Origin of the sequence: Rhodopseudomonas rhenobacensis (assembly GCF_014203125.1) — a bacterium.
GTDB lineage: Bacteria > Pseudomonadota > Alphaproteobacteria > Rhizobiales > Xanthobacteraceae > Rhodopseudomonas_A > Rhodopseudomonas_A rhenobacensis.
In genome coordinates this window covers 1-56,634 of record NZ_JACHIH010000011.1, presented here as the reverse complement: position 1 = coordinate 56,634, position 56,634 = coordinate 1, and the positions used below count along the sequence as shown (strand labels likewise).

The window sequence follows — 56,634 nt, the reverse complement described above, 5'->3', positions numbered from 1 at the left end:
GCAGGCGCGTCGGGGTGGGAAACTTCGGCCGGCGGTTCGGCGGCCGGCGCGGCGCTGGTCTCAACCGAAGGCGTCGCTTCTGCCGGCGGCCGCTGTTGCGCGGCCTCTCGCGTCGCGCCGGGCACCAGCAGCGCCACCAATCCGACGTCGGCGCCGACGCCGACCCGTTGCAGCACCATGTGGCCGATGCCGATCGGCAGCTCGGCGCGGCCGGTTTTCAGCGCGTCGTGGCGCGCGGCTTCGAGCCCGGCTTCGGCGAGATCGCGGAAGCCGAGCAGCGCGCGCGCGGCGTCGCTGGCGCCGATGAACAGCCCGTCGCGGGCGAAGGTCGCGATCGGGGTTTCGATGCCCTCGACCAGCCGTTGCAGCCGCTCGACCAGCGGCATGCTGCGGCCGATCGGCTCGGCGGCGGCGATCAGCACGCCGCCGCTGCCGTCGGAAAACTCCAGCCGGGTGCAGCCGCAGGTCACCAGCGCGCCGAGCGGCGCGCCGAAGCCGCGCAGCCGCTCCAGCCGTGTCGCGCCCGCCGCCGACAGCCGTCCGGCCAATTGCGCCACCTGGCGGCGATGCGGATCGGCCGGGCCGAAGGTCTGGGTGGCGAGCGCCGCGGCGTTGCGCGCGCCGAACAGCCGCGCGCCGACCGGATTGGCCCAGATGATCCGCGTGCCGTCGACCGCCCACAACCAGGCCGGCAGGCTGCTGGTGGCGTGGATCGCGAGCCGCGGATCGTCGACGCCTCGCAGCTGGAATTCCGCACTGTTCATCGGCACTCACGACTGACGGTGACGGCGAGCCGTCCGCGTCGGATGTCTTGCCAAGGCGACAGCCTTAACAATTCGTTAGTATCGCCTCCGCCGGCCTTAAGGTCCACGTCCCCGGCGATCGGCACGTCGGCTAAGCGAGGATAACGTTAATTTCCACAGCCGGCAGAACCTTCGACGTTTGAATCGCGTTGGGGTTGCAAAACCATTTCAATGGTCCACGATAAGAGGCCGACACGGCCGATGCGTCACGATAACGCGCACGGCGTCATAACGGTGATGTGCGGACGGCGTAAAATGTCGGCACAAACGGGGGAAAAGGGCGCTTCAGCCCGCGAGCTTCAAAACAGGAGTGGTGACCATGGACCAGGACGGGCGTGATCGTTTCGAAATTCCTAAGGAAGTGCGGTCGATGGCGGAAGCCAGCTTCGATCAGGCCCGCAAGGCCTTCGAAAATATGCTCGCCAGCGCGCAGCAGACCGCCAGCGCGATCGAGGGCAAGGGCGAGACGGTGCGGGCCGGCGCCAAGGACATCACCACCAAGGCGGTGACGTTCGCGGAAAAGAACGTCACCGCGTCGCTGGATTACGCCCAGCAGCTGGTGCACGCCAAGGATCTCGGCGAGGTGATGCGGCTGCACAGCGAATACGTGCAGAGCCAGATGAAGGCGCTGGCCGAGCAGGCCAGCGAAATCGGCCAGATCGTCGGCCACGCCGCGCTGGAAGCGGCCAAGCCGAAGACTTAAGCGCTACGCCGCCTGCCGGGGGCTCGCCCCCGGCAGGCGAGCGGGCGGGCGACCACGCCGCCGCGCTGTTGTCCGTCGCGTCCTTATGTTGCAATGCACAATTTTTCTGGTATGATTGGGCGACTGGACGCTTTGGGACCGCGCCTTGCTGCAACGCGCGCTTCGAAGCGTCGGTGATCCGGCAAACCGGGCTGCAACGGCCCGGCGGCTTCGCAAGGGTCACGCACTCCAAACCCGAAGGATGCACCGCATGGCCGATTCCAATCCGTTCTCCTCCGTGACGCCGTTCCAGCTTCCCGAACAGGTCCGGGCGATCGCCGAAAAGGGCGTCGCGCAGGCGCGCGAGAGCTACACCAAACTCAAGGACGCCGCGGAAAGCCAGAACGGCACCATCGAGGCGGTGTTCAGCTCGGCCAGCAAGGGCGCCACCGACTATTCGGCCAAGCTGGTCGACATCGTGAAGACCAACACCAACGCCACCTTCGATTTCGCGCAGTCGCTGATCGGCGCCAAGAGCCTGCCGGAAGCGCTGGAATTGTGGACCGCGCACGCCCGCAAGCAGGTCGAGACCCTGACGTCGCAGACCCGGGAGCTCGCCGAATTGACGCAAAAGGCCGCGGCCGACACCGTGGAGCCGATCAAGACCCACGCCAGCAAGCTGTTCACCCCGCCGAACTCCTGATTCGGCGGTTGGCTTCGGCCGGCGGCTTCGGCAGCGCGTCTTTCCGGGAGCAGGATCGTCGGTCTGCTGCCGCCGAGGCTTGAGTGCCGAGCCAGCGATAGGGCGGCGAGGGCGAACGGCGGTGGGCCGATTTGCCCGGCTGACGCCTGGTTTCCTAAGAATCTCGCGGCTGTGGCGGCGGCTTCGTCCTGCAGCGGCAACGGCCGGGCCCGATTGCGCTAGACGTTCGTTTTTCCTCGCATTCCCGGCCTTGCCAAAGCCTTGCGTTGCACCTAGTTTCCGCCCCGTTCGCTCCCGGTCGGGCGGACACGGATGCAGTTGTAGCTCAGTTGGTTAGAGCGCCTGTCTGTGGAACAGGAGGTCGGTGGTTCGAGCCCACCCAACTGTACCAGCAAAATCAATCACTTGTCAGAGTGCGGCGGCCGCCTTTAGCGGACGCGCCAGATCATCGGTGGCCTCTCGCGGCCCGTCGCTCAATAGCGCGCGTCCGGCGGCCGCTTGTCCTTCGGCCAATCGTTGACCTTGCCGGCAAAGTCCGGCCGCGGCTGGTGGGTGAAGAATTCCGCGACGTCGACCGCGTCCTGATCCGACAACCCGCCTTGGCCAAGCGGGAATTTCTCGTGGAAGCCGACCGGCATGTTGCGCTTGACGAAGGCCGCCGCGGTGTAGGTGCGCGCCATGCCGGCGCCGATGTTGAACGAGGCGTCGCCCCACAGCGGTGGGAACAGCAGCTTGCCATCGGCCTGCTTAAGGCCTTCGCCGTCCTTGCCGTGGCACACCGCGCATTGCGCCGCATAGACCTTCTGGCCGTTGTCGATGTTCGGCTTGATGGCCGGATCGATCTTGCCGACGCCGCGCCCGGCGACCTTGTCCTCCGGCTTGGTCTCGCGCTTCATCCAGTCGAAATACGCCACCATGGCTTTCATGTCGGCGGAGTCCTTGGCCAGCGGCTTGCCGTTCATCGAGCGCAGGAAGCAGCCATTGATGCGGTCCTCCAGCGTGATGACGCGGCCGGCGCGCGGCGCGTAGCTCGGGAAGAACGCCGAGACGCCGACGAACGGCGAGCCGTCCGCCACGGTGCCGACATTGAGATGGCAGCTTGTGCAGTTCATCGCGTCGCCGACGTGATCCGGCAGCAGCGCCTTGGTGTCGAGATGCAGCCGCATGCCGCGAACCAGTTGGTCGGGGTTGGCCGCGCCGAGCAGGTCGGCGACGCGCGGGGTGATGAAGGCGGAGGAATCGGTGAGCTTCGGATCGAGCTCGGCCCGCATCGCCTTGACCTCGGCTGGCGTGACGGCGCCTGCGTGATTGCCGAAATTGTCGCGCACGAAGCTGAGGATCTCCGCGAGCTCCTGATCCGACAACCGGGCGAAGGCCGGCATGGTGTAGACCCGCGGATGCGCCGCGGTCTCCGCGGTCTTCCAGCCGGTCAGCACCAGATGCATCAGGGTCGACGGATTTTTCGCCGTCACCGAGGGATTCTGCGTCAGCGGCGGGAAGATCTGCGCCACGCCGGCGCCGTCCTGACGATGGCAGTCGACGCAGAACTGCACGTAACCCAGCCCGCCGCGGCTGGAATACAAATTCGGCGGCACGGACGGCGCGGCGACGGGCTGCGCCTGTTGCGGCAGATCGGCCGCGCTGCGCGGTAGCGATTTCAGATAGGTGGCGATCGCGGTCAGGTCGCCGTCGGCGAAATGCTGGGTGCTGTTGTGGATCACGTCGGTCATGCCGCCCGACACCGTGGCGAAGGCGTTCTGTCCGGTCTTCAGCAACAGCGCGGTCTGCTCGACGGTCCACAGGTCGCGCAGGCTCAGCGCCCGCCAGGATTCCACGGTTTCGCCGGCGAGATAGTATTGGCCGCTGGAGCCGGCGTCGCTCATCGCCTTCTCCTGGAAGGCGAGCCCGCGCGGGGTATGGCAAGCGCCGCAATGGCCCGGACCCTGCACCAGATAGGCGCCGCGATTCCACGCCGCGTCCTTGCCGGGGTCGGGTTTGAACGGCGTCGCGTCGAGAAACGCCCAATTCCACAACGACAGGCTCCAGCGCATGCTGAACGGCCATCGCATCTGCGACGGCTGGTTGGCCTGAGCGACCGGCGCGAGACCACGCTGCAGATAGGCGTAGAGCGCGCGCATGTCGCCGTCGTCGATCTTGGCATAGGACGGATAGGGCATTGCCGGATAGAGGTTGTGGCCGTCCGCGGCGACGCCGCGCCGCATCGCGCGATCGAACTGCGCGAACGAATAGTTACCGATGCCGGTCTGCTTGTCGGGCGTGATGTTGGTCGAATACAGCGCGCCGAACGGCGTCTTCAATTCCAGCCCGCCGGCCATCGGCTGGCCGGATTTCGCGGTGTGGCAGGCGATGCAATCGCCGAGCTTCGCCACGTATTCGCCGCGCTGGATCAGCGCGGCGTCGTCGGCGTTGCCGGCAAGCTTCGGCGCGACGCTCGCTTCGATGGCCTCGGCGCGGCCACCGAGCGACGGCGAGAGCGCGAGTGTCGCCAGCAGCACGGCGTGAAACGGCAGAATTCGCATGGCGGATCTTTCAAATCACCGCGCGCGGGCGGCTGGAAGCAACGTCGCGTCTGCGGCGATGCGCGGGGTGTAGCGATCAAATCCGAAACAAAGCGTGACCTGGCTCAATGATGGCGTTGCCGGCGATCGCAACGCGACAGGCTTGCGCCGGCTTGCCACGCTCACGATCCGCCGGGAATGAAATGATCGTTCACGGTTGCGGTCTGCCCGGTCACCGCGTCGGTGGCGCGGAACGTGACGTTGACGGCGCTGCGCGGCAGCAACGCCGGCGGCAGCGTCACCGAGACGCGAAGCTCGCGGGTCTGGTCCAGTCCGACTTCGGCGATCACCGCGTCGCTTGCCTGGTGGGCGAAGCCCGCGGCCTGCAACGTCGCGCCGGGTAGTCCGACGAGGTCGATGCGGAATGACCGCGGCTCGGCGTTCTTGTTGAGGATCCGCAAGGTGAAGTCGTTGCGGACGCCGCCGTCGGACAGCGGCACGAACAGCGGGTTTCGATCGTGCAGCACGCTGACGCCGAGCGAACTGCGGGTCGCGAGCGCATACACCATGATCGCGCCGACCAAGGCGATCACCGCCGCATAGAAGACGGTGCGGGGACGGATCGGGCGATAGATCGCCGGTTTGCCGGCGCTGCGGCGCTGGCCGTTGATGTCGGTGTCGTAGGCGATCAGGCCTTGCGGCCGGCCGACCTGACGCATCACCGTATCGCAGGCGTCGATGCACAGCCCGCATTGAATGCAGCCGAGCTGACTGCCGTCGCGGATGTCGACGCCGGTCGGACAGACGTGGGTGCATTGCTGGCAGTCGATGCAGCCGCCGGCCGGCTGCTGCTGTTCGCGCGCCAGTTCGGCCTTCTTGACCGACATCCGGGGCTCGCCGAGGTCGCGGCGATAGGTGACGTTGAGCGCCCATTCGTCGGTCAGCGCCGCCTGAATCCGCGGCCACGGACACATGTAGATGCAGACCTGCTCGCGCATGAAGCCGGCCAGCGCGTAGGTGGTCAGCGTCAGGATGCCGATCCACACATAGGCGATGGAGGGCGCCTGCAGCGTGACCACCTCACGCACCAGCGTGGGCGCGTCGGCGAAATACAGCACGAAGACGCCGCCGGTTCCCAGCGCGATCAGCAGCCACAGCGCGTGCTTGACGGCGAGCTGCCGCAGATAGCCGAAGGTCAGGCCGTGCTTGTCCTTCAGCATCCGCTCGCGGCGGTCGCCCTCGATCCAGCGCTCGATCGCGTAGAACAGATCGGTCCACACCGTCTGCCAGCACAGGTAGCCGCACCAGATCCGGCCGGCCACCGCGTTCATCAGGAACAGCGTCATCGCCGCGATGATCAACAGCCCGGTGAAGTAGTAAACCTCCTGCGGCCACAGCTCGATGAAGAACCAATAGAACCGGCGATGCGGCAGATCGATCAGAACCGCCTGGTTCGGCAGCCCCGGCCCGCGATCCCAGCGGACGAAGGGCAACAGGTAGTAGATCGACAGCGTGATCGCGAGCAGCCCCCACTTGATGCGCCGAAAGCGGCCATGAACGGCCTGCGGATAGATCTTGGTGCGAGCGACGTAGAGCGGTCCTTCGATATTGGTTTCGGTCATGGCCGCGACGCTACGGGGTTATCTGACGGACTGCCGGGCGATCTTGCGCGCGATCAGGAACGACAGCGGAATGGCGACAACGAAGCCCGCGAGCACGGCGCGGGGAATCAGCTGCATCCCCTGATCGGCGAGAGCCGGGATGGCCAGCACGGCCACCATCGCGCATCCGGCGAGCGAGGCGCCGACGACGATCCAAACCACGACCGCAACCTTCATCATGATGTGTCCTGTTCTGCCGGACGCAGGCCGGCGGTGGGCGATCGCGCCTCGTCGACACCGACGGCGGGCCGATCGATCATTCACATTCGAATATGTAGAGGCGTTATGCGTCAGATCGGCCGGCGCCGTTTGACATGGATCAATCGCGGCGACTGTGACGAAGTCAACGATCGCGCCGATGCGCCGTTGTTTACGGACGATTTATGAAAGCCGCGCGGTCGCTTCCGTGAGATAGCCGCCGTCCAGCCGGACGCTGCGGGTCGACAGCCGCGCCAGGAAACGCTCGTCATGCGCGATGATCACCATCGCCTGCGGCAGCGCGGCGAGGATGCCGGTCAGCCGCTCCTCGGTCTCGGCGTCGAGCGCATTGGTCGGCTCGTCCAGCAGCAGCACGTCGGGCTGCATCGCCAACACCGTCGCCAGCGCCACCAGCCGCTTCTGGCCGCCGGACAGCTTGTGGGTGATGCGGCTGCCGAAGCCGCCGAGGCCGAGCGACTCCAGCGTGGCCTTGGCGATGCCGGCCGCTTCGGCCGGCGACTTGCCGAGATTCAGCGGGCCGAAGGCGACGTCTTCCAGCACGGTCGGGCAGAACAGCTGATCGTCGGAATCTTGAAACAGGATGCCGGCGCGTGCTCGCACCTCGCGGAAATCCTTCTCGGCCCGCCGGACCGTGCCGAAGGCTTCCACGACGCCTGCGGAGGGATGCAGCAGACCGACCATGATGTGAAACAGCGTGGTCTTGCCGGCGCCGTTCGGCCCGACCAGCGCGACGCGCTCGCCGGCGTCCAGCCGAAACCCGGCGTCGCGCAGCACCGGCCGGCCCGGTTCATAGGCGAAGCAGATGCCTTGAAGCCGGAACAGCGGTGCCGTCACAGGCTGCCGACCACGACGAGCAGCGCCAGGCCGGCGGTCGAGGCGAGCGCGAACACGCCGTCGGTCCGGCGAAAACCGCCATCGTCCTGCAGCGACCACAGCCGGCCATCGAAACCGCGGCAGCGCATCGCCGCCATGATCCGCTCGGCGCGCTCGATCGAACGCACCATCAGCATGCCGAACAGCCAGCCGACGCTGCGCCAGGTGTGGCGGTCGGCGCGCAGGCTGAACGCCCGCGCCTTCATGGCGGTGCGAAGCCGGGCGTATTCACGCTGCAGCACGTCGAGATAACGAATGGTGAAGGCGTAGAGATGCACCAGCTTTTCCGGCGCGCCGAGGCGCGCCATCGCGCGGCCGAGCACCACGGGCTCCATGGTGCCGACCAGCGCCAGGATGGCGAGCACCACCGCGTTGCCCTTCAGCAGGATCACCGCCGCGCGTTCGACGCCCTGCCAGCTCGCCGGCAGTCCGGCGACGCTGAGCCAGGCTTCGCCGGGGACGGTGAAGGGCAGGGTGATCAGCGCCATCACCATGAAGCCGTCGAGTGCTGCGAGTTTGCGCAGCGTCCCGGTCAACGACAATCGCGCCGCGGCGCCGAGACCGGCGGCGAGCCCGAGCGCGAGCACCAGCGCCGCGGGCGCGTTCACTCCGACAACCACCAGGGCAAAGGCCGCCGCTGCGAGCAGCCGGGTGCGCGGGTCGAGGGTGTCGATCGGGCTGGCGAGGGGGGCGGCGTTGAGATCGGCGTCGCAGACGCAGGCGTCGCCCGTCACGGCAGCATTGGCGTCCAGCACGCTCATCGGGCGGCCTCCTTTTCGCTCGCGGCGAGGCGTCGGCGCGGCCGGCCGTTGGCGCGCGACGCAAAGCCATAGGCCAGTCCGCCGAGCCCGATGATGTAGCCGAGGCCGCCGAGCACGTCGTGCCAGCGCAGCGTTTCCTGATAGCTGTCGAGCTGCTCGCGCAGCGGCCGGATCTGCCGGGCCACGCTCTGCTCGACCAAGGCGGCCAGATCGGGAAGCGGCGGTGCCGGCGCGACCGCGGCAGTAGGCGGCGGGCTCGATGGCGGCGCGGCCGTCGTGGTGGGCGTCGGGGCCGGTTCGGCGGGCAGGCTCTGCGGCAATTCGGCGGCCGTGATGGTGAAGTGCGCCTCGTGGCCGTCGCCGCCGTCTGCGGCGATGCGGTAGTCGGCCCGGCGCTGAACCTCGAAGCGGAAGCCGCCCTGCGCGTCGGTCCGCCCGCTGAAAACCGTCGCGCCGTCCGCCGCGGTCGCGGCGATCTGGGCATCCTGCGCCCGTCCGCCGGGACTGAAATAGACATAGCCCGAGACCACGGCGCCTTCGGCGGTGGCGAACAGTTTCATCTTGTGGGCCAGCGCGTCGCCGCTGCTGCCGAGCACCGCGACCGCGAACGCCAGGGTGAAAGCCAGCATCTTCATCGCGCGGGCTCCTCGATCGAAAAGGCCGGCGTGCGATCCAGCACATCGGGCTTGACGCGGATCACCAGACCGATCGCGGCCGCGGTGAAGAAGCCTTCGATGATCATCACCGGGAGATGCGCCACCAGTACCAGCTTGGCGGCGGGCAAAAATTCGCGACCGCTCAGCGCCAGCACCAGTGCGACGGACAACGCGGTCAACAGCACGCCCAGCACGCCGGCGATGCCGGCGGCCGGCACCGCCCAGCGCTCGCCGCCGCGTTGCCGAACGATGTCGAACGCCAGCCCGCAAATTACGGCCGGCACCGCCATGTTCATCACGTTGACGCCGAGCACCACCAAGCCGCCGAAACCGAACATCACCGCCTGCAGCAACAACGCGATCAGGATCGCCGGGAAGGCCGCCCACCCGAGCGCGACGCCGACCAGTCCGTTCAGGATCAGATGCACGCTGGAGGGGCCGACCGGGAAATGCACCAGCGAGGCGACGAAGAACACCGCCGACAGCACCGCGACCTGCGGGATGCGCTCGGCATCCAGCCGCCTCAGCCCGTAGGCACAACCCGCGACCGCGACGGCGGCGCCGACGGCGAGCACCGGGAGCGAGAGAACGCCGTCGGGGATGTGGGCCATGAGCGTGTACCGCGGCTGCCGCTTATTTCATGTCCACGGCCTTGACCCAGATGGTGCCGCCGATCTCGACGCGGGCCGGCTTGCCGTCGGGACCCTTGATCGGCTTGTCGGCATCGGTCAGGGCGTTGAACGCCCACCAGCCGGCGCGCGGCATCGCATAGGCGAACACCCCCTGCGCGTCGGTCTTGACCACCTGGGTGACGAAAGGATCGGCCGGCGCCTTGACCGAGCCGTCGTTGACCCACTCGATTTCGACGGTGCTGAAGGCCAGCGGCTTGCCGTTCTTCTTCACCACGCCGCGGAACAGGTTGCCGGTCCAAATGCCGTAGGGGCGGCTCAGCGGCTGGATCTCGATCGGAAAACCGACCAAGGCGTCCCAGTCATCGCCGGCGCCGAAATCCACCACCGCCTTGGCATAGTGCAGGATGTATTTCTTTTCCGCCGGCTCCCAGAACGGCGCCGGCTCGATATAGAACACATAGTCGCCGGGCTCGGTGAAGTGGTAGGACGAGCCATAGGCGGTCTTGCCGTTGACGTCCTTCTTGATCAGTGCGCCGCGGAGGTCGGTCTTCTTGCCCTTCGCCAACACGCCGAACTGCGCCGGCTGTCCCATATCCATGGTGGGGCCGCGCTCCATCGGATGGGTGAACACGACGTCGAGCGACACCGTGCGCGGGCCTTCCTCGGGGACGATGTCGGCGGAGGGGAGGATCTCCTGAAAATGCGCCTCGGCGGTCCCCACGCCGCACCCCAAGGCGGCCACAAGGGCCCCGGTGGAAAGAAAAATCCCCATTTTATTCATAGTCTTGCTGCCATCATGCGACGTTACGACGATTTCGTAATTCGTCATACGCGCCGTCGTTTGGAAGTGCAAGGGCCCGTCGCGCGTTCGGCGGCGATGCGGTCTACGTCTTTGGACTGGTATGGAAGTGCGGAGCCGGCGTGTCAGCGTCGTCTCCATGGTCGTGATGGTGACCATGATGGCCGTGGCTGTGCGACACCGCCGTCACATCGACCGGGACCACGTTGACGCGGCCGTGGCGAACCCCGGTCTGCGCGGTCAGGGCGTCGGCGAGTTCCCGCACCGCGCTGGTCGGGCCCTCCATCATCGACACTTCCAGGCAGTTCTCGTGGTCGAGGTGGACGTGCATGGTCGAGCGGATCAGGTCGTGGTTGGCGTGCTGGATCTCGGCGATCCGCCGCGCCAGCTCGCGTTCGTGGTGGTTGTAGACGTAGCTCAGGCAGGCCACGCAGAGCGGCGCCTTGTTTTCCGACAGCCGGTCTTCCTGCAGCCGGTCCCGCAGCACGTCACGCACCGCTTCGGATCGGTTCATATAGCCCTTGCGGCGAATGAACCCGTCGAACTGCTCCAGGAGATCGTCGTCGAGCGAAACCGTTACCCGTTCCATGTGTCGTTACCGATCAATGAATGTCGTCAGGATCTAGCACAGCCAGCGAACTGCGGCAGGACTGATTTGTCGGGCATCGCCGATGCCGGGATGGCACGCGCTGACGTTGGGCGCCTGCTGGAACACATGCGCAAGGCTCACGTTAGCCTTCCTCAAAGGGAGCGATGATGGACCAAGAGCCCAGTGACCGGACGATCTCCACGCTGGTCGAGATCGCGCGCAGCGCGGGGCTGGACCTCAATCCGGCGCAGCAGGACAAGCTCGCGCAATTGTTGGGCGATGGATTGATCGAATTAGCCGGCGAGTCGGGAACCGCGACGCCGCGCTACGCCGTCACGCCGAAGGGACAAAGCGTGCTCGACGAGCGTGGGATCGGCGCCAATGAATCGTGAAGCACCGCGCAGCCGAGGCGCGATTAGTTCTGTCGCAAAGCCGCGCAGCTCGGTGCTGCCCGCGATGAACGCAATGCGAGGCGAGGTCGCGCGACAACCTGACGCGTTGGGGAACGACCCCTCGACCCACATCTACAAACCCAGTGATGAGTCATCGACGACGTCGGGAGACACCGTGAGCCACGACCATAAGGCTGAACTCGATCGCCACATGGCCTGGTTCGAAGGCAAATTGCCGCCCCGCGCCGCCTCCGGCGTCGCCTGGTTGCGCAAGCCGTCATCGCGCCTGGTACGGATTCCTGTCGGCGGCCTGCTGATGGTCGGCGGTGTGTTCAGTTTTCTTCCGGTGCTTGGGGTCTGGATGCTGCCGCTCGGCCTGATCCTGATCGCGCAGGATGTTCCGGTTCTGCAGGGGCCGATCGCCAAGAGTCTGGGCTGGGTCGAACAGAAGTGGTTGGCGCGCCGCGAACGGTCGGTGCGTTAGCACTCGCCAACTACACATTTGCGGCGGGGCTGTGACTCGCGGCCTATGATCAAATAGCGCCGGACCTGCACGGGCCATTGATCAAAATTGGGCTGTGACTCAAAAGCCAGCCTGCGAAGAAATCAGCTTCCCCCGTCAAGCATTAATTGAAGTTTTAACTTTCACGAATCAGCGCGGTGATTCACTTTCGCTTTCCAAGGTCAATCTCGGGAGGCCAATGTATGAACGTCATCGTTTTCGCATCGCGTAAAGGTGGTTCGGGGAAAAGCACCCTGGCCGCGCATTTAGCTGCCCACGTTCACAAAGCGACCAAGCCCTGTCTGCTGATCGACGCCGACCCGCAAGGCTCGCTCACGCTTTGGCATAAGCTGCGCGGCACCAACGAGCCGCTGCTGAAGACCGCCACCCGATCGGTCGGCGAACTGGTCGCTGCGGCGAAGCGCGACGGCATCGAATGGGTGTTCATCGATACGCCGCCGACCGTCGCCCCGGTGGTCGAGGACGCCATCCGCAACGCCACCATGGTGATCATTCCGGCGCGTCCCGGCGTGTTCGACGTCAACGCCGTGCAGGAAACCATCCTGTCGTGCCGCGCCGCGCGCAAGCCCTATGCGGTGGTGATCAACGGCGCACCGGCGCCGCGCGACGAGGTGGAAAGCCGCATCGTCACGCTGGCCCGCGAAGCGCTGGCTAAATTCCGCGCTCCGGTCTGGACTGGTCAGATCACCAACCGCGCCGATCTGCTGCTGGCGCTGGGCCACGGCGAAGGCGCCAAGGAATACTCGCCCGACGGACGCGCGGCCTCCGAGATCGGCCGGTTGTGGGCTGCGATCGAACGCTCGGTCAAGGCGATCCGCGGCGCCGGCACCGGCAACGGCGCCATGCACAAGGCGGCCTGAGCCGCATCCAACAGCTTGAGCGCGCGGGCTCCGCGCGTTGACACTTCGCAGACAGTCCGGTGGACCAGCGGTCCTTCGCATCATCGATAAGCGACCCGCTTCAGGGATGGCTGAAGCGGATTTTTTTGTGTGCGCCGAAACGGCGAGCGCCGGCGCGGCGGACGGCTGCGCTCGGGGCAAAAAAAACCGGGCCCATAGGGAGCCCGGCAAGGTCGTGGCCGTCTGAGGCCGACACATTTCCTTCCAAGAAGGAGGACTGAAAATTCGCGTCGCTTGGAGGAGGGGACAAACGGCTCCGCGGACTTTCAGCGTGCAATGATTATGAGCCGCATGGCGGCTGCCCGACAACCAGACCCGCCGCATGTCAGTCATGCAGCGGCCCGCCGATCACGACGGCCAGCGCTGCGCCTTGCTGACCACGAAGTCGCGGAACACCTGAACCCGCGCCACCGACTTCAATTCTTCGGGATACACGAAATAAGTATCGAGCTGAATCGAGTCCTGCTCGCCGAACAGCTGCACCAGCCGGTTGTTTTCCTCGACCAGATAGTCCGGCAGCGCGGCGATGCCGAGCCCCTGCTGGCAGGCGCGGATCACGCCGAGAATGTTGTTGACCTTGAAATACGGTTCGCGCGGGCCGGCGCCGTTGCGCCCGGCGTCGATCAGCCAGTTGCGGTTCTGCAGATAGGGCGGAACCTGGGTGTCGCCGAGGATGATCAGGCGGTGGTTGTCCAATTCTTCCAAAGTGCGCGGCGTGCCGAAATGCTTGATGTATTCCGGGGCGCAATAGGCATGGAAGCCGATCGAGAACAGCTTGCGCTGGATCAGGTCGGGCTGCGTCGGCTTGCGGGTGCGGATCGCGACGTCGGCTTCGCGCATCGACAGGTCGAGTTCCTCGTCGGTGACGATCAGCGAGATGCGGATCTCCGGATACAGTGCGGTGAATTCGCCGAGCCGCGGCACCAGCCAATGGATGCCGAGACCGGGCGTGGTGGTGACCTTGAGATCGCCGCTCGGCCGCTCGCGGCTGTCGGTGAGCTTGGCGCGCGCCGCCTGCAGCTGCATGAACACGTCATGCGCGGTGCGGAACAACAGGTCGCCCTGTTCGGTGAGGATCAGGCCGCGGGCGTGGCGGTGAAACAGCGACACCGACAATTCCTGCTCCAGCGCGCTGACCTGGCGCGAGACCGCGGATTGCGACAGCCCAAGCTGTTCGCCGGCGTGCGTGAAGCTTCCCGCTTCCGCCGCAGCGTGGAAAACCTTGAGCTTATCCCAGTCCATATCGGTGAATCCGTCGTGATTTCGGGCCATGATTATTCCGCCGCTACCCGCTCGCTGGCGCTGGCCGCAAGGAAGCGCTCGGCCTCCAACGCGGCCATGCAGCCCAGTCCTGCGGCGGTGACCGCCTGGCGATAGGTTTCGTCGGCGACGTCGCCGGCGGCAAACAGCCCGGGCACCGAGGTGGCGGTCGAATTCGGCGCGACCTCGACATAGCCGGACGGCTTCAGCCGGATCTTGCCCTTGACCAGTTCGGTCGCCGGCGCGTGCCCGATCGCGATGAACACGCCATCGGCGGCGCGCTCGGTCACGGCGCCGGTCTTGACGTTGTTCAGCCGGACATGGGTGACCTTGGTGGGGTTCTCGTCGCCGCAGATTTCATCCACCGCGACGTCCCACACCACCTCGATCTTCGGATTCTTGAACAACCGCTCCTGCAGGATGCGTTCGGCGCGGAAGTGATCGCGGCGATGCACCAGCGTGACCTTGGTGGCGAAGTTGGTCAGGAACAGCGCTTCCTCGACCGCGGTGTTGCCGCCGCCGACAACGACCACTTCCTTGCCGCGATAGAAGAAGCCATCGCAGGTGGCGCAGGCCGAGACGCCAAAGCCCTTGAATTTCTCCTCGGAGGGAATGCCGAGCCAGCGCGCCTGGGCGCCGGTCGCCAGAATCACGGTCTCGGCCAGATAGACGTCGCCGCTATCGCAGCTCAGCCGGAACGGCCGCTGCGACAGGTCGAGGTCGGTGACCAGATCGGTGATGATCCTGGTGCCGACATGGGTCGCCTGCTTCTCCATCTGCTCCATCAGCCAGGGGCCCTGGATCACGTCGGCGAAGCCGGGGTAGTTCTCGACGTCGGTGGTGATGGTGAGTTGGCCGCCGGGCTGCATGCCCTGCAGCAGGACGGGCTCCAGCATCGCGCGGGCGGCGTAGATCGCCGCCGTATATCCTGCCGGACCCGATCCAATAATTACAACTTTGGCGTGAACGGGGTTAGCCATGGATCATTGATCCCTTTCGTCAGGGAGATGCGGTGCGAGCGGAAAGGCTGAGCAAGGCATCGCTTAAGAACAGCGGAACTTTCTCGTCTGGATCTGGTTCACGAAGGTCTCCCCTCGGAGCCTGAATCCGACGAGATCAAGCTGGCGCCCCAGAACCGAAGGTAAAGACGGCAGATTTCGGCCTCAGGACACCGATCGCAACTCTAAGTCATCTGGGGAGCTATGCAAGATTTGCAATCCATATCGGCAAATTTTCCCCTAACTTTGCAATTATGCACCGGTCGCGAAATAAAATTACGCAAAGCTGCGGCGCTGCGCTAAAACTGTTGCCGATTTACCCCCCTCGCGGGCCGACCGGGAATGCAAGCGCGTGTCCAAGAACCTTGATGAGATCGATCTGAAGATCCTCGGTGAGATCCAGGCTGACGGCCGGATCACCAACGTCGAACTGGCCAAGCGGGTCGGCATTTCGCCGCCACCCTGTCTGCGGCGGGTGCGGACGCTGGAAGAGGAAGGCTACATCCAGGGCTATCGCGGGCTGCTCGATCCCGGGCGGCTGGGCTTTGATGTGACGGTGTTTGCCTCGGTGCATCTGTCGAGCCAGGCCGAAGCCGATCTGCGCGGCTTCGAGGAGTTCGTCCGCAATCAGCCCTTGGTGCGCGAATGCTGGATGCTGTCCGGCGAGGTGGATTTCATTTTGAAATGCGTCGCGCCCGACATGGCGACGTTCCAGCATTTCGTCGCGCATCTCACCGCCGCGCCGCACGTCCGCAACGTCCGCACCTCGCTGGTGCTGCGCAACTCGAAATACGCCGCCGCGGTGCCGCTGGAATTGAAGCTGAGTTAGCTTTGGCGGCGAAATTCTTAATCGCGGCTCGTCAATCCGCGGCTGGTCATTCCGGGGCGCGAGCCCTTTTGGGCGAGCGAACCCGGAATCTTGCTGCGCGGAGGGAGGATCGCGCGCGTGGCGAGATTCCGGGTTCGCTCGAGCTTGCGCTCTCGCGCCCCGGAATGACTCTCCCTTCGTGCGGCGCAGCGATCCACGCCGGTCAACATTTCCGCACAAACAAAAAGGGCCGCATCGCTGCGGCCCTCGAATGCTCGTCATAACTGAAACGCGTCGGGAAAACGTCGACGCGCGAGACTCAGCGCCACTCGACCTTGGTGATCTCGTAGGCCTTGGCGCCGCCCGGCGCGACGACCTCGACGGAGGCGCCCTTCTTCTTGCCGATCAGCGCACGCGCCAAGGGCGAGGTGATCGAGATGCGGCCCTTCTTGGCGTCGGCTTCCGGCTCGCCGACGATCTGCCACACCGCCTTCTTCTCGGTGTCCTCGTCGACCAGGGTCACGGTGGCGCCGAACTTGATGGTGTCGCCCGAGAGCTTGCTGATGTCGATGATGTCGGCGCGCGCCAGCTTGTCCTCGAGCTCCGCGATGCGGCCCTCGTTGTGGGACTGTTCTTCCTTGGCGGCGTGATACTCGGCATTTTCCGAAAGGTCGCCATGCGAGCGCGCCTCGGCGATGTGCTCGATGATTCGCGGACGATCCACCGACTGGCGCTGCTTCAACTCGACTTCGAGGGCGGCATAACCGCCCGCGGTCATTGGTACCTTTTCCATCATCGATCTTCGTCCTTCAACGTGTTCGTCACGTGTCACGGAATGTGGCTCACACGAAACGGTTATCGGTCTGGTGACCTGATCCGGCTTGCGCCATCTCACCGCGATCCGGGGGGTGACCGCAAGCGCCGAAGCAGAACATTCCTGCGGCGGACGGGTTCCCGCCCAGCCGGAGTATTGCCCGTCAGTGCCGGCCCGTCCGGCCCGGCCGATCAGGTGTCGGAAAAATAACTCTGCAGCGTCCGGACCTCAAGGTCCCCACCAAGGTAGGCCCGGATGCCCTGCGCGGCCGCAACCGCGCCCGAAAGAGTGGTGTAATACGGAACTTTATGCAAGAGGGCAGCGCGCCGGAGCGAGCGGCTGTCGGCCAGCGCCTGAGGGCCTTCGGTGGTGTTGAACACCAGCTGGATCTCGCCATTGGTGATGGCGTCGACGATGTGCGGCCGGCCCTCCAGCACCTTGTTGACCTTCTCGGCCGGCACCCCGTTGTCGGCGAGGAAGCGCTGCGTGCCGGACGTCGCCAGCACCTTGAAGCCGAGCGAACACAACAGTTTCACGGCCTCCAGGATGCGGGTCTTGTCGCCCTCGCGGACCGAGACGAACACCGTGCCCTTGCGCGGCACGCGGGTGCCGCCGCCGAGCTGGCTCTTGGCGAAGGCGATCTCGAACGAGCGGTCGATCCCCATCACCTCGCCGGTGGAGCGCATCTCCGGGCCGAGCACGGTGTCGACGCCGGGGAAGCGGGCGAACGGAAACACCGATTCCTTGACACCGACATGGTCGAGCTTGCGCTTCTGCAGCTTGAGGTCGGCGAGCTTTTCGCCGGCCATGATCCTTGCGGCGAGCTTGGCGACCGGAATGCCGACAACCTTGGCGACGAACGGCACGGTGCGCGAGGCGCGCGGGTTGACCTCGAGCACGTAGATGTCGCCGTCCTTGATGGCGAACTGCACGTTCATCAGCCCGACCACGTCGAGCCCGAGCGCCATGTCGCGGGTCTGCCGCTCCAGTTCGGCGATCATCGGGGCGTCGAGCGAATGCGGCGGCAGCGAGCAGGCCGAGTCGCCGGAGTGGATGCCGGCCTCTTCGATATGCTCCATGATGCCGACGATGAAGGTGTCGCGGCCGTCGCACAGGCAGTCGACGTCGATCTCGATGGCGTCGGACAGATAGCGGTCGAACAACAAGGGATTGGTGCCGAGCACGGTGTTGATCTGCCCGGTCTTGTCGTTCGGATAGCGCGCCTTGACGTCGGCGGGCACCAGCTCGGGCAGGGTGCCGAGCAGGTAGTCGCCGAGCTGGCTCTCCTCGCGGATGATCTGCATGGCGCGGCCGCCCAGCACGTAGGACGGTCGCACCACCAGCGGCAGGCCGAGTTCGGCGGCGACCAGGCGCGCCTGCTCGACCGAATAGGCGATGCCGTTCTTCGGCTGCTTCAGCTTCAACTTGTCGAGCACGCGTTTGAAGCGGTCGCGGTCTTCGGCCAGGTCGATGGCGTCCGGCGAGGTGCCGAGGATCGGCACATTGGCGGCTTCCAGCGCGCGCGCCAGCTTCAGCGGGGTCTGGCCGCCGAACTGCACGATGACGCCGTGCAGCGTGCCGTTCTTGCGCTCGACGTCGATGATCTCCAGCACGTCCTCGGCGGTCAAGGGCTCGAAGTACAGCCGGTCCGCGGTGTCGTAGTCGGTCGACACGGTTTCCGGGTTGCAGTTGATCATGATCGATTCATAGCCGGCGTCGTGCAGCGCGAAGCAGGCGTGGCAGCAGCAGTAATCGAACTCGATGCCCTGGCCGATGCGGTTCGGACCGCCGCCGAGGATGATCACCTTCTTCTTGTCGGACGGCGCGCTTTCGTCGGCGGGGGAGCCTGCGAACGGTGACTCGTAGGTCGAGTACATATAGGCGGTGGGCGAGGCGAATTCCGCCGCGCAGGTGTCGATGCGCTTGAACACCGGGCGGACGCCGAGCGCGTGGCGCTGCGCTCTGACATCGGCTTCGGTGGTCTTGGCCAGCACCGCGAGGCGGGCGTCGGAGAAGCCCATCGATTTCAGCGTGCGCATGCCGAAGGCGTTGCCGGGCAGGCCGCTCGCCTTCACCTTGGCTTCCATGTCGACGATGCCGCGCAATTCCGACAGGAACCAGGGATCGATCTTGCAGGAGGTGAAGATCTCCTCGTCGGTCCAGCCGAGCCGCATCGCCTGCGCGACCTGCAACAGCCGGTCCGGCGTCGGCGTGCCGAGGGCTGCGCGGATCGCGTTCTTGTCGTCGCTGCGGCCGAGCCCCTCGATCTCGATCTCGTCGAGCCCGGTGAGGCCGGTTTCCAACCCGCGCAACGCCTTCTGCAACGATTCTTGGAAGGTGCGGCCGATCGCCATCACTTCGCCGACCGACTTCATCGAGGTGGTCAGCGTGGTCGAGGCGCCGGGGAATTTCTCGAACGCAAAGCGCGGAATCTTGGTGACGACGTAATCGATGGTCGGCTCGAACGACGCCGGCGTCGCGCCGCCGGTGATGTCGTTGGCGATCTCGTCGAGCGTGTAGCCGACCGCGAGCTTGGCGGCGACCTTGGCGATCGGAAAGCCGGTGGCTTTCGACGCCAAAGCCGAAGAACGCGACACCCGCGGATTCATTTCGATCACGACCATGCGGCCGTCGACCGGGTTGACGCCGAACTGCACGTTGGAGCCGCCGGTCTCGACGCCGATCTCGCGCAGCACCGCCAATGAGGCGTCGCGCATGATCTGGTATTCTTTGTCCGTCAGCGTCAGGGCAGGGGCCACGGTGATGGAATCGCCGGTGTGCACGCCCATCGGATCGAGGTTCTCGATCGAGCAGACGATGATGCAGTTGTCGTTCTTGTCGCGCACCACCTCCATCTCGTACTCTTTCCAGCCGAGCACGGATTCTTCGATGAGCACTTCATTGGTCGGCGAGGCGTCGAGCCCGCGCTCGATGATGTCGAGGAATTCTTCCTTGTTGTAGGCGATGCCGCCGCCGGTGCCGCCCATCGTGAACGACGGCCGGATGATCGCCGGCAGGCCGATCTCGGACAACGCCATCAGCGCCGAACCCAGCGCCTGTTCCTGATAGCGCTTGCGGCGGTCGTTCTCGCCAAGCACCCATTGCCGCTCGAACGCGATCAAAGCCTCGCCGGAGAGCTTGGCGCGGTCTTCGAGATATTTCTCGCGATAGGCCTTCTTCAAGGCGGTGGCGTTGGCGAGCCGCGACTTCGGCGTCTCCAGCCCGATCTTGGTCATCGCCTCGCGGAACAGCTGGCGATCCTCGGCCTTGTCGATGGCGTCGGCGGTGGCGCCGATCATCTCGACGTCGAATTTCTCCAGCGTGCCCTGCTTGCGCAAGGAGAGCGCGCAGTTCAGCGCGGTCTGCCCGCCCATCGTCGGCAAGAGCGCGAAGCCGCCGGGAATGACGTGGCGTTCCTTCTCGATGATCTTGGCGACGATCTCCGGCGTGATCGGCTCGATGTAGGTCGCGTCCGCCAATTCCGGGTCGGTCATGATGGTGGCCGGATTGGAATTGACCAGGACGATGCGGTAGCCCTCGTCCTTCAGCGTCTTCACGGCCTGGGTGCCGGAATAGTCGAATTCGCAGGCCTGGCCGATCACGATCGGGCCGGCGCCGATGATGAGAATCGTCGATATATCAGTACGTTTGGGCATTCGGTCTCGCTAGCGCGACGGGCGGAAATCCGGGCACAAAAAAAGGGCGCGCAGCCGCGCGTCCCTTGACTGTCAGGCGCCAGGCTTCCCTTGCGCGCGGGCTGTCTTTAGACCAGATTCCGCAGCCGGGAAAGTCCTATAAGGTGCCCCTCAACCGGCAATTTGGCACCGTCTTCTTTGCCTGGGCGGCTCCGTAGACGGAAGCTGCTGCGAGAGGTGGGGATTGGAGGCCCGGCCTGGACTTGAACCAGGATAAGGAGCCTTGCACAGCTCCTGCGTTGATCTTCCGCCACCGGGCCGTCGATATCCATACGCTTCACAGCGCGGTGATAAAGCCCCCACCCCGGATTAACCCTAATTGGGCAGTCCCGCACCAGCCGACGTCGGCGCGAACCGTAGCCGGTGAAGCCGCAGGCGGGTGCGGCCATGGTCAGGCTCGTCGCCGATCACGGACTTGTGTGGCTTTGGCCGTAACAACCGCGGAGACGTTGCGTATCTTCGGTGTCGCGGCCCGACGTGGCCCAGAAACTCGAGGAAGCCCCCATGCGTTCTCCCTTCACCCGGCTGATCTTGGGCGCCGCCGCAGGTGCCTTGGCGGTGTGGTCGTTCGGTTTTGCGCAAGCCTCCGAGGAGGCCGTGGTGATCCCGCCGCCCGCGGTGGATGTGCAGTCCAAGGATGGCGTGCAGACCGCGGTGATCGCGGGCGGCTGCTTCTGGGGCGTGCAGGGGGTGTTTCAACACACCGCCGGCGTGCTCAACGCGGTCTCCGGCTATGCCGGCGGCGGCAAGATGACCGCCAACTACACCGCGGTGTCGACCGGCATGACCGGCCACGCCGAAGCGGTCGAGATCAAATACGATCCGAAGCAGATCAGCTACGGCCAGATCCTGCAGATCTTCTTCTCGGTGGCGCACGATCCGACTGAGCTCAACCGGCAGGGGCCGGATAGCGGCACGCAATATCGCTCGGCGATCTTCACCAGCAACGACGAGCAGAAGCAGATCGCCGAGGCCTATATCGCCCAGCTCGACGCCGGCAAGCTGTTCAAGAAGCCGATCGTCACCAAGATCGGCGCGCTCGAGGCCTTCTATCCGGCGGAGGCCTATCATCAGGACTACCTGACGCTGCACCCGAACCAGCCCTATATTGCGTACAACGATCTGCCGAAGGTCGAGAACCTGAAGAAGCTTTTCGCACAACGATACGTTGAGAAGCCGACGCTGGTGAGCACCGCCAAGGTCACCAACTGATCGGCCGCCACAGGAGGATCGAATGTCAGACACCACCACCAAGACCGCCAAGATCGTCAAGCCCGACGCCGAGTGGCGCAACGAGCTCACGCCGATGCAATACGCGGTGTTGCGCGAGAAGGCGACCGAGCGGCCATTCTCCGGCGACTACGAGCATGACAAGACCAAGGGCACCTATGTCTGCGCCGGCTGCGGCCAGACGCTGTTCGAGTCCGATGCGAAATTCGACTCCGGCTGCGGCTGGCCGAGCTTCACCGCGCCGGCGGCGGCTGATCACGTCGACGAGGAACGCGACGTCAGCCACGCCATGGTCCGCACCGAAGTGTTGTGCTCGCAATGTTCCGGCCATCTCGGCCACGTGTTCGAGGACGGCCCGGGGCCGACCGGCCTGCGCTATTGTATTAATTCCGCCGCGCTTAAGTTGCAGCCAAAATAGACCGCAACCGTATTTAATCGGATATTCGTCTTAGCCGGGCGTCGCAAAGCTGCGCGGCCAAGACCCATGGCGCTGAAATCAAACGGCTAATCGAGCCGGCGCGGCGTCAGGGGACGATTCATCATCCGCCCTCGCAGGAATAGCATTTCCGCGCAACGCGCCTATATTAGAGACCTGTCCAGAAATGATCTCGTTAGACCGCCTTCGGTCCGCTGACCTTGCATAACCGGGTCGTCATTTCCATCGTGAGAGAGGGGTCACTGACCATGGCTGCATTCAACTACAACACCGCCGCTGAGCTGTTCCCGGCGGCGATCCGCAAGAAGAAGCGCGCCGGCTTCGCCTATCGCCGCTTCGACACCGCCGCCGCTGCGGTGCAGTTCGCGATCGAACAGCTGCCGGCGGATTCGCTGAATGGCGCTTATCTTCAGGTTGAAGAAGCCCGCTTCGATCAGAGCGGCATTCGCTCGCTGTATGAGAGCGAAGCGTTTCCGTTGGAGCGCCGTGTCGTGGTGGAAGAACCTGCCGCCGCCGCCGATGCCGATCAGGACGCCGCGTAAGACGCCCGGTGCAGCGCAGTTAGCGCTGCTTGTCGATCCAACGTCGCAATAGCCGCATGTTGCGGACGTTGGCGCGGAACATGACGTCGAAGGCGTCGCCGAGCAAAGGCACCACGCCGACTGCGCCGTCGAGTGCCACATTGCCGAGCATCCGCGCGGTGATGTGCCAGGGGGCGCCGAGTTCGCGCGCTTCCCGCACGATCCACAGCGAGATCGCCGTGGTGATCACGTCGCCGACCACCGGGAGCAGTCCGATCAGCCCGTCGAGGCCGTACCGGATCTTGGTGCCCGGCAGGATAAAGGCGACGTCGAGCAGCTTGGCCAGCGCCTCCAGCCGCGCCAGCCGTTGCGCCCGCGACAGCGGCGAAAAGCCGTTGCCGCGCCAGCTTTGAAAATCAAACCCGCCATCGTCGAACGGCGCCCGCCGCAGCGTATCCCGCGGGATTTCGCGGCCGTCCTGATCGATGATCGGCGCCCGCGACTTGCGCCGCGCGTTCGCCGTGGGACCCGAATAGCTCTGCTGGTGCATGGTCATGCTGATCAACCGCGAAGGCGGCCGCAAGTTGCGTCGCGGCGCAGCGTTTTGTGCCGCGGAGGCGCGCTCGCCCGACGCGAAACTGCTTGCAGCTAATTGCAGGGATGGCGCCGGCCGTCCTGGCCGCGATAGGCGGCGGCGCTCTGCTTGCACAGCGCGCGGAGCGGACCGTCGTAATAGGCGAACGGCTCCGGCCAGATCCCCGGGCCGTAATTGTGGCTGTAGTAGTCCTGGGCGTGATGATGATGCCGGTGATGCCGCGCATGTTTATGGGAGCCGGCGAGCGCCGGGGTCGCGATCGCAACGGAGAGCAGCGCCACGGCGCCGACGAGCTTGAGAGATGTCACCAGGAGGCTCCGGTTCTGCACAAAGGATGAATCGGCGGCAATGTAACACATTCGCCGAACGCTTGGCGGTAACGCCGAGTTGCCGGCGCGGGTCCGCAGCACGCACCCCAGGTTGAAAAATTCGCCGATACCCCCGATTTTAGACGATCGGATTCACCCGCGATTCAAATCTGCCGGCGAGGCTCGCAGCATTGGCTGATGGGAGGCACTGCGATGTTCCTGGTAGCTTTGATTTTGGCTGTTGCAGCCGGGGTGTTTTTCGGCGCCGGCAACAGCGCGTTGCCGTGGTCCAATGATATCTGCCGCTACGGCGACGTGCTGTGCCAGCATCCGTCGTGGGTCGGCGTGCCGGCGGTGTTGTCACTGGTCTGGGCATTCTTTCTCAGAGTCGACCGGCTCTGAGCGCGCGAGGCCGAGCCGCAGCACCTCGTAGCCGATCGCCGTGGCATGGGCGTGATGCGCCATATGGCCGGCGCCGGCGAGATGCACCAGCTGCGCCTGCGGCATCTGCGCGGCGAGCGCTTCGGCGTGGATGTTCGGCGGCACTACCGGGTCGGCAAAGCCGGCGACGATCACGGTCGGCGTGGCGATCGCGCGATAGCGCGGCACCAGCGCGATCAGCTGGTCGCGCAGCTCGGAGTATTCGCGCAGGCTCGAGGAGAACCGCCGCGGCGTCAGCCCGAGCGTGAGCCGGCTGCGCGCGGCATAATCCGCCGGCGCCGGTTCCGGCCGGAACATCCGCTGCGTGAGCCGGGGCAGCATCGCCAACGACAGCGGCAGCAGCAGCGTATAGGTGGCGAGCGGGCCGATCAGCACCCCGGCGAGGCGCTGAAACCAGGGCAGCCCTTCGGGCCGCGGATGCGTGGTCGGGTTGATCAGCACCAGGCCGGCGACGCCGTCGGGATCGTCGAGCGCGTAGCGCAGCGCGATCAGCCCGCCGAACGAATGCCCGACCACCACCAGCGGCCCGGCGCCGAGTTGCTGCACCAGGCCGCGCAATAGCTGCACCTGATATTCCGCCGCCGCGACCGGCCCCGGTCCCGGTTCGCTAAAACCTTGCCCCGGCCGGTCCGGGATGATCACCCGCATCCGTTTCGACAACACGCCGGCCAGCGCCATCTGCATGTCGTCGAGGCAGAGATTGGCGCCGTGCAGCAGCAAGGCCGTCGGCGCGTCGGGGTCGCCGTCGCGCGACGGCAGCTCGACGACGTGCAGCCGGACGCCGTCGACGTCGACGAAGCGGCCGCGCGGCGGGTTGCGGGCTTCGATGATTCGGGTCAGGGCCCATGAGACGGCGAGCGTGGCCGCGGCCAGCGCGACGACGGCGACTATCACCGACAACATCAGATCACTCCGCTCCCGTGCAGCCTGCTTGGTCGAACACCGCGTCAGCTTTGCCGAGATCGCCCCCGCCGCCAATTGGACCATGGTTGCCAGGCCGACTGTGCGGTCTTGCTCACATGACCGAATGTTCACAAATACTTCTTTGCAATCAACTCATTGATCCTTCGCAAAGGCGATCCGGCGGTTCGGCGCTATCCCGCTGATCTGACGATGGCGGACCGCCGCATGGACATGACCACAGACAAGCCCAGCGCTTCGCCCGAGGCCAAGCCGCCCGCCGCGCCCGGCCGGCTGGCGCGTACGCTCTCGGTCGGCTGGCAGCACAAATGGTCGGTGACGGCGCTGATCCTGGTATTCGGCGCAGCATTGCTCGGCGCGCTGCGCCTCGTGCTCGGCCCCGAAGTGGTGGTGGCGCAGGTCGTGCGCGGCGACCTGGTGCAGACCGTGGTGGCGAGCGGCCATATCGAGACGCCGTATCGGGTGGAGATCGCCAGCCAGATCACCGGCACCGTCGAGGACGTGCTGGTGCAGGAGGGCGAGCAGGTCAAGCAGGGCCAGAAGCTGGTGGTGATCGAGGCCTCGGAATTGCAGGCCGCCGTCATTCAGAACGAAGGCGCGGTGGCGCAGGCCGAGGCACGGGTCCGGCAATTGCGCGAACTCACCAAGCCCGCCGCCGATCAGGCGCTGATGCAGGCGCAGGCCAATCTGCTCAACGCGCAAGCCGCCTATGATCGGGCCTCGAAGCTCGCCGGAAGCGGCTACGGCACCCGCGCCACGCTCGACGACGCCACCAAGAATCTCGACGTCGCCCGCACCCAGGTGCGCACCGCGGAGCTGCAGGTGTTCACCTCGAGCCCGGTCGGCAGCGACTACGTGATGGCGGAGACCCAGCTCGCCCAGGCCCGCGCCAATCTCAACACCGCGCGCGCGAGGCTCGGCTACGCGACCATCGTGGCGCCGCGCGATGGCGTGCTGATCACCCGCAACGTCGAGCGCGGCATGGTGGCGCAGCCCGGCAAGGCGATGCTGGTGCTGGCGCCGAAGGGCGACATCCAGGTGGTGGTGCAGATCGACGAGAAGAACCTCGGGCTGTTGACGCTGGGGCAAAAGGCGCTGGCCTCGGCCGACGCCTATCCCGACCAGCGCTTCGTCGCGGTGATCAGCTACATCAATCCCTCGGTCGACATCAACCGCGCCTCGGTGCAGATCAAGCTCTTGGTGCAGGACCCGCCGGACTATCTGCGGCAGGACATGACGGTCTCGGTCGACGTCGAGATCGCGCGGCGCGACAACGCCGTGGTGGTCCCCGCGCGCGCGGTGCATGATCCAGCCTCCGGGACGCCGTGGGTGCTGAAGGCCAGTCTCGGCCGTGCCCAGCAGCAGCCGGTCCGGCTCGGCTTACGCGGCACCGGGCAGTTCGAAGTGCTGGACGGTGTGCTGCCCGGCGATCTGGTGGTGCCGCTGACGTCCGGCGTGAAGGCCGGGCAGCGCATCCGGGCCGTGCTGCCATGAAGAGCTGGCTGCCGTTCGAGTGGATCGCGGCGGTGCGCTTTCTGCTCGAAGGGCTGATGCAGACGTTGGTGATCCTCGCCGGCATCGCCATTGGCGTCGGCGTCATCGTGTTCATGTCGGCGATGCTGGCCGGGCTGCAGGCCAATTTCATCAAGCGGGTGCTGACCTCGCAGCCGCAGATCCAGCTGATCCCGCCCGACCAGGTGGCGCGGCCTTTGCGCACCGACAAAGGCACCATCGAGGCGGCGATCGTGCAGCGGCCGACCCAGCGCGTGCTGTCGATCGACCAGTGGCCGAAGATCCGCGTCGAGATGCAGAACCGCCCCGACATCGTCACCGTGGCGCCGACCGTCTCCGGCTCCGGGCTGGCGCTGCGCGGCGACACCAACCGGGCGATCACGCTGACCGGCATCGAGCCCGAGGTGTATTTCCGCATCGTGCGGGTGCCGGACTACATCGTCGCCGGCGGCAGCCAGATCACCAGCGAGGGCATCCTGATCGGAACCGAGCTGGCCAAGGACCTCGGCGCCTCGCTCGGCGACAAGATCAACGTCACCACCGCGATGGGCGGCAACCGCATCCTCACCATCAACGGCATCTTCGATCTCGGCAACAAGGGCGCCAACCAGCGCTCCACCTTCGTGGCGCTGCGCACCGCGCAAAGCCTGCTCGGGCTGATCGGCGGGGTGACGTCGATCGACCTCACCGTGACCGACATCTACGCCGCCGAAACCATCGCCCGGGAAATCGCCGCGATGCTGCCGGTGCAGGCCGACAGCTGGATCAAGACCAACGCGCAGTTCTTCACCGCGGTGCAGGCGCAGCAGAATTCCAACACGCTGATCCGCGCTTTCGTCGGGCTGTCGGTGGCGTTCGGCATCGCCGCGGTGCTGATCGTCTCGGTGATCCAGCGCTCCAAGGACATCGGCATTTTGCGCGCGATGGGCACCAAGCGCGAGCAGATCCTGCGCGTGTTCCTGATCCAGGGCGGCATTCTCGGCTTCCTCGGCGCGCTGATCGGCTCGGCGCTCGGCGCCTTCGCGCTGATCGTCTGGCACCGCTATGCCCGCCAGGTCGACGGCAGCGAATTGTTTCCGCTGATTTTGGAAACCCAGTTGTTCGTGATGGCGTCGGGGCTGGCGACGCTCACCGGCGTGGTGGCGGCGATCGCGCCGGCGCTGCGCGCGGCCAATCTCGATCCGGTGGTGGCGATCCGTGGCTGAAGTTCTCAAGCTCGAGCAGATCAGGAAGTCCTACAATGTCGGCACCGCGGTCGAGACCGAGGTGCTGCACGGCATTGATCTTGCGATGCAGTCCGGCGATTTCCTGGCGCTGATGGGGCCGTCCGGCTCCGGCAAGAGCACGCTGTTGAACATCATCGGGCTGCTCGACCGGCCGACCTCGGGACTGCTGGCGATCGACGGCGTCGATACGGCTACGCTCGGCGACGCGGCGCTGACCCAGCTACGCGGCCAGACCATCGGCTTCATCTTCCAGTATCACTATCTGATCTCGGCGTTCACCGCCTGCGAGAACGTGATGATGCCGATGCTGGTCGACAAGGGCCATCCCGACGCCGAAATGCGCGCGCGCGCCGAGCAATTGCTGGATCGTGTGGGCCTCAGCCGCTGGCGCGACAACAACGCCACCAACATGTCCGGCGGCCAGCAGCAGCGCGTCGCCATCGCGCGTGCGCTGGCGATGGACCCCGATCTGGTGCTGGCGGACGAGCCGACCGGCAATCTCGACACCAAGTCGGCGGATGCGGTGTTCGAACTGATGCGGCAGATCAACCGCGAGCGCGGCACCACGTTTCTGATCGTCACCCACAATGACGACCTCGCCAAGCGCTGCGACCGCATCGTGACCGTGGTCGACGGCAGGGTGGCGTGAGGGCCGACTGCGTAGCGTTGACGGAGAGGTGTGTTTGAGCGCTGCCGCGATTACGGCCTGCTCCCTCTCCCATGGGGAGAGGGCTGGGGTGAGGGGGGACGGTCTATCGAGAGGGCGAAACCCCTCACCCGGCGCTTCGCGCCGACCTCTCCCAGTGGGAGAGGTGAAGAAGCGTGCCCGGACGCGGCGCAGCGCGCCGCCCTTGCGGCGTGGTGCGCCGCAGAGCCGGGGCCGTTACGGAACGCGGCGTTCGGAATGGTCCCGGCTCGCGGGGCGGAGCTGGCGCGCCACCCCGCGTCCGGGCCACGAGGATCACACGATCTGCGGGGTGACCCGGTCGGTGACCTTGAGATATTTGCGGGCGAAGGCGACCACCTGGCCGTCGCTCGGATGGTCGACGGTCTCGACGCCGGCGATGATGCTCTTCAGCTTCGGATGGTGCTGTTCGAAGTACTTCACGAAGTCGGTCTTGGTGTGCGCCGGGCCGACCACCAGCACCGCGCCGGCGTCGGCGATCGCCTCGGCGGTGGCGTGGAAATAGGCGTGCTCGTCTTTGCTGGACTGCTGGTGCACGTGCTTGGTCGGATGATCCGGATGGATCACCAGCTTTTCGACCTCGGTCGGGTTGAAATGGAACACCCGCGCTTCGCGGTGGTCGATCCAGATCACGGCGTGGAAATGGTGGGCGGTCATGGAGTTATCCTTTCTGACGCAGCCGGGACGGCGAGCGCGGAGGCGTCGCAGGCTGCGGAGCAGAGCGGCCCAGCAAGGCGCTCGTGCCGATTGATTTGCGTTCGAGACATGAAGAGGCCCCGGAAACCAAACGGATTTCCGGGGCTAGAGCCTTAGCCAATCAACCGTCGATTGTCACGCGCGCCGCTGCACGGCGAAGTGGTTAAATACTACCAGCCGTGCGGGCGCGGCGGCCTTCGATCGGATAGGCCGGGTCGTTGTAGCCCGGCGTCGAGGGATGGCCGGGAGCGACCAGATTGTCGATCAAAGCTTCGTCCTCGGCGGTGAAGCGATAGTTCAGCGCCTTGAGATAAGCGTCCCATTGCGGCTCGGTGCGCGGACCGGCGATCACCGAACTGACGAAGCCGCTGTTCAGCACCCAGGCCACCGCGAACTCACCGGCGGTGATGCCGCGGGCTTCGGCGTGGCGGCGGATCTGCTGCGCCAGCTCCAGCGATTCCGGGCGCCATTCGGTCTGCATCATGCGGATATCGTGGCGGCCGGCGCGGCTGTCCTTGTCGGGGGCGGCGTCGGGCGCGTACTTGCCGGTGAGCACGCCGCGCGCCAGCGGGCTGTAGGGCACCACGCCGAGACCGTAGAAGTCGCAGGCCGGCATCTGCTCGACCTCGGGCATCCGGTTCATCGCGTTGTAGTAGGGTTGGCTGACCACCGGGCGGTCGATGCCGAGCCGGTCGCAGATGTTGCAGATCTCGGCGATCCGCCAGGCGCGATAGTTCGACACGCCGAAGTAACGGATCTTGCCGTCGCGGATCAGATCGCCCATCGCCCGCACGGTTTCGTGCAGCGGCGTGGTGTGATCCTCCTTGTGCAAGTAATAGATATCGAGATGGTCGGTGCCGAGCCGCTTCAGGCTGTCCTCGACCTCCTGCATCACCCAGCGTCGCGACAGCCCGCCGCGGTTCGGTCCTTCGCCCATCGGGTTGGCGAGTTTCGACGCCAGCACCCAATGCTGCCGATGCTTGGCAATGGCGCGGCCGACGATGGCCTCGGCGGCACCGCTGGAATAGGCGTCGGCGGTGTCGATGAAATTGATGCCGGCGCCGCGCGCCTTGTCGATGATCCGCACCGCGGTCGGCTCGTCGGTGGCGCCACCGAACATCATGGTGCCGAGACACAAGGGAGAAATCTTCAGGCCGCTGCGGCCGAGTTGGCGATAGTCCATGGTCATGTTTCCGATCACAGGCAGTGCGATCCGTCCCGCATAGCGCCTGCCATCCGGGCCGTCAAAGCAATGCGTCAATGCGAAAAAGCCGGTTGCGCGCGGCGTCCGAAACCAGTGGCGCCTATCCGGCGTTGGCTTTCAGCCCGGCCGCCTCGATGCCGGCGATCGCGCAGGCTTCGTCGTTGTCGGAGGTATCGCCGCTGATGCCGACCGCGCCGAGCAACGCGCCGGCGGCATCCTGGATCAGCACGCCGCCCGGCACCGGGACCAGCGCGCCGCGCGCCAGCGTGTTCACCGCGCTGACGAAATAGGCCTGCTCCTGGGCGCGCTGGAAGATCGCGCGCGAGCCCATGCCGAGCGACAGCGCGCCATAGGCCTTGCCGTGGGCGATCTCGCCGCGCAGCAGGCTGGTGCCGTCCTGCGCCGCCGAAGCCTTGATGCAGCCGCGGGCGTCGAGCACGAACACCGCAAGCGGCTTCAGCTTCTTCTCGCCGGCCTTGGCGAGCGCGGCGTCGAGGATCGTGCGGGCGAGGTCCAGCGTGAGGTCGGTCATGGGGTTTCCTTGGCGGGCGCGGGCGAGGTCGCCGCGATCTAAGCGGTCTGGCGGAGCAGCGGCATGTCCTCAAGCTCCGAGGCGGCCGGCTGTTCCGATGCCGGTTCATAGACGGCATGGCGGTTTTTGCCAGACTTTTTGGCGGCGTAGAGCGCATGGTCGGCCGCCGCGATCAGCCGCTCGGCATCGGCGCCGACCAGCTTGGTCCATTGTGCGACGCCGATCGACACCGAGACCGTGATCGCCGTTCCCTGTCCGGTGCCCCGGCATGCCTCCAGCAGCCGGCGGGCGATCATCGCGCCCTCGCGCAGCGTGGTCGCCGGCAGCAGCACCGAGAACTCGTCGCCGCCGATCCGCGCCAACAGATCGCCGGAACGCAGGCAGCTTTGCGCGGTGCGGGTAAAGTCGCGCAGGCAGGCGTCGCCGGTGGCGTGGCCGTAGCTGTCGTTGATCGCCTTGAAGCCGTCGAGGTCGATTGCCAGCAGCGCGAACGGACCGGCGGTGCGCCGTGACAACGCGCATTCCTCTTCGAGGCGCTGCAACAGCTGGCGGCGGTTGGCGGCGCCGGTGAGATCGTCGAGCATCGCCAGCTTCGCCACCTCGGCGCGCAGCCGATCGATCGTCATCAGCAGGAAGCCGAAGCACCACATCATCGACAGGAACACCAACAGCAGCACCATGAAGGCCTGCAGCGGGTTGAAGTGCAACACCCTGAGTTCGCCGCCGATCCCGGTCAGCGCCGCGATCGAGCGCACGATCAGCACCACGACGATCGCGGCGGCGACGGCGGCGGTCATCCGGGAGCCGGGGTGGTGTTGCTGCTTGTCCTGTCGCCACACCAGATGCCGCAGCGACAGCATGATCGGCACCGCCTCGCCGATCGAGTACACCACGATGCGCATCGGGATGCTGACATCAACGAAGCTGAAATAGCTGAACGCCATCACGCTCAGGCCGACCACGCTCAAGCTCAACCGCCACAGCGCGGGACGGCCGAAAAAGCGATCCATCCCCATGCTGCCGAGGCAGCAGGCCATGATCATCATGGCACTGCCGATGATTTGCGGCAGCGGCGAGTCGATGACGCTCCGCAACAGCGCGGTGGCCGCCGCCAAGGCTGCCACGAAGGCCGCCGCGGTCCAATACGGCGCCGCGACGAAGTTCGGGTAGCTGCGCATCACATAGGTCCACACCAGACCCAGCGCGATGAAGTTGCCGATGACGACCAGCCACAGTGTCGGGACGCTCAACATCGTCGTGCTCCTGCGCGCGCCGTGATCGCCTCGATTGTGTTGCTGCGTATAGTCATTCTCACCCACCCCCGGAACTCGCGGAGGGTGCAGGTGAAGGCTTTAAGGGAGTCTCACCAGCCCCTGTACAATTACTGGGGTGGTTTTGAATCAATGAATCCGACGCGTTGGAATCGTTACGCAACTCAAAGTCGTGTTTGCTGGCCTTAAGCCGGCGCTAACCCTGCGGCAACTGAAGTTCCTCGCACCACTACGAGGGTTCGGAACCAACGGCGAATTGTCGGCGCGCTGCGGTCGCGCTTGCCGCCGGAACCGATCTCGCGCCGCGGCGTGGAGCATGCAGCGGCGGGGTGCGTTGCGTCGCGGCGGGCTTCAAAACCGTCGCCCACTCCGATAGGGTCCGCGCCGCAACGCCGCCCGCCGTCGGCGGCGTCCAACACCCCCGGAATTCGATGAAAATCACCCAAGCCTTCAGCTTCGAAGCTGCCCACCGTCTGCCACATGTCCCGGCGACGCACCGCTGCCACCGCATGCACGGCCATTCCTACCGGGTCGAGCTGCAGTTGCAGGGTCCGGTCGATCCCCATAGCGGCTTCGTGGTGGATTTCTTCGACATCGAAGCGGCGTTCGGCCCGGTGTTGAAGAGCCTCGACCATTATTGCCTGAACGAGGTGAGCGGGCTGGAGAATCCGACCGCGGAGAACATCGCGCTGTGGATCTGGCAGCGGATCAAGCCGGCGCTGCCGCAATTGTCGCAGGTCAAAGTGTTCGAAACCGCCGATTGCTGGGCGGAATACGACGGCGACGCGGCGTCGGCCTGAGCGCTTTCGCCGCGCGCTGAATAGCGGCGTCGCCAGGGCGACGCCGTTTGCTTGGGTCAGCCCTGCGCCGGGCTCATCTTCAGCCGCTGCTCTTCGGTTTCCTTCTCCCAGCGCAGAATCGTGCTGTAGAGATTCTGGAAGCGGCTCTCGACCGCGCCGTCGAACATCGGATCCTTGCGGTCGTCGACCCGGGCGTCGATCTTCGCCCAGTCGGCCGGCGTCAAGGTGTCGAGCGCGGCCGGGAACAGCAGGTTCTCTTCCTTGGCCATGTGGCGGCGCTGGTGATCTATGAAATCCTCCGCGGCGATGTGGACGGTCTGCCGCGGAATCTCCTGGTCGGCGAGAATGTCGTCGACCATCTGCGAGAACCGGCGCAGCCGCTCGGCCTCGAGCCGATGGTCGGACTGAATGTCGCCGACCGCGGCGGTCACCGCCGGGCTGCGCTGTTTCAGAATCTCGAACACCACGTCTTCTTTGGGGTGGTGGCAGCGATCGGGGAATTCCTGGAAATACTGGATGATCGCCTGAAAGATCTCATAATCCGGCCGCTCGCGGCGATCGAACACCTTCAGCTCCTGCTCCAGCACGTTGAGCAGCCGTGAGATGTTGCGATGCTCTTCCTGCAGAATTTCGATCATTTTGGACATCGACCGACCTCGACTTAGCAGCTGTCTGATGAAAGAGAATGCGATAATGGCAGATTTGACCGGACCATGCACATCATTGGCCGGGTCGCATGCAAGATAGTGCCAAACCGGCTCTGATCCTTGCGATAAATCAAAACCGATTTGCAGCGCAGCAGAGCGCTGAGCAGGATGCTACGTGTCTGCTCACAGCCGCGTGGCGCGGAGCCGCAAGGCGTTGCCGATCACGCTCACCGACGATAGCGACATCGCCGCGGCGGCGATGATCGGCGACAGCAACAGCCCGAACGTCGGATAGAGAATGCCCGCGGCGATCGGAATCCCGGCGCCATTGTAGACGAAAGCGAAGAACAGATTCTGTCTGATATTGCGCATCGTCGCCTGCGACAGCTTGCGCGCGCGGACGATGCCGCCGAGGTCGCCCTTGACCAGGGTGATGCCGGCGCTTTCCATCGCCACGTCGGTTCCGGTGCCCATCGCGATGCCGACGTCGGCCGCGGCGAGGGCCGGGGCGTCGTTGACGCCGTCGCCGGCCATCGCGACGATTCGCCCGGCTTTACGCAGCTTGTCGACCACCGCGCTCTTCTGCTCCGGCAGCACTTCGGATTCGACCTCGGCGATGCCGAGCTTGCGCGCCACCGCCTGCGCGGTGGTGCGGTTGTCGCCGGTCAGCATGATCACCTTGATGCCTTCGGCGGCCATCGCCTTCAACGCGTCCGGCGTCGAGGGCTTGATCGGATCGGCGATCGCGAACAGCCCGGCCAATCGGCCGTCGATCGCCATGCCGATCACGGTGGCGCCGTCACCGCGCAACTGCTCGGCGCGGGCATCCAGCGCGCTGCTGTCGACGCCGGCCGCGCTCAGCAGCGCGGCATTGCCGAGCAGCACGGTGTTGCCGTCGACTTTGCCGGTGGCGCCCTTGCCGCTCGGCGCGGTGAAATCATCGACCTTGGACAGCTCGAGTTGGCGTTCCTTGGCGGCGCGCAAAATCGCGTCGGCCAGCGGGTGCTCACTGGCGCGCTCGACGCTGGCGGCGAGCCGCAGGACGGTGGCTTCGTCAAAGCCTTCCGCGGCGACGATCGCCACCACGCTCGGCTTGCCTTCGGTCAACGTGCCGGTCTTGTCGATCACCAAGGTGTCGACCTTCTCCATCCGCTCCAGCGCTTCGGCGTTGCGGATCAGCACGCCGGCCTGGGCGCCGCGGCCGACGCCGACCATGATCGACATCGGCGTGGCGAGCCCGAGCGCGCACGGGCAGGCGATGATCAGCACGCTGACCGCGGCAACCAGCGCGTAGGTCAGCCGCGGCTCGGGGCCGAACGCCACCCAGGCGAAGAACGCGGTGATCGCCACCGCGATCACCATAGGCACGAACCAGCCGGCGACCTGATCGGCGACACGCTGGATCGGCGCGCGCGAGCGCTGCGCCTGCGCCACCATCTGCACGATGCGCGACAGCACGGTGTCGCGGCCGACCTGTTCGGCGCGCATCACGAAGCCGCCGGACTGGCTGAGCGTGCCGGCGATCACCTTGTCGCCCGGCTCGCGCGTCACCGGCAGCGATTCGCCGGTGACCAGCGATTCGTCGAGCGTGGCGCGGCCTTCCAGGATCACGCCGTCGACCGCGACTTTCTCACCGGGCCGGACGCGAATCTTGTCGCCGACCGCGAGCGCGTCGATCTCGACCTCGTGGTCGAGGCCGGCGTCGTCGATGCGGCGCGCGGTGCGCGGTGCGAGACCGAGCAGCGCCTTGATCGCGCCGGAGGTGGCCTCGCGGGCGCGCAGCTCCAGCACCTGGCCGAGCAGCACCAGCACGGTGATCACCGCGGCGGCCTCGAAATACACCGGCACCGCGCCGCCATGGCTGCGGAACGCGGCGGGAAACACCTGCGGCAGCAGCGTGCCGACCAGACTGTAGAGATAGGCCACGCCGGTGCCCATCGCGACCAGCGTGAACATGTTGAGGTTGCGGGTGATCAGCGACTGCACGCCGCGCACGAAGAACGGCCAGCCGGCCCACAGCACCACGGGCGTTGCCAGCGCAAACTGAATCCAGTTCGACAGCGTCGGGTCGACCCAATTATGCGCGCCGGCGAGATGGCCGCCCATTTCCAGCACCACAACGGGCAACGCGAGCGCAAGACCGATCCAGAACCGCCGCGTCATGTCGACCAGTTCGGCGTTCGGCGCGTCGTCGAGCGAAACCAGTTCGGGCTCCAGCGCCATGCCGCAGATCGGGCAAGTGCCGGGACCGACCTGGCGGATCTGCGGGTCCATCGGGCAGGTGTAGATGGTGCCTTCCGGCACTTCAGGCTGCGGCTTAGCTTTGGATTTGTCGAGATAGCTCTCCGGATCGGCGGCGAATTTGCTGCGGCAGCCGTTGCAGCAGAAGTGATAGGTGATGCCGTGATAGTCGAACGTCGGCTTGCCGGCATTGCTGTCGACGCTCATGCCGCACACCGGGTCGATCGCGAGGCTCGCGGCCGGCGCCGCATGATGCGCGTGGTCGTGGCCGGCGTGATCGTGGCTCGAATGATCATGCGCGCCGCCGCAGCAGGACGAGGCCGCGGCCTTGTCGCGCGATTTCGCCAGATAGCTCTCCGGATCGGCGGCGAACTTGCTCCGGCAGCCGTTGCAGCAGAAGTGATAGGTGGCGCCGTGATAATCGAACGTCGGCTTGCCGGCGGTGGTGTCGACGCTCATGCCGCAGACCGGATCGATCGCTTTCGCGGACGCGTCGCGGCGCAGTTGCGAGAGGTCGGTGAGTTGCACGAGGTCCGCGCGCGATGACGCGTCAGGCTGATGCGTGGTGGCCGCATCGACCTCTGCCTTGGGTTTGCCACAACAGCCGCGAGCCTGTTCGTTGGCGCCGTCGTTTGCCTTGGTCATCGCCGTCTCGTCCTTGCAACTGATACCCTATGGGGGTATATAGACGGAATGCGCAAAGACATCAAGGCATCGTGCCAAAAACGCCTCAGCAGAATCGAGGGTCAGGTCCGCGGACTGGCGAAGATGGTCGACGACGATCGCTACTGCATCGATATCGTCACCCAGATCTCGGCGGTGCGCGCGGCGCTGCGCCGGCTCGAGGAAGAGATTTTGAAGGATCATGTCTCGCATTGCGTCGAGCACGCCATCGCCAGCGGCGACAAGGCCGACCAGCGGCAGAAAATCCTCGAACTGATGGCGGTGATCGGCCGCGCCGATCGCTGAGCGCCGAAGGCGTTTTACGAACTACGCTTGGTCTTCTTCGGCGGCGGGCCGAACAGCGACTTCTTCAGGCTGGAGACGCCGGCGGCGAGTTGCGACCAGCCGCAGGACAGCGCGTTATCGCCGCAGGCGCTGCGCTGGCCGCGCGATGCTGCCGCGCTGCCGCTCCCAATGCCGATCGTCGGGCGCGGCGGCGACGCCGTCGATTTGGCCGGCCGCGGTGCGGTCGGGCGCCTCGCATCGGGCGTAGCACTGGCCGAGGCCAACCGGGGAGGCGGCTTGCCGCCTTGTGGTTGCGGCGCCGGCTTGCGGGCCCGCTCCGCCTCGGTCAATTCGCGCTGCCTTTGGGCGAACGCCGCGGCGATAATGTTGCGCCGCTGCTCGTCGAGGAACGCGGTGTAGTGCTGGTCGAACTGGCGTTGCTCTTCGGTCGTCGGATTGGGGCCGGCGATGTCGAAATGCCTGTCCTGCATGAAGTCGTAGTAGGTGTAGCCGCCGCCGGGCTTACGGCGTCCGGCGAACTTCGCCTCGCACTGGCTCAATAGTTCGGCGCGGGCCTCTTTGCTGGCCGCAGTTTTTTCGGCGCGCTCGGCGCAGTCCTCGTAGTCGACCGGCGCGCGCGACCACCACTGCGCATGCGCCGCCGCGGGCTGCGCGACGGCGCCGAGCCCGGCAGCGAGCAGCAGGACGAGTTTGTTGGTGTCAGTCACCGGCGCACCCCGAACAATGTCGGGAGTCTGCCTGATATTCGCCGGTTGTCACCCCCGGATTGCCGGGTTCCACGGAATTCGGGGCGGCGGCGCGGTGCCGCTAATCAGGCGGCGGGCTGCACCCGGAGTTCGTCGGCGTGGTCGAGGGTGGCGAGTTTGGCGGTCGACTTGCCGCGGCATGACCACGAGATCAGCGCTTCGTCGCCGACGATCGACAGGATGATCCCGGTGACGCTGCCATGGACGCAGGTCACCTGATCGCCGACTGAGAACGTCTCCTGCGACAGCGCGGCTTCCAGCGCGGCGCGCAGGCAGGCATCGTCGGTGCCGCCGCTGCCGCGATAGGCGGCCATCGCCTTGGCGAGCATTTCATCCGTGACTTTGATCTTGGTCGTCATGTTCAACCTCGATGGTCTGGCCACATCGGCAAACCGGGATGGTTATCCGGCCGGGCTTAACGTTCCCCTGCTGCAAAATGCGGCTGCGCGTTCCAGAGGCAATTCGACTTTCGGAGGCTCAATATTACCGCCAACAACATATCGCGCCGAAAGTCGCAAAACGGCTTGAGGTGAATCAAAAAAGCCGCCGAAATTCGGCGGCTTCTTCGATATCTCGGCCGGTCCTGGTAGTTGTCCCAGGGCTGCGAAATGATTGTGGAGTTCAGACCGCGATCGAATGGCGGACCGAGGAGTTGCGTAAATAAGTGTCAAACACCGCGGCGACCACGCGCGCCAGCGGCTCGCCGGCGGGGGTGAGCGTGAGCGCGCCGTCGGCATAGGTCAGCACGCCGTCCTTCTGGAGTTCTGCGATCGCCTCGCGTTCGCCGTCGTACCATTCCTCGGCGGCGCCGAAGATCCGGCCCACGGCGTTGAGGTCGACCTTGCCGTCGCACATGATCCGCTCGATGACGTGGGCGCGCAGGTCGTCCTGGCCCTTGAAGGCATGGCCGCGGGCGATCGGCAGCTTGCCGGCTTCGACCGCGCGCATATAGGCGCCGGTCTCGCTGATGTTCTGCACATAGCCCGACGGCGTGCGGCCGATCGAGGTGGCGCCGATGCCGATCAGGGTCGGCGAGGCGTCGGGGGTGTAGCCCTGGAAGTTGCGGTGCAGTTCGCCGGTCGCGGCGGCGACCGCGAGCGAATCGCCAGGCAACGCGAAATGGTCGATGCCGATCCGCACATAGCCGCCCTTGACCAAGGCGTCGGCGGCCGCGCGGGCCTGTTCGGCGCGCTGCGCCGGCTGCGGCAGCGATTCGTCGGGAATCATACGCTGGTTCTTGGCGACCCACGGCACATGCGCGTAGCCGAACAGCGCGACGCGGTCCGGCCGCATCTCGACGCATTGTTCAACGGTGCGGCGCAGATCCTCGGCGGTCTGGTAGGGCAGCCCGTAGATCAGGTCGAAATTGAGCCTGTTGACGCCGACCGCGCGGAACCGATCCATCGCGTGCTTGACCATCTCCGGCGGCTGGATCCGGTTGATCGCGGCCTGCACCTTGGGGTCGAACTCCTGCACGCCGAAGCTGGCGCGGGTGAAGCCGATGGCGCCGATCTTGTCGACCATGGCGTCGGTCAAGGTGCGCGGATCGCTTTCGATCGCGAGCTCGGCGCCGTCGACCAGGCGGAAGCGATCGGAGATCAGCGCCATCACCGCGCCGAGATCGTCGGGCTCCAGCACCGTGGGGGTGCCGCCGCCAAAATGCACATGGCCGACCGGCATCCGGCCCGGCATCGCACCGGCCACCAGGTCGATTTCATCCAACAGATGCTGCAGATAGGTCGCCACCGGCTCGTAGCGCGCGGCGAGCTTCATGTTGCAGCCGCAGTACCAGCACATCTGCTTGCAGAACGGCACGTGCAGATACAGCGAGATCGGCTCGTCGAGGTCGAGCTGCGCCAGCCAGCCGCGATAGATCGATTCCGGAAACTCCGCGGCGAAATGCGGTGCGGTCGGGTAGCTGGTGTAGCGCGGCACCGAACTTTTGGCGTATTTTTCCAAAGCAGATGTCATCTGATGTGTCTCTCAACTCGCCCGCGATCAATGGGCTTTCGACGAAATGACATGTCCGGCGCTGGGGCCGCTGTCGGGCGAAACAGGTTCGGCAGATTCGGCGCAACAGCCGCAGCAAGTCGAGGGAGCTGCGCCACTTGCGGCGGCCTTGGCGCAGGATCGCTCCGGGACGGCCTTCCAGTCGACCACGAAGCGGCAAGCGGCGTCGCCATGAGCCCCGCAGGCGATCTCGAAGGCGCGGGACTTCGGCGACACCAGAACCTGAAACAGCCGCTGAAACACTGCCGCGTGCCAGACGCAGACCAGGCTCTCAGCGTGCTCGCCGGCACAAATCGGATTGCCGGCGATCTCGAATACCACGTTGCGGCCTACCTGGCCGGAAAACCGCCCCGAACCTGCGAAGGTCCAGGAATGCGCCGTGATCGCCTTGACCAGCATCCGGGCCGCGAGCGGCGCCGGCAGCAGCTTCAGGATCACCTGCGCGAACTTCGGAATGCGGTTGGCGAGGATATAGTCGCCGGTCCGCAGTCCCGCATCCGTTAAAACCGCAATCGCCTGGTCGGGCGGCAGCAGCCGGCGCACCGCCTGATGGATCGCCGCCACCGGGCGTTCGTCGACCATTTCGCCGGGCGGCCGCGCCAGCCAGTCGCTGGCGCCCGCCGCGGCGAAGATCTGTTTCGCCGCGTCGTCAAGTCCAGCCGCGGTCAGCGCCTGGATCAGTTGGATCACCGCATTCGGACCGATCTTCGCCGCATGATCTCCATGCGGCGAAGCCGGTACGACGGCGGGTTTAATGGCGGCTGACTGCGCCGGCGCCATCGGCTTTGTCCATGACCTTGGCTTGCAGAGCGGCGCATTCGGCGTCTTCCGCCATCTGCTCGGTGCCGCCGCCGCAGGCGGAGACGATGGCGGGGGTGTTGGCCTTGCGCGACCGATCGGCGTTGGCTTCCCAATCCGCGGTCTGGCCGAACGCCTTCGAGCGCGTGTTGTCGAAGTGGAAGTCGACCTTCTTCTTCGACTGCGGCCCCCAATAGCCGACCCGGCCGAGATCATAGAACTTGCGTTCGAAGCCGGCCTTCAGGAATGCTTTCAGGCAGCCCAGCAGGTAGCGGCGGCGCCGCCCGGTGCCCGACCACGGATAGGAGAAGAACGCCTTGTACATGTAGAACCGGCGATAGTTGTTCATCACCCGGTCGAGCAGCTCGCCGCGCTCCATCGCCGCCGGCTTCAGGATCGGGGTGACGAAGTTGTACTTGTCGAAGTCGAACACCTCGACCTTGTCGCTCAGTTCCTTGAACAGCGGCGTGAACGGCCACGGCGTGTACATCGACCAGTTGGCGAGGTCGGGCTTCCAGTCCATCGCCATGCGATAGGTTTCTTCCAGCGTCTCGGGGGTCTCGGAATCGAGGCCGACGATGAACTGGGCTTCGCAGACGATGCCCGCTTCACGCAGCAACCGGATCGCCTTCTTGTTGTCGGAGATCTTGGTTTCTTTGTTGAACAGATCGAGCTTGAGCTGGGCCGCGGCTTCGGTGCCGAGCGAGACGTGCATCAGGCCCGCCTCGTTGTAGAATTTCAACAGCTTCTCGTCGCGCAGAATGTCGGTGACGCGGGTGTTGATGCCCCACTGCACCTTCTTGTTCAGGCCGCGGGCGATCAGCTCTTCGCAGAACTGGATGAACTTCTTGCGGTTGATGGTGGGCTCTTCGTCGGCAAGAATGAAGAAACCGACCTGGTACTTGGTGACCAACTCCTCGATCTCGTCGACCACCTTCTTGGGGTCGCGGACCCGGTAGTCGCGCCAGAATTTCCACTGCGAGCAGAACGAACAGGTGAACGGGCAGCCGCGCGCCATGTTGGGGATCGCGACCCGGGTGTTCATCGGGATGTACTTGTACATGTCCCACTTCAGGATGCCCCAGTCCGGGCTGATGCCGTCGAGGTCCTTGATGGTGGGCGCGGCCGCGGTGGCGACCACCTGGGTGCCGTCCGCGGTCTGGTCGGTGAAGGCGATGCCCTTGATGTCGTTGCGATTGGCCGGCCACTGGCCGCTCTCCACCGCGCGCGCCAGCTCGACGAGAATCTCTTCGCCTTCGCCGCGCACCACGACGTCGACCCACGGCGCTTCGGTCAGCACCTGCTGGAACATGAAGGTGGCGTGCACGCCGCCCAGCATGGTGACGCAGTCGGGATGCGCCTCCTTGGCGATCTGCAGCGTGCGTTCGGCCTTGTAGATCGACGGGGTGATCGAGGTGCAGCCGACCAGGTCGGGTTTCTCTTTGGCGATGAGCGCCTTGAGGTCGTCGTCGGAGATGTTCTCGGTCATCGCGTCGATGAAGAGGAGGTCGGTGAAGCCATTCGACTTCAGTGCGCCGGCGAGATAGGCCGCCCATGCCGGCGGCCAGTTTCCTGCGATTTCGGCGCCGCCAGAATGGTAGTTCGGATGAATGAGAATAATGCGCACTGACTCTCTCCCGTCATTGTCAAGAAAGCATGACATATTGGCTGTCAGTTAAGTTTGACTCAGATCAAACGACTGGTGCACGAGTATTGAATTTGCCCTGCGCGATCGATGCTTTGCGATGGTCTCGGCGTCGCCCGCTTGCACGGCAGCGTCGCTGCACCTCATCACCGATGATGACAATTCGCCATTGGTCGCGATCCGATCGGCGGAGCGGCGGCGGATCAGGATTCGGAGTGGAATTTGTCGTCGTGCTGAAGTGCATCGAGCGCCTGCACGTTTAGGCAATAGCGCTGATAGCCCGGCACCAGCGTGCCGGCGGCGATGTCGGCGTCGCATTCGCGCTTGTGTTCGCACGACGCACAGGCGCGACGCAGATCGTTCAGCAGCATCGGTTCTTTTTCCGCCAGCGCGCGAATGCTGATCCGCAACGCTTCCAGCAGGCAGGGCAATTCCTTGGCGTTGCTGCCCTTGGTCGCCAGCGCGCGAAGCTCGCTGGGGGAGAGGCCGAGATCCTTAACCATGTTGGCCATGGCGCGGCCGAAGGCTTCGAGTTCTTTCGGGCTCGCGGCGATTTCTTCCCACTCGCGGACGACGTCGGCCACGTTGCTGGGAACTGGGGTTGCCCTCGGCTTCTTGTTGCTCGACGAAGTCATGGACGCCTCCAAACTCAACTTTTCTTGATGCTGTCACATCTCTAACCTTGGCCGCTTGCGCCAGATCAAGAATTCTATTGCGTTGCACTGATGAATTCGGACGGGCGGCATCGCGATGCCTTGGGCGAAGCGGGCGCGCGTGTCGTGACACCGGACCCGCGATCATCTTAGGCGCAAAACTTGTCCGCGCCGCGCGGGCGCTATGGTAAGGAGCCTGGTCGGTCGCGGGCGAATGACGAGCTTGGGGACGGCACGCGCTGCGTCGGGATCGGCCGGCGGCTGCGGGCCTTGCTCTTTGACAAGAATCAACGCCAGCCTATGGCGGCCAATCAGTCTGTCCTGGGGAGGATGCAAGGTGCTAATCGCGCTGTTCGCCGACATTCACGCCAATCGGCAAGCCTTCGAGGTCTGTCTTGCGAAGGCGCGCGAGGCCGGCGCCGAGCAGATCGTGCTGCTGGGCGATTTTGTCGGCTATGGCGCCGACCCGGATTGGGTGGTGACCACCGCGATGGATCTGGTCGGCCAAGGCGCGGTGGCGGTGATGGGCAACCACGATTGCGCGGTGGGTAGTCCGAAGGTGCAGCTCAACGCCCACGCCCAGGCGGCGATGGAATGGACCCGCGGCGAACTCGGGCTGCCGCAGCGGCAGTTTCTCGCGGCCTTGCCGATGAAGGAGGAGCAGCACAGCCGGCTCTACGTGCATTCCGAGGCGAGCCGTCCGGAGAACTGGATCTACGTCACCGATTCCAGCGGCGCCTCCCGCAGCATGCAGTCGACCTTCGCCCACGTCACCTTCTGCGGCCATGTCCACAAGCCGGCGCTGTATTCGCTGTCGGTCACCGGCAAGATGACCTCGTTCGTGCCGACCAGCGGCGCGCCGATCCAGCTGTTGCCGGGCCGGCAATGGCTGGTGGTGCTGGGCTCGGTCGGCCAGCCGCGCGACGGCAATCCGGCCGCCGCCTTTGCGCTGTTCAACACCGACACCCGCGAAATCACCTATTGCCGCGCGCCGTATGACGTCGAGCAGGCGGCGGCGCGGATCCGCGACAACGGACTGCCGACCTGGCTCGCCGAACGGCTGTTGGTGGGGAAATAGCCATGACCAGCGTCTCGCCCGAGCCGGGTTCGACGGTCGACGGCTTTCTGATCGAGGAGCGCATCCATCAGGGCGGCATGGCGACGCTGCTCAACGTCAGCCGCGCCGGCTCGACCATGCCGATGGTGATGAAACTGCCGAAAATCGGCGAGGGCGAGGACCCCGCCGCGATCGTCAGCTTCGAGATGGAGCAGATGATCATGCCGCGATTGTCCGGGCTTCACGTCCCGGCCTTCGTCGCCGCCGGCGACTTTGCGGTGCAGCCCTACATCGTGATGGAGCGGATCGCCGGCAAGGCGTTGCTGTCGCGGTTGCCCGAGCTGCCGCTGCCCTATGCGGACGCCGTGGACATCGCGGCGCGGATCGCCACGGCGTTGGCCGATCTGCATCGCCAGCACGTCATCCACCACGACATCAAGCCCTCCAACATCATGTTCCGGCCGTCCGGCGAGGCCGTCGTGCTGGACTACGGCCTGGCATGCAGCGATCTGTTGCCCGACCTGATGCAGGAGGAATTCCGGCTGCCATTCGGCACCGCGCCCTATATGGCGCCGGAGCGGCTGCTCGGGGTGCGCGACGATCCGCGCAGCGACCTGTTTGCGCTCGGCGTGCTGCTGTATTTCTTCACCACGGGCGTTCGCCCGTTCGGCGAAACCGAGACCATGTACGGCATGCGCCGCCGGCTGTGGCGCGATCCGGCGCCGCCGCGCAAGCTGAAGCCGGACTATCCGTTGTGGCTGCAGGAGATCGTGCTGCGCTGCCTGGAGATCGAACCGGCGTGGCGACATCCGACCGCGGCGCAGCTGGTGTTCGACCTGACGCATCCGGCCGAGGTCAAGCTCACCGCACGCTCGGAAAAGCTGAAGCGCGACCCTTGGAGCACGGCGTTGCGCCGCCGCTTCAACCCCGACCTGAAGCAGCCGCGGCCGAAGGCGTCGCTCGCCGACGAATTGGCGTCGGCGCCGATCATCGCGGTGGCGATCGATCTTGCCGAAGGTTCCACCGCACTCAACGAGGAGCTTCGCGCGGTGGCCGAACGCACTCTGGCGACGCTGCCGTCGGCGCGGCTGGCCTGCCTCAACGTGCTGAAGCTCGGCCGCATCACCATCGACAAGACGCTGGACGAGCACGGCCACAACAAGCACGTCGATCGCCTGGTCGCGCTGCGCAACTGGGCGCAGCCGCTGAAGCTGGCGGACGACCGTCTCACCGCGCACGTGCTCGAAGCCATCGATCCGGCGGCCGCGATCCTCGACTTCGTGCACGCCAGCCACGTCAACCACATCCTGATCGGCGCACGGCGCAATTCAGCGCTGCGCAAGCTGCTCGGCAGCGTGTCGGCCAAGGTCGCGGCGGAAGCGCCGTGTACCGTCACGGTGGTGCGGCGGGCCGCCGCGGAGAAACCGACGCGGGCTACGGTCGAGAACGAGGAGGTGTCGTGAGGCTTTGAAGACCGCGCGGCGGCGCGGCGAAAACGGATCGTCAGCAGATCATCAAACGGTCATCGACCGATGCTACCCCCGGCGTCGACCACGCGGCATTCTGCACGGCGCGACGCTCGTCCCAAGTGTCGACGCTGCCCTCCAACACCACCGTATTGCCGTTCTGCACGGTGACGCGGATGGCCTTCGCCCCGATCTCCGCATGACGTTTCAGTGCCGACTCGATCTTGTCCCGGATGATGGACGTATCGACCTTCGGATTGTTGATGGCGATCAGATTGGTGACGCCCTGGACGCCGGACAGTTTGCGCACGTCGTCTTCGGCGGCGGTTCGCTCGTAATGCCAGTCGACATTGCCGCTGAGCGTGATCCATCCGTCGTTGACCTGGACCTCGATCGCATTGGCCGGGACCAAGACGTCCCAATCCAGAATGTCGGAGGCGCGTTGCGCGATCTGATCGTCGGCGGTGCGATCGAACGGATATCGCACCTCGATCGTCTCGGTGAGCGAGCGCACGCCCTTGACGCGGCGGGTTGCGGCGAGGGCTGCCAATTTTTCCGCGTAGCTGTTGACGTAGCCGCTGAGGGTGACCACGTTGTTGTCGACAACAATTCCAATATGTCCGCTGTTGAAGCTGGGGTCGAAATCAAACTCGTCAAGAATATTCTGACGCAGCTCGGAATCGGTCATGATTGGCCTCTGAGGTGGGCAGGTCTCAACCGGCCGCATCTTCTGCGCCCGCCGAACAAACACATTGATCCGAATCAAGAAGGCGTGGGGCAGAGAGTTGATCCAGATCAACCGTCGCAGCAGCGTGTACAGCTTCAGAATAGTTAAAAAGATGCGGCGCCGGATCGCATTTGTTCTGTTGTGGCAGCATCAAAGGTGAAGATTAGCGATCACGACAATACTCATTGCGCGCCGGCTCGGCATGGTTACGCTCACCGTCATCGTGTTCGGCCCATCACCTACCGCATGGCTCGACGAGCGAGCAACGCGATCAACGACTACCGGAATGCCGCGATCGTGAGCATCATCTCTCATCGGCCGCAGTTGCAAGCTTTACGCAACACCGCCGCGCCGGCTCCCCGGACCCCCGATGCCAAAGCTGTCAGCAGAGTTGGAGACCCGCATGCCTGATCCGTTGTCGCCAGACCTTTTGGAGAAGATGCACGCCTATTGGCGCGCCGCGAACTACCTCTCGGTCGGCCAGATCTATCTCCAGGACAATCCGCTGTTGGAGACGCCGCTGAGGCTGGAGCACATCAAGCCGCGGCTGCTCGGCCACTGGGGCACCACGCCGGGTCTCAACCTGCTCTATGTGCACCTCAATCGGCTGATCAAGCAGCACGATCTCAACATGATGTACATCATCGGTCCGGGCCATGGCGGCCCCGGGCTGGTGGCGAACTCCTATCTGGAAGGCTCCTACACCGAGCGCTATCCGGCGATCGAGCGCAGCCGCAACGGTATGCAGCGGCTGTTCCGGCAATTCTCCTGGCCGCACGGCATTCCAAGCCACGTCTCGCCGGAGACTCCCGGCTCGATCCATGAAGGCGGCGAACTCGGCTATTCGCTGGCGCATGCCTATGGCGCCGCGTTCGACAATCCCGATCTGATCGTCGCCTGCATCGTCGGCGACGGCGAGGCGGAGACCGGGGCGCTGGCCACCAGCTGGCATTCCAACAAGTTCCTCAACCCGGTGCGCGACGGCGCGGTGCTGCCGATCCTGCATCTCAACGGTTTCAAGATCGCCAACCCGACCGTGCTGGCCCGCATCGGCCGCGTCGAACTCACCGAATTGCTGCGCGGCTACGGCTACGAGCCGTATTTTGTCGAGGGCGACGATCCGGCCGTGGTGCACCAGCTGTTGGCCGGCACGTTGGATCGGATCCTGGCGCAGATCCGCCATATCCAGGAGGAAGCCCGCCAGCACGGCGCCACCGAGCGGCCGCGCTGGCCGATGATCGTGCTGCGCACCCCGAAGGGATGGACCGGGCCGAAATTCGTCGACAACCTGCCGGTCGAAGGCACCTGGCGCGCGCATCAGGTGCCGATCGCCGACTTCAAGGCGCCGGAGCACCTGAAGCTGCTCGAGGACTGGATGCGCAGCTACCAGCCGCAGGACTTGTTCGACGGCAACGGCAAGCTGCGCGACGACCTCGTCGCGCTGGCGCCGACCGGGCACCGGCGGATGAGCGCCAATCCGCACGCCAATGGCGGAGAACTGCTGCAGCCGTTGTCGCTGCCGGACTTCCATGATTACGCCGTGACGCTGTCCGGCCCGGGCTCGGTGCGCGCGGAATCCACCCGCGTGCTCGGCCACTATCTGCGCGACGTGATGAAGGCGAATCTCGACAGCCAGAATTTCCGGCTGTTCGGTCCCGACGAGACCGCGTCGAACCGGCTGGAAGCGGTGTTCGAGGTCTCCGGCAAAGAATGGATGGCGGAGGTCGAGGACGTCGACATCAACCTCAGCCAGGACGGCCGGGTGATGGAGGTGCTGAGCGAGCATCTGTGCCAGGGCTGGCTCGAAGGCTATCTGCTGACCGGCCGCCACGGCCTGTTCTCCTGCTACGAAGCCTTCATCCACATCATCGATTCGATGTTCAACCAGCACGCCAAATGGCTGAAGGTCTGCGCCACGATCCCGTGGCGCAAGCCGATCGGATCGCTGAACTATTTGTTGACCTCGCATGTCTGGCGCCAGGATCACAACGGCTTCTCGCATCAGGATCCCGGCTTCATCGACCACGTCGCCAACAAGAAATCCGACATCGCGCGGATCTATCTGCCGCCGGATGCCAACTGCCTGCTGTCGGTGGCCGATCACTGCCTGCGCAGCCGCAACTACGTCAACGTCATCGTCGCCGGCAAGCAGCCGGAATGGCAGTGGCTGGACATCGACGCCGCGGTGCGGCACTGCACCTCGGGCGCCGGGATCTGGCGCTTTGCCAGCAACGACGACGGCGATCCCGACGTGGTGATGGCCTGCGCCGGCGACGTGCCGACCGTCGAGGCGTTGGCGGCGGTGAAGCTGTTGCGGGAGTACGTGCCCGACATCCGCATCCGCGTGGTCAACGTCGTCGACCTGATGGTGCTGCAGCCGCGCAGCGAGCATCCGCACGGCCTCGACGACCGCGGCTTCGACGAATTGTTCACCACCGACAAGCCGGTGATCTTCGCGTTCCACGGCTATCCGTCGATGATCCACAAACTGACCTATCGCCGGCACAATCACCACAATATCCATGTCCGCGGCTACAAGGAGGAGGGCACCACCACCACGCCGTTCGACATGGTGGTGCTGAACGATCTCGACCGCTATCGGCTGGCGTTGGATGCGATCCTGCGCATCCCGCGGCTGAGCGGTCTGGCGGCGGCAGCGACCGCGCGCTACTGGGACAGCATCCAGCGCCACAAGCTCTATATCGGCGAACACGGCGACGACCTGCCGGAGATCGTCGACTGGCGCTGGACGGCGTGAGCGGATGCGCAGCGGGAGCATGACGCGATGACCGGCGCCATCCTGGTGGTCAATGCCGGCTCGTCGAGCCTGAAGTTCTCGCTGTATCCGGCCGGCGAACGTCCCACCAAGCAGGAGCTGTTGTGCAACGGCGAGGTCGCCAACATCGGCGAGGCGGCGCAGTTGCGCGCCACCGCTGCCGGCGGCGCGGTGCTGACCGAGCACCCGATCGCCGCCGCCACGCATGGGGATGCGCTGGGCAATATCCTGCGCTGGCTCGATCGCCATTTCACCGATTATCAGGTGACCGCCGCCGGGCATCGCATCGTGCACGGCGGCGCGCATTATGCGGCGCCGGTGCTGGTCGACGATGCGGTGCTGGCGACCATGCGCTCGCTGGTGCCGCTGGCGCCGCTGCACGAGCCGAACCACATCGCGGCGATCGAAGCCTTGGCGCGCTTGCATCCGGGGCTGCCGCAGGTCGCCTGCTTCGACACCGCGTTCCACCACGGCCAGTCGGAGGTCGCGACCAGCTACGCGCTGCCACGCGCGATCACCGCGGAGGGCGTGCGCCGCTACGGCTTCCACGGGCTGTCTTACGAATACATCGCCGGCGTGCTGCCGGATATGCTGGGCGAGGCCGCCGAGGGTCGCGTGGTGGTGGCCCATCTCGGCGGCGGCGTCAGCATGTGCGGGCTGCATCGCCGGCGCAGCGTCGCGACCACCATGGGCTTCACGCCGCTCGACGGCCTGCCGATGGCGACGCGCTGCGGCACCATCGATCCCTCGGTGGTGCTGTATCTGCTGGAAGAGAACGGCATGACGCCGGCCGCAGTGCGCGACCTGCTGTATCGGCACTCCGGGCTGCTCGGGGTGTCGGGGATCAGCGGCGACATGCGCACGTTGCTCGGCAGCGACGACCCGCATGCCGCCGCCGCGGTCGAGCTGTTCGTCTACCGCATCGGCCGCGAACTGGGATCGCTCGCCGCCGCGCTCGGCGGCCTCGACGCCATCGTATTCACCGCCGGGATCGGCGAGCATTCGCCCGAGATCCGCCGTCGCGTGCTGCAACAGGCGGCCTGGCTCGGCGTCGAGATCGACGAGGCCGCCGTCTCCGGGCCGCGGCTGACCTCGCCCGCCAGCCGGGTTTCGGCTTGGATCATCCCGACCGACGAGGACCTGATGGTGGCGCGGCACGCCTTTGCGCTGATCAGCGGCACCGGCGAGCCGTGACTAACTGCGCGCCGACGAGTTCCTCAAATTGTCGGGCGCCGCGTAAGCAGCCGTAAACGCATCGGGTAAAGCCTGGCCTTCGATTAACGAACCAGTCGACCGCGTTCGCTAAGTCGATCCCAACGATTTGCGATGACCGAGGACAAGGCATGAGCAGACGTCGACGCGCCGAGGTTGCGGACCGGGCCGCTCCGGCGGAGACCGTTCTCGGCCTGTTGGGCCTTCTCGTGGTCGACGACGACCCGACGCAGCGGATGCTGATCGCGGCCGCGGCGGAAAAGGCCGGCTACCAAGTGACCCAGGCCAACAGCTGCGCCGAGGGCATCGAGTTGCTGCGCGGCCGTCGCTTCGCCTGCGTGACCCTCGACCTGATGCTCGAGGACGGCGACGGCAACGAGGTGCTGCAGGCGATGGCCGATGCCGATTACCACGGGCCGGTGATCCTGATCAGCGGCATGAATGCCGAGCGGCGCAGTGCCGCGCGGCTGCTGGCGCGCTCGCTCGGCATGGAATTGCTGCACAGTTTCCCGAAGCCGATCGATCTGGCGGCGCTGCGGATCTCGCTGGCCAACCTGCGCAGCGCGCTCGCCGGACTGCCGATCGTGCACTCCTGGGGTGAAGTCCGCGGTCCGCGGTTCGATCCCGACAGCTGACGTCGAGCCGCGTCGCTGCGGTCGCCATCGCGGCGATGCCGGTAGCATTGCCAGCGTCAAACGTTCGTCGCAGCGGTTCCGCATGACGAAACGTTAAGTGTTTTCGCTGCAACGTTCGGGTTGTTGTTCGGTGCGCCGCCGATTGCGGATGCTGAGATGGCAGATCCCTCGTCTTGCCTTCGCCCGCATGCGCCACGACGTCCAACAGCTCCTCAGCGCAGCCTTTGCGGAAACAACGACATGTTCACTTTGCGACTCACTCACAAAATCAGTTCGATCGCCGCACTCGGAATTGCCGGGTTGCTGCTGCTCGGTGGACTCTATTTGTTGGGCGACGCCAAACAGGACGTGTTTCGCAAGGCCGACGACAGCGCACGCTCGCTCGAGGCGCTGCAGAACAAGGTGCTGGTGACGATCCTGCGGATGCGCCGCGCCGAAAAGGATTTCCTGCTTCGCAAGGATGAGAAGAACGTCCAGGAGCACCTGCAAATGAGCAAGGAAGTGTCCGCCGATCTCGACGATATGCGGCGGCAGGCGAGCGCGCTCGGGCAGAACGATCTTGTGCAGAACCTCAACGCGATGCAAGCCGGCACTGCGGATTACGACGCTCATTTTGCCGCGTTGACCGCCGCGCGCGTCAAGCTCGGCCTCAAGGAGGACAAGGGCCTGGAAGGCAGCTTGCGTGCCTCGGTGCACGCGATCGAGGGCGCGCTGAAGGCGTTCGACAGGCCGAGCCTGGCGGTCACCATGCTGATGATGCGGCGCCATGAGAAGGATTTCATGCTGCGCGGCGAAGCCAAATCCGGCGACGACATGAAGAAACGCGCGGCCGAGTTTTCCGCGCAACTCGCGCGATCCGATATTCCGGCGGAGGCGCAGGCCGACCTCGGCCGCAAGCTCGAAGCCTATCAGCGCGACTTCTTCGCCTGGGTCGCGACCGCGCAATTGGCCGCCAAGGAGCAGAGCGCGATTTCGGCCCGCTTCGCGGCGATCGAACCGATGATTGCGGCGGTCGAACAATCGGTCAAGCAGAGCAGCGAGGCCGCCCAGAGCGCGGAATTGACCGCGCGCGGGCAGACCAAGTCGCTGATGCAGATCAGCATCGCCGGGATCGTCGTGATCGTGGGCCTGATGGGCTTCCTGATCGGCCGCTCGGTGTCGCGGCCATTGTCGGCCATGACCAAAGCGATGCATGAGCTGGCCGATGGCAATTTCGCGATCGTGCTTCCCGGGCTCGGCCGCAAGGATGAGATCGGCGAGATCGCGCAGGCGGTCGAGACCTTCAAGGTCAAAGCCGAACGCAAGGCGCAGGAGGAATCCGAGGCCAAGGCCCGGCAGGATCGCCTGATGGCCGAGTTGCGCAAGAAGGACATGTACAAGCTCGCCGACGACTTCGAAGCCGCGGTCGGTGAGATCGTCCACACCGTCTCCTCGGCCTCGACCGAGCTCGAGGCGTCGGCGACGACGCTGACGACGACGGCGGACCGCTCGCGGGAATTGGCGACGCTGGTCGCCGCGGCGTCCGAGGAAGCCTCGACCAATGTGCAGTCGGTGGCGTCGGCGACCGAAGAGATGTCGTCGTCGGTCAACGAGATCAGCCGCCAGGTGCAGAATTCGTCGCGGATCGCCTCCGAGGCGGTGGATCAGGCCCGCAGCACCAACGATCGGGTCGGCGAGTTGTCGCAGGCGGCGAGCCGGATCGGCGACGTCGTCGAGTTGATCAACACCATCGCCGGTCAGACCAACCTGTTGGCGCTGAACGCCACCATCGAGGCGGCGCGCGCCGGTGAGGCGGGGCGCGGCTTCGCCGTTGTGGCGTCCGAGGTCAAGGCGCTGGCCGAGCAGACCGCCAAAGCCACCGGCGAGATCAGCCAGCAGATCAACGGGATTCAGAGCGCAACCCAGGGCTCGGTTGCGGCGATCCGGGAGATCGGCGTCACCATCGGCCAGATGTCGGAGATTTCGTCGACCATCGCTTCGGCGGTGGAAGAGCAGGGCGCCGCGACGCAGGAAATCTCCCGCAACGTGCAGCAGGCGGCACAAGGCACCATGCAGGTGTCGTCCAACATCAGCGACGTGCAGCTCGGCGCCAGCGAGACCGGCGCGGCTTCGGCGCAGGTGCTGTCGGCGGCGCAGTCGTTGTCGCGCGACAGCAGCCGGCTGAAGGACGAAGTCAGCAAGTTTCTGCGCACGGTCCGCGCCGCCTGATCGACGCGTCGCCGCGCGCGTTCGCATGCCACGTCCGGCGGGTTGGCCGCGCGCGCCGGGGGCTCGGAATTCTACCAGGCGCGAACTTAACAGTCCCTCAGCTTCGACCGATTAGCGTTTCGCTCACCTCGGCATCGGTCACTGGGGCGCAGGCACAACCGGGGGCCGGTGTCACCATTCCAGGCGCCGAGCGCGGCGACGAGGTCGGCGACATGGCGAAGACCATCGTGGTGATCCGGCAAAACGCCGAAGCCAAGGCCAGCGCCGAGGCGGAGGCGATCACCAAACAGGAGCACCTCGCGGCCGATCATCGCCGCCGCGACATGCACCAACTGGCCGACCGCTTCGAAGGCGCGATCGGCGAGATCATCGAGACGGTCTCCTCGGCCTCCACCGAGCTCGAATCCTCGGCCGCGACACTGACCACGACCGCGGTGCGCTCGCAGCAGCTCGCCATCGTGGTCGCCTCGGCCTCCGAGGAAGCCTCCACCAACGTGCAGTCGGTGGCCTCCGCCACCGAGGAGATGGGTTCGTCGGTCAACGAGATCAGCCGCCAGGTGCAGGACTCCGCCAGGATCGCCAACGAGGCGGTCGAGCAGGCGCGCAAGACCAACGATCGGGTCGGCGAGTTGGCGATGGCTGCGGCGCGGATCGGCGACGTCGTCGCGTTGATCAACGCGATCGCCGGGCAGACCAATCTGCTGGCGCTCAACGCGACGATCGAGGCTGCTCGCGCGGGCGAGGCCGGTCGCGGCTTCGCCGTGGTGGCGTCGGAAGTCAAGGCGCTCGCCGAGCAGACCGCGAAGGCCACCGGCGAAATCGGTCAGCAGATCTCCAGCATCCAGACCGCCACCGAGCAATCGGTCAGTGCGATCCGGGAAATCGGCGACACCATCGGCAAGATGTCGGAGATCGCCTCGACCATCGCGGCTGCGGTGGAAGAGCAGGGCGCTGCGACCCAGGAGATCTCCCGCAACGTGCAGCAGGCGGCGCAGGGCACCCAGCAGGTCTCCGCCAACATCAGCGACGTGCAGCGCGGCGCCAGCGAGACCGGCTCCGCCTCGTCGCAGGTGCTGTCCGCGGCGCAGTCGCTGTCGCGCGACAGCAGCCGGCTGAAGGACGAGGTCACGCTGTTTCTCACCACGGTGCGCGCGGCGTAACGCCGAACGCCACAGTGCGAGCGCGGCGGTCGTTAAGATTCTGCGCAACCATGAATCGAAAGTAGCATGAGCACGCGCGCGGCATTCGCGTCCTGCGTGTCATCGAGATATTTGCGCGCATTGTCACGCGCTGCGCGTTGTCGATCGTCCTCCGCCGGCCGGTATTTGTACCAACGTCAAAATTAACGGGCGGGTAGACTCGTCCAAGCTACTGCTAGCTGCTTGAGCGAGCATTGCGCGTGTAGACGAAATGTAAGGTTTGATCGGTAAAGATGGCGCCCGGTGGACGAAGATGCGAGCGACTTGCTTCGCAGCCACGCCCACGGGGCCCAAAACAGAAACGGGCAAGATGCGCGTGACGGCGGATATCGGCGATCTGTCTTCGTAAGGCGCGGCGCGAAGGGTTTGGAAAGGCGTATCGTGATGGACGACTTGTTGCGCGAGTTTTTGACGGAGACGAATGAGAGTCTGGACACGGTTGACAATCAGCTGGTCCGGTTCGAGCAGGACCCGAACAACGCCAAGATTTTGGACAACATCTTTCGTCTGGTTCACACCATCAAGGGGACCTGTGGGTTTCTAGGCTTGCCGCGATTGGAAGCGCTGGCGCACGCCGCCGAGACGCTGATGGGCAAATTCCGCGACGGCATGCCGGTGACCGGCGAAGCGGTGACGCTGATCCTGCTCACCATCGATCGCATCAAGGAGATTCTGGGCGGGCTGGAAGCCACCGAAGCCGAGCCAGAAGGCGTCGACGACGATCTGATCGGCGAGCTGGAAGTGTTGTCGCAGCGCCCGATGCCGGAGGCCGCGCCCGACGAGATCGCGCCCGAAGCGATCGCGGCTGCGCTGGCGCCCGAGGTGGAGCCCGAAATCGTCGCGACGCCCGCGGTCGCCGAGGGCACGCTGGTGCCGCAGATTCTGGAGCGCGCGCTGCGCCCCGGCGAAGTCTCGCTCGACGAATTGGAGCGGGCGTTTCGCGAGACCGAAGTCGCGGTCGAGCTGCCGCAGCCGGTGGAGGCCAAGCCCGGCCATCTGGTGGTCGAGATGAGCAGGCCGGACAGCAAGCTTGAGGCGAAGCCTTCGGCGAAGCCCGCCGCCCGTAAGAAGACCGTGGTGGAATTGGACACGCCGCCGCACGACGCCGACAAGATCGCCAACCAGTCGATCCGCGTCAATGTCGACACCCTCGAACATCTGATGACGATGGTGTCCGAGCTGGTGCTGACCCGCAATCAGCTCCTGGAGATCAGCCGCCGCCACGAGGACACCGAGTTCAAGGTGCCGTTGCAGCGGCTCTCCACCGTCACCGCCGAACTGCAGGACGGCGTGATGAAGACCAGGATGCAGCCGATCGGCAATGCCTGGCAGAAGCTGCCGCGGATCGTGCGCGATCTGTCGAGCGAACTCGGCAAGCAGATCGAACTGGAGATGCACGGCGCCGACACCGAGCTCGACCGCCAGGTGCTCGACCTGATCAAGGACCCGTTGACGCATATGGTGCGCAACTCCGCCGATCATGGCCTGGAGACTCCCGCCGAGCGCGCCGCCGCCGGCAAGCCCGAGCAGGGCACCATTCGTTTGTCGGCCTATCACGAGGGCGGCCACATCGTGCTGTCGATCGCCGATAACGGCCGCGGCCTCGACACCGCGCGGATCAAGGCCAAGGTGATCGCCAACGGGCTCGCCTCGGAAGCCGACGTCGAGAAGATGTCGGAGAGCCAGATCCACAAATACATCTTCGCGCCGGGGTTCTCCACCGCGGCCGCCGTCACCAGCGTCTCCGGCCGCGGCGTCGGCATGGACGTGGTGCGCACCAATATCGATCAGATCGGCGGCACCATCGACATCAAGTCGGTGGCCGGCGAGGGCTCCAGCGTCACCATCAAGATCCCGCTGACCTTGGCGATCGTCTCGGCGCTGATTGTCGAGTCCGCCGGCAACCGCTTCGCCATCCCGCAATTGGCGGTGGTCGAGCTGGTCCGCGCGCACGCCAATTCCGAACACAAGATCGAGCGCATCAAGGACACCCCGGTGCTGCGCTTGCGCAACAAGCTGTTGCCGCTGATGCATCTGCGGCATCTGTTGCAGATCGACGACGGCAAGGTCACCGAGCCGGAGAACGGCTTCATCGTGGTGACGCAGGTCGGCAACCAGACCTTCGGCATCGTCGTCGACGGCGTGTTCCACACCGAAGAAATCGTCGTCAAGCCGATGTCGACCAAGCTGCGGCACATCGGCATGTTCTCCGGCAACACCATCCTCGGCGACGGCGCGGTGATCATGATCGTCGACCCCAACGGCATCGCGCAGGCGCTCGGCACCTCGGTCGCAGCCCAGCACGACATCGCCGACGAGAACGCCGCCAACCGCGCCTCCTCGGCCGATCAGCTGACCTCGTTGTTGGTGTTCCGCGCCGGCTCCAAGCAGCCCAAGGCGGTGCCGCTGTCGCTGGTGACGCGTCTGGAAGAAATCGCCGCCGACAAGATCGAATACTCCAACGGCCGCCACATGGTGCAGTACCGCGATCAATTGATGCCGCTGGTCACCATGGAGGGCGTCACCGTGCAGACCTCCGGGGCGCAGCCGATCCTGGTGTTCGCCGACGACGACCGCGCGATGGGCCTGGTGGTCGACGAGATCGTCGACATCGTCGAGGAGCATCTGCAGATCGAGGTCGGCTCCAGCCACGAGGGCATTCTGGGCTCCGCGGTGATCAAGGGCGCCGCCACCGAAGTGATCGACGTCGGCCACTTCCTGCCGATGGCGTTCGCCGACTGGTTCAAGCGCAAGGAAATGCGGCCCTCCAGCTCCGCGCAGTCGATCCTGTTGGTCGACGACTCGGCGTTCTTCCGCAACATGCTGGGCCCGGTGTTGAAGGCCGCGGGCTACAAGGTGCGGCTCGCCACCAACGCGCAAGAGGGTTTGGGCGTGCTGCGCTCCGGCCAGGAGTTCGACGCCATCCTCACCGACATCGAGATGCCGGACATGAACGGCTTCGAATTCGCCGAGACCATCCG

General features: G+C 65.6%; 52 protein-coding genes, 2 tRNA genes and 1 pseudogene (1 of these 55 only partly in view). 24 read left to right on the top strand and 31 right to left on the bottom strand.

The window, feature by feature from the left end:
• Positions 1-764, bottom strand: the 5' end (the start) of a protein-coding gene (locus HNR60_RS10775) for a PAS domain-containing sensor histidine kinase (protein ID WP_184257244.1). 2,698 nt of this gene lie to the left of the window's left edge; 764 of the gene's 3,462 nt are visible here — the first part of the coding sequence; its start codon is at positions 762-764; its stop codon lies off the left edge, out of view.
• 358 nt (positions 765-1,122) lie between these two features.
• Here HNR60_RS10775 and HNR60_RS10770 point away from each other — a divergent pair, with 358 nt between their 5' ends.
• The 3 genes from HNR60_RS10770 (at position 1,123) to HNR60_RS10760 (ending at position 2,579) form a co-directional block, all read left to right on the top strand.
• On the top strand, positions 1,123-1,506 hold the full coding sequence (locus tag HNR60_RS10770; RefSeq protein WP_184257242.1) for a phasin: 384 nt from the start codon (positions 1,123-1,125) through the stop codon (positions 1,504-1,506).
• 250 nt (positions 1,507-1,756) lie between these two features.
• Positions 1,757-2,188 (top strand): phasin, encoded by a 432-nt coding sequence (locus HNR60_RS10765; RefSeq protein WP_184257240.1) that lies wholly within the window; start codon positions 1,757-1,759, stop codon positions 2,186-2,188.
• Between the two features lie 314 nt (positions 2,189-2,502).
• Positions 2,503-2,579: transfer RNA gene (locus HNR60_RS10760), tRNA-His, on the top strand.
• Positions 2,580-2,661: 82 nt separating this feature from the next.
• On the opposite strand, the gene HNR60_RS10755 is transcribed toward HNR60_RS10760, so the two are convergent.
• From HNR60_RS10755 to nikR, 9 genes are all read right to left on the bottom strand, one after another.
• Positions 2,662-4,728 carry a c-type cytochrome gene (locus HNR60_RS10755; protein ID WP_184257238.1) on the bottom strand — a complete coding sequence of 689 codons (2,067 nt, stop codon included), beginning with the start codon at positions 4,726-4,728 and terminating at the stop codon, positions 2,662-2,664.
• Between the two features lie 161 nt (positions 4,729-4,889).
• Complete coding sequence (gene ccoG, locus HNR60_RS10750) at positions 4,890-6,329, bottom strand: cytochrome c oxidase accessory protein CcoG (protein WP_184257235.1); 1,440 nt, start codon at positions 6,327-6,329, stop codon at positions 4,890-4,892.
• 18 nt (positions 6,330-6,347) lie between these two features.
• Complete coding sequence (locus tag HNR60_RS10745; protein ID WP_184257233.1) at positions 6,348-6,548, bottom strand: hypothetical protein; 201 nt, start codon at positions 6,546-6,548, stop codon at positions 6,348-6,350.
• Between the two features lie 201 nt (positions 6,549-6,749).
• A complete protein-coding gene (locus tag HNR60_RS10740; RefSeq protein WP_184257231.1) occupies positions 6,750-7,421 on the bottom strand; it encodes an energy-coupling factor ABC transporter ATP-binding protein in 672 nt (223 codons plus the stop codon).
• The gene (cbiQ, locus tag HNR60_RS10735) at positions 7,418-8,221 is read right to left on the bottom strand and encodes a cobalt ECF transporter T component CbiQ (RefSeq protein WP_184257229.1); all 804 of its coding nucleotides are present in this window, start codon (positions 8,219-8,221) and stop codon (positions 7,418-7,420) included. Before cbiQ ends, HNR60_RS10740 begins: the two co-directional genes overlap by 4 nt.
• The gene (locus HNR60_RS10730; protein ID WP_184257227.1) at positions 8,218-8,856 is read right to left on the bottom strand and encodes a peptidase associated/transthyretin-like domain-containing protein; all 639 of its coding nucleotides are present in this window, start codon (positions 8,854-8,856) and stop codon (positions 8,218-8,220) included. The genes cbiQ and HNR60_RS10730 overlap by 4 nt, the downstream gene beginning before the upstream one ends.
• Positions 8,853-9,488, bottom strand: a complete 636-nt coding sequence (cbiM, locus tag HNR60_RS10725) for a cobalt transporter CbiM (RefSeq protein WP_184257225.1) — start codon at positions 9,486-9,488, stop codon at positions 8,853-8,855. The genes HNR60_RS10730 and cbiM overlap by 4 nt, the downstream gene beginning before the upstream one ends.
• A 22-nt stretch (positions 9,489-9,510) precedes the next feature.
• Positions 9,511-10,290 carry a DUF4198 domain-containing protein gene (locus HNR60_RS10720; RefSeq protein WP_430694912.1) on the bottom strand — a complete coding sequence of 260 codons (780 nt, stop codon included), beginning with the start codon at positions 10,288-10,290 and terminating at the stop codon, positions 9,511-9,513.
• Between the two features lie 103 nt (positions 10,291-10,393).
• Positions 10,394-10,897: a nickel-responsive transcriptional regulator NikR gene (nikR, locus tag HNR60_RS10715; RefSeq protein WP_184257220.1), complete on the bottom strand. Its 504-nt coding sequence runs from the start codon at positions 10,895-10,897 to the stop codon at positions 10,394-10,396.
• A gap of 167 nt (positions 10,898-11,064) precedes the next feature.
• Here nikR and HNR60_RS10710 point away from each other — a divergent pair, with 167 nt between their 5' ends.
• From HNR60_RS10710 to HNR60_RS10700, 3 genes are all read left to right on the top strand, one after another.
• Entirely contained in the window at positions 11,065-11,289 is a 225-nt protein-coding gene (locus tag HNR60_RS10710) for a hypothetical protein (protein WP_184257218.1), read from the top strand.
• Complete coding sequence (locus HNR60_RS24400; RefSeq protein ID WP_347339338.1) at positions 11,279-11,773, top strand: hypothetical protein; 495 nt, start codon at positions 11,279-11,281, stop codon at positions 11,771-11,773. The genes HNR60_RS10710 and HNR60_RS24400 overlap by 11 nt, the downstream gene beginning before the upstream one ends.
• Positions 11,774-11,994: 221 nt before the next feature.
• On the top strand, positions 11,995-12,672 hold the full coding sequence (locus HNR60_RS10700) for a ParA family protein (protein ID WP_184257216.1): 678 nt from the start codon (positions 11,995-11,997) through the stop codon (positions 12,670-12,672).
• 387 nt (positions 12,673-13,059) lie between these two features.
• Here HNR60_RS10700 and HNR60_RS10695 read toward each other — a convergent pair whose 3' ends face one another.
• Together HNR60_RS10695 and trxB are read right to left on the bottom strand one after the other, a co-directional pair.
• Entirely contained in the window at positions 13,060-13,983 is a 924-nt protein-coding gene (locus HNR60_RS10695) for a LysR family transcriptional regulator (protein WP_011474255.1), read from the bottom strand.
• 2 nt (positions 13,984-13,985) lie between these two features.
• Positions 13,986-14,951 (bottom strand): thioredoxin-disulfide reductase, encoded by a 966-nt coding sequence (trxB, locus tag HNR60_RS10690; protein WP_184257214.1) that lies wholly within the window; start codon positions 14,949-14,951, stop codon positions 13,986-13,988.
• Positions 14,952-15,321: 370 nt separating this feature from the next.
• Here trxB and HNR60_RS10685 point away from each other — a divergent pair, with 370 nt between their 5' ends.
• Entirely contained in the window at positions 15,322-15,798 is a 477-nt protein-coding gene (locus HNR60_RS10685; protein WP_184257212.1) for an Lrp/AsnC family transcriptional regulator, read from the top strand.
• Positions 15,799-16,096: 298 nt separating this feature from the next.
• On the opposite strand, the gene greA is transcribed toward HNR60_RS10685, so the two are convergent.
• The 3 genes from greA to HNR60_RS10670 form a co-directional block, all read right to left on the bottom strand.
• On the bottom strand, positions 16,097-16,573 hold the full coding sequence (greA, locus tag HNR60_RS10680; RefSeq protein ID WP_184257210.1) for a transcription elongation factor GreA: 477 nt from the start codon (positions 16,571-16,573) through the stop codon (positions 16,097-16,099).
• A 209-nt stretch (positions 16,574-16,782) separates the two neighbouring features.
• On the bottom strand, positions 16,783-20,247 hold the full coding sequence (carB, locus tag HNR60_RS10675) for a carbamoyl-phosphate synthase large subunit (RefSeq protein WP_184257207.1): 3,465 nt from the start codon (positions 20,245-20,247) through the stop codon (positions 16,783-16,785).
• A gap of 224 nt (positions 20,248-20,471) precedes the next feature.
• A tRNA-Ala gene (locus HNR60_RS10670) sits at positions 20,472-20,546 on the bottom strand.
• A gap of 244 nt (positions 20,547-20,790) precedes the next feature.
• Here HNR60_RS10670 and msrA point away from each other — a divergent pair.
• The 3 genes from msrA to HNR60_RS10655 all read left to right on the top strand — a co-directional run bounded on the left by msrA (position 20,791) and on the right by HNR60_RS10655 (position 22,494).
• The gene (gene msrA, locus HNR60_RS10665; RefSeq protein ID WP_184257205.1) at positions 20,791-21,498 is read left to right on the top strand and encodes a peptide-methionine (S)-S-oxide reductase MsrA; all 708 of its coding nucleotides are present in this window, start codon (positions 20,791-20,793) and stop codon (positions 21,496-21,498) included.
• A gap of 22 nt (positions 21,499-21,520) precedes the next feature.
• Positions 21,521-21,934 (top strand): peptide-methionine (R)-S-oxide reductase MsrB, encoded by a 414-nt coding sequence (gene msrB / locus HNR60_RS10660; protein ID WP_184257203.1) that lies wholly within the window; start codon positions 21,521-21,523, stop codon positions 21,932-21,934.
• Positions 21,935-22,200: 266 nt separating this feature from the next.
• Entirely contained in the window at positions 22,201-22,494 is a 294-nt protein-coding gene (locus HNR60_RS10655; protein ID WP_184257201.1) for a hypothetical protein, read from the top strand.
• A gap of 19 nt (positions 22,495-22,513) precedes the next feature.
• On the opposite strand, the gene HNR60_RS10650 is transcribed toward HNR60_RS10655, so the two are convergent.
• Together HNR60_RS10650 and HNR60_RS10645 are read right to left on the bottom strand one after the other, a co-directional pair.
• Positions 22,514-23,029: a DUF4112 domain-containing protein gene (locus HNR60_RS10650; protein WP_184257199.1), complete on the bottom strand. Its 516-nt coding sequence runs from the start codon at positions 23,027-23,029 to the stop codon at positions 22,514-22,516.
• A 92-nt stretch (positions 23,030-23,121) separates the two neighbouring features.
• Entirely contained in the window at positions 23,122-23,376 is a 255-nt protein-coding gene (locus tag HNR60_RS10645; protein ID WP_184257197.1) for a hypothetical protein, read from the bottom strand.
• Positions 23,377-23,589: 213 nt separating this feature from the next.
• Here HNR60_RS10645 and HNR60_RS10640 point away from each other — a divergent pair, with 213 nt between their 5' ends.
• Positions 23,590-23,778, top strand: a complete 189-nt coding sequence (locus HNR60_RS10640; RefSeq protein WP_184257195.1) for a hypothetical protein — start codon at positions 23,590-23,592, stop codon at positions 23,776-23,778.
• On the opposite strand, the gene HNR60_RS10635 is transcribed toward HNR60_RS10640, so the two are convergent.
• Positions 23,737-24,720, bottom strand: a complete 984-nt coding sequence (locus tag HNR60_RS10635; protein WP_184257193.1) for an alpha/beta fold hydrolase — start codon at positions 24,718-24,720, stop codon at positions 23,737-23,739. The two genes, HNR60_RS10640 and HNR60_RS10635, sit on opposite strands and share 42 nt — an antisense overlap.
• Before the next feature lie 225 nt (positions 24,721-24,945).
• Between HNR60_RS10635 and HNR60_RS10630 the strand changes: the two genes are divergently transcribed.
• Genes HNR60_RS10630 through HNR60_RS10620 form a run of 3 tightly spaced genes read left to right on the top strand, consistent with a single transcriptional unit; the run spans position 24,946 to position 28,125 of the window.
• The gene (locus HNR60_RS10630; protein WP_184257191.1) at positions 24,946-26,232 is read left to right on the top strand and encodes an efflux RND transporter periplasmic adaptor subunit; all 1,287 of its coding nucleotides are present in this window, start codon (positions 24,946-24,948) and stop codon (positions 26,230-26,232) included.
• Entirely contained in the window at positions 26,229-27,455 is a 1,227-nt protein-coding gene (locus tag HNR60_RS10625) for an ABC transporter permease (RefSeq protein WP_184257189.1), read from the top strand. Before HNR60_RS10630 ends, HNR60_RS10625 begins: the two co-directional genes overlap by 4 nt.
• Positions 27,448-28,125: an ATP-binding cassette domain-containing protein gene (locus tag HNR60_RS10620; RefSeq protein WP_184257187.1), complete on the top strand. Its 678-nt coding sequence runs from the start codon at positions 27,448-27,450 to the stop codon at positions 28,123-28,125. The genes HNR60_RS10625 and HNR60_RS10620 overlap by 8 nt, the downstream gene beginning before the upstream one ends.
• A gap of 312 nt (positions 28,126-28,437) precedes the next feature.
• Here the strand turns inward: HNR60_RS10620 and HNR60_RS10615 are convergent, their stop codons facing one another.
• From HNR60_RS10615 to HNR60_RS10600, 4 genes are all read right to left on the bottom strand, one after another.
• On the bottom strand, positions 28,438-28,818 hold the full coding sequence (locus HNR60_RS10615; RefSeq protein WP_184257184.1) for a translational machinery protein: 381 nt from the start codon (positions 28,816-28,818) through the stop codon (positions 28,438-28,440).
• A 202-nt stretch (positions 28,819-29,020) separates the two neighbouring features.
• Complete coding sequence (locus HNR60_RS10610) at positions 29,021-30,040, bottom strand: aldo/keto reductase (RefSeq protein WP_184257182.1); 1,020 nt, start codon at positions 30,038-30,040, stop codon at positions 29,021-29,023.
• 121 nt (positions 30,041-30,161) lie between these two features.
• Positions 30,162-30,593, bottom strand: a complete 432-nt coding sequence (locus HNR60_RS10605; protein ID WP_184257180.1) for a GlcG/HbpS family heme-binding protein — start codon at positions 30,591-30,593, stop codon at positions 30,162-30,164.
• Positions 30,594-30,631: 38 nt separating this feature from the next.
• On the bottom strand, positions 30,632-31,846 hold the full coding sequence (locus tag HNR60_RS10600; protein WP_184257178.1) for a GGDEF domain-containing protein: 1,215 nt from the start codon (positions 31,844-31,846) through the stop codon (positions 30,632-30,634).
• Between the two features lie 449 nt (positions 31,847-32,295).
• Here HNR60_RS10600 and queD point away from each other — a divergent pair, with 449 nt between their 5' ends.
• Positions 32,296-32,664 (top strand): 6-carboxytetrahydropterin synthase QueD, encoded by a 369-nt coding sequence (gene queD / locus HNR60_RS10595; protein WP_184257176.1) that lies wholly within the window; start codon positions 32,296-32,298, stop codon positions 32,662-32,664.
• 56 nt (positions 32,665-32,720) lie between these two features.
• Here the strand turns inward: queD and HNR60_RS10590 are convergent, their stop codons facing one another.
• Positions 32,721-33,311, bottom strand: a complete 591-nt coding sequence (locus HNR60_RS10590; protein WP_184257174.1) for a hemerythrin domain-containing protein — start codon at positions 33,309-33,311, stop codon at positions 32,721-32,723.
• Between the two features lie 183 nt (positions 33,312-33,494).
• Positions 33,495-36,197, bottom strand: coding sequence for a heavy metal translocating P-type ATPase (locus tag HNR60_RS10585; RefSeq protein WP_184257172.1), 2,703 nt, complete (start codon positions 36,195-36,197; stop codon positions 33,495-33,497).
• A gap of 48 nt (positions 36,198-36,245) precedes the next feature.
• Here HNR60_RS10585 and HNR60_RS10580 point away from each other — a divergent pair, with 48 nt between their 5' ends.
• Complete coding sequence (locus HNR60_RS10580; protein ID WP_011474233.1) at positions 36,246-36,521, top strand: metal-sensitive transcriptional regulator; 276 nt, start codon at positions 36,246-36,248, stop codon at positions 36,519-36,521.
• 14 nt (positions 36,522-36,535) lie between these two features.
• Here the strand turns inward: HNR60_RS10580 and HNR60_RS10575 are convergent, their stop codons facing one another.
• The 6 genes from HNR60_RS10575 to HNR60_RS10550 all read right to left on the bottom strand — a co-directional run bounded on the left by HNR60_RS10575 (position 36,536) and on the right by HNR60_RS10550 (position 42,355).
• On the bottom strand, positions 36,536-37,228 hold the full coding sequence (locus HNR60_RS10575) for a hypothetical protein (RefSeq protein WP_184257170.1): 693 nt from the start codon (positions 37,226-37,228) through the stop codon (positions 36,536-36,538).
• 104 nt (positions 37,229-37,332) lie between these two features.
• The gene (locus HNR60_RS10570; protein WP_184257168.1) at positions 37,333-37,626 is read right to left on the bottom strand and encodes a preprotein translocase subunit YajC; all 294 of its coding nucleotides are present in this window, start codon (positions 37,624-37,626) and stop codon (positions 37,333-37,335) included.
• Between the two features lie 262 nt (positions 37,627-37,888).
• Entirely contained in the window at positions 37,889-39,238 is a 1,350-nt protein-coding gene (hemN, locus tag HNR60_RS10565) for an oxygen-independent coproporphyrinogen III oxidase (protein ID WP_184257166.1), read from the bottom strand.
• A gap of 27 nt (positions 39,239-39,265) precedes the next feature.
• Positions 39,266-40,057 (bottom strand): bacteriochlorophyll 4-vinyl reductase, encoded by a 792-nt coding sequence (gene bchJ / locus HNR60_RS10560; protein WP_184257164.1) that lies wholly within the window; start codon positions 40,055-40,057, stop codon positions 39,266-39,268.
• Positions 40,029-41,702 carry a magnesium-protoporphyrin IX monomethyl ester anaerobic oxidative cyclase gene (gene bchE / locus HNR60_RS10555; protein WP_184257162.1) on the bottom strand — a complete coding sequence of 558 codons (1,674 nt, stop codon included), beginning with the start codon at positions 41,700-41,702 and terminating at the stop codon, positions 40,029-40,031. Before bchE ends, bchJ begins: the two co-directional genes overlap by 29 nt.
• A 221-nt stretch (positions 41,703-41,923) precedes the next feature.
• Positions 41,924-42,355 (bottom strand): hypothetical protein, encoded by a 432-nt coding sequence (locus HNR60_RS10550; RefSeq protein WP_184257160.1) that lies wholly within the window; start codon positions 42,353-42,355, stop codon positions 41,924-41,926.
• A gap of 355 nt (positions 42,356-42,710) precedes the next feature.
• Here HNR60_RS10550 and HNR60_RS10545 point away from each other — a divergent pair, with 355 nt between their 5' ends.
• Together HNR60_RS10545 and HNR60_RS10540 are read left to right on the top strand one after the other, a co-directional pair.
• A complete protein-coding gene (locus HNR60_RS10545) occupies positions 42,711-43,451 on the top strand; it encodes a metallophosphoesterase family protein (protein ID WP_184257158.1) in 741 nt (246 codons plus the stop codon).
• 2 nt (positions 43,452-43,453) lie between these two features.
• Positions 43,454-44,893, top strand: a complete 1,440-nt coding sequence (locus HNR60_RS10540) for a serine/threonine protein kinase (RefSeq protein WP_184257156.1) — start codon at positions 43,454-43,456, stop codon at positions 44,891-44,893.
• Between the two features lie 40 nt (positions 44,894-44,933).
• Here the strand turns inward: HNR60_RS10540 and HNR60_RS10535 are convergent, their stop codons facing one another.
• The gene (locus tag HNR60_RS10535) at positions 44,934-45,584 is read right to left on the bottom strand and encodes a BON domain-containing protein (protein WP_184257385.1); all 651 of its coding nucleotides are present in this window, start codon (positions 45,582-45,584) and stop codon (positions 44,934-44,936) included.
• Between the two features lie 442 nt (positions 45,585-46,026).
• Here HNR60_RS10535 and HNR60_RS10530 point away from each other — a divergent pair, with 442 nt between their 5' ends.
• The 6 genes and pseudogenes from HNR60_RS10530 to HNR60_RS10505 all read left to right on the top strand — a co-directional run.
• Positions 46,027-48,381 carry a phosphoketolase family protein gene (locus HNR60_RS10530; RefSeq protein WP_184257154.1) on the top strand — a complete coding sequence of 785 codons (2,355 nt, stop codon included), beginning with the start codon at positions 46,027-46,029 and terminating at the stop codon, positions 48,379-48,381.
• Positions 48,382-48,408: 27 nt separating this feature from the next.
• Positions 48,409-49,593 (top strand): acetate/propionate family kinase, encoded by a 1,185-nt coding sequence (locus tag HNR60_RS10525; RefSeq protein ID WP_184257152.1) that lies wholly within the window; start codon positions 48,409-48,411, stop codon positions 49,591-49,593.
• Positions 49,594-49,742: 149 nt separating this feature from the next.
• A complete protein-coding gene (locus HNR60_RS10520) occupies positions 49,743-50,246 on the top strand; it encodes a response regulator (RefSeq protein WP_184257150.1) in 504 nt (167 codons plus the stop codon).
• A gap of 240 nt (positions 50,247-50,486) precedes the next feature.
• Complete coding sequence (locus tag HNR60_RS10515; protein WP_184257148.1) at positions 50,487-52,454, top strand: methyl-accepting chemotaxis protein; 1,968 nt, start codon at positions 50,487-50,489, stop codon at positions 52,452-52,454.
• 173 nt (positions 52,455-52,627) lie between these two features.
• A pseudogene (locus tag HNR60_RS10510) lies at positions 52,628-53,614 on the top strand (methyl-accepting chemotaxis protein); the annotation flags it as partial.
• 423 nt (positions 53,615-54,037) lie between these two features.
• Positions 54,038-56,634, top strand: a 2,597-nt coding sequence (locus tag HNR60_RS10505) for a hybrid sensor histidine kinase/response regulator (RefSeq protein ID WP_184257146.1), incomplete at its 3' end; no start/stop codon positions are given.

Coding starts and splice junctions, on each gene's coding strand:
- HNR60_RS10770 (WP_184257242.1), top strand. CDS start 1,123: ATGGACCAGGACGGGCGTGATCGTTTCGAAATTCCTAAGGAAGTGCGG.
- HNR60_RS10765 (WP_184257240.1), top strand. CDS start 1,757: ATGGCCGATTCCAATCCGTTCTCCTCCGTGACGCCGTTCCAGCTTCCC.
- HNR60_RS10755 (WP_184257238.1), bottom strand. CDS start 4,728: ATGCGAATTCTGCCGTTTCACGCCGTGCTGCTGGCGACACTCGCGCTC.
- ccoG (WP_184257235.1), bottom strand. CDS start 6,329: ATGACCGAAACCAATATCGAAGGACCGCTCTACGTCGCTCGCACCAAG.
- HNR60_RS10745 (WP_184257233.1), bottom strand. CDS start 6,548: ATGATGAAGGTTGCGGTCGTGGTTTGGATCGTCGTCGGCGCCTCGCTC.
- cbiQ (WP_184257229.1), bottom strand. CDS start 8,221: ATGAGCGTGCTGGACGCCAATGCTGCCGTGACGGGCGACGCCTGCGTC.
- HNR60_RS10730 (WP_184257227.1), bottom strand. CDS start 8,856: ATGAAGATGCTGGCTTTCACCCTGGCGTTCGCGGTCGCGGTGCTCGGC.
- cbiM (WP_184257225.1), bottom strand. CDS start 9,488: ATGGCCCACATCCCCGACGGCGTTCTCTCGCTCCCGGTGCTCGCCGTC.
- HNR60_RS10720 (WP_430694912.1), bottom strand. CDS start 10,290: ATGAATAAAATGGGGATTTTTCTTTCCACCGGGGCCCTTGTGGCCGCC.
- nikR (WP_184257220.1), bottom strand. CDS start 10,897: ATGGAACGGGTAACGGTTTCGCTCGACGACGATCTCCTGGAGCAGTTC.
- HNR60_RS10710 (WP_184257218.1), top strand. CDS start 11,065: ATGGACCAAGAGCCCAGTGACCGGACGATCTCCACGCTGGTCGAGATC.
- HNR60_RS24400 (WP_347339338.1), top strand. CDS start 11,279: ATGAATCGTGAAGCACCGCGCAGCCGAGGCGCGATTAGTTCTGTCGCA.
- HNR60_RS10700 (WP_184257216.1), top strand. CDS start 11,995: ATGAACGTCATCGTTTTCGCATCGCGTAAAGGTGGTTCGGGGAAAAGC.
- HNR60_RS10695 (WP_011474255.1), bottom strand. CDS start 13,983: ATGGCCCGAAATCACGACGGATTCACCGATATGGACTGGGATAAGCTC.
- trxB (WP_184257214.1), bottom strand. CDS start 14,951: ATGGCTAACCCCGTTCACGCCAAAGTTGTAATTATTGGATCGGGTCCG.
- greA (WP_184257210.1), bottom strand. CDS start 16,573: ATGATGGAAAAGGTACCAATGACCGCGGGCGGTTATGCCGCCCTCGAA.
- carB (WP_184257207.1), bottom strand. CDS start 20,247: ATGCCCAAACGTACTGATATATCGACGATTCTCATCATCGGCGCCGGC.
- msrA (WP_184257205.1), top strand. CDS start 20,791: ATGCGTTCTCCCTTCACCCGGCTGATCTTGGGCGCCGCCGCAGGTGCC.
- msrB (WP_184257203.1), top strand. CDS start 21,521: ATGTCAGACACCACCACCAAGACCGCCAAGATCGTCAAGCCCGACGCC.
- HNR60_RS10655 (WP_184257201.1), top strand. CDS start 22,201: ATGGCTGCATTCAACTACAACACCGCCGCTGAGCTGTTCCCGGCGGCG.
- HNR60_RS10650 (WP_184257199.1), bottom strand. CDS start 23,029: ATGACCATGCACCAGCAGAGCTATTCGGGTCCCACGGCGAACGCGCGG.
- HNR60_RS10640 (WP_184257195.1), top strand. CDS start 23,590: ATGTTCCTGGTAGCTTTGATTTTGGCTGTTGCAGCCGGGGTGTTTTTC.
- HNR60_RS10635 (WP_184257193.1), bottom strand. CDS start 24,720: ATGTTGTCGGTGATAGTCGCCGTCGTCGCGCTGGCCGCGGCCACGCTC.
- HNR60_RS10630 (WP_184257191.1), top strand. CDS start 24,946: ATGGACATGACCACAGACAAGCCCAGCGCTTCGCCCGAGGCCAAGCCG.
- HNR60_RS10625 (WP_184257189.1), top strand. CDS start 26,229: ATGAAGAGCTGGCTGCCGTTCGAGTGGATCGCGGCGGTGCGCTTTCTG.
- HNR60_RS10615 (WP_184257184.1), bottom strand. CDS start 28,818: ATGACCGCCCACCATTTCCACGCCGTGATCTGGATCGACCACCGCGAA.
- HNR60_RS10610 (WP_184257182.1), bottom strand. CDS start 30,040: ATGGACTATCGCCAACTCGGCCGCAGCGGCCTGAAGATTTCTCCCTTG.
- HNR60_RS10605 (WP_184257180.1), bottom strand. CDS start 30,593: ATGACCGACCTCACGCTGGACCTCGCCCGCACGATCCTCGACGCCGCG.
- HNR60_RS10600 (WP_184257178.1), bottom strand. CDS start 31,846: ATGTTGAGCGTCCCGACACTGTGGCTGGTCGTCATCGGCAACTTCATC.
- queD (WP_184257176.1), top strand. CDS start 32,296: ATGAAAATCACCCAAGCCTTCAGCTTCGAAGCTGCCCACCGTCTGCCA.
- HNR60_RS10590 (WP_184257174.1), bottom strand. CDS start 33,311: ATGTCCAAAATGATCGAAATTCTGCAGGAAGAGCATCGCAACATCTCA.
- HNR60_RS10585 (WP_184257172.1), bottom strand. CDS start 36,197: ATGACCAAGGCAAACGACGGCGCCAACGAACAGGCTCGCGGCTGTTGT.
- HNR60_RS10580 (WP_011474233.1), top strand. CDS start 36,246: ATGCGCAAAGACATCAAGGCATCGTGCCAAAAACGCCTCAGCAGAATC.
- HNR60_RS10570 (WP_184257168.1), bottom strand. CDS start 37,626: ATGACGACCAAGATCAAAGTCACGGATGAAATGCTCGCCAAGGCGATG.
- hemN (WP_184257166.1), bottom strand. CDS start 39,238: ATGACATCTGCTTTGGAAAAATACGCCAAAAGTTCGGTGCCGCGCTAC.
- bchJ (WP_184257164.1), bottom strand. CDS start 40,057: ATGGCGCCGGCGCAGTCAGCCGCCATTAAACCCGCCGTCGTACCGGCT.
- HNR60_RS10550 (WP_184257160.1), bottom strand. CDS start 42,355: ATGACTTCGTCGAGCAACAAGAAGCCGAGGGCAACCCCAGTTCCCAGC.
- HNR60_RS10540 (WP_184257156.1), top strand. CDS start 43,454: ATGACCAGCGTCTCGCCCGAGCCGGGTTCGACGGTCGACGGCTTTCTG.
- HNR60_RS10535 (WP_184257385.1), bottom strand. CDS start 45,584: ATGACCGATTCCGAGCTGCGTCAGAATATTCTTGACGAGTTTGATTTC.
- HNR60_RS10530 (WP_184257154.1), top strand. CDS start 46,027: ATGCCTGATCCGTTGTCGCCAGACCTTTTGGAGAAGATGCACGCCTAT.
- HNR60_RS10525 (WP_184257152.1), top strand. CDS start 48,409: ATGACCGGCGCCATCCTGGTGGTCAATGCCGGCTCGTCGAGCCTGAAG.
- HNR60_RS10520 (WP_184257150.1), top strand. CDS start 49,743: ATGAGCAGACGTCGACGCGCCGAGGTTGCGGACCGGGCCGCTCCGGCG.
- HNR60_RS10515 (WP_184257148.1), top strand. CDS start 50,487: ATGTTCACTTTGCGACTCACTCACAAAATCAGTTCGATCGCCGCACTC.